General features: G+C 56.8%; 21 protein-coding genes (1 of these 21 only partly in view). 14 read left to right on the top strand and 7 right to left on the bottom strand.

What is annotated here, in order from left to right; translation table 11 throughout:
* Positions 1-11 precede the first annotated feature (11 nt).
* The 4 genes from E1J53_RS18110 (at position 12) to E1J53_RS18095 (ending at position 20,019) form a co-directional block, all read left to right on the top strand.
* Positions 12-7,880: an SdrD B-like domain-containing protein gene (locus E1J53_RS18110; protein WP_216650076.1), complete on the top strand. Its 7,869-nt coding sequence runs from the start codon at positions 12-14 to the stop codon at positions 7,878-7,880.
* Between the two features lie 433 nt (positions 7,881-8,313).
* On the top strand, positions 8,314-15,561 hold the full coding sequence (locus tag E1J53_RS18105; RefSeq protein ID WP_134273654.1) for a T9SS type A sorting domain-containing protein: 7,248 nt from the start codon (positions 8,314-8,316) through the stop codon (positions 15,559-15,561).
* Positions 15,562-15,759: 198 nt separating this feature from the next.
* Entirely contained in the window at positions 15,760-18,888 is a 3,129-nt protein-coding gene (locus tag E1J53_RS18100) for a PD40 domain-containing protein (protein ID WP_134273656.1), read from the top strand.
* 90 nt (positions 18,889-18,978) lie between these two features.
* Positions 18,979-20,019, top strand: coding sequence for an FAD:protein FMN transferase (locus E1J53_RS18095; protein WP_134273658.1), 1,041 nt, complete (start codon positions 18,979-18,981; stop codon positions 20,017-20,019).
* Positions 20,020-20,133: 114 nt separating this feature from the next.
* Here E1J53_RS18095 and E1J53_RS18090 read toward each other — a convergent pair whose 3' ends face one another.
* Positions 20,134-23,187 carry a PVC-type heme-binding CxxCH protein gene (locus tag E1J53_RS18090; protein WP_134273660.1) on the bottom strand — a complete coding sequence of 1,018 codons (3,054 nt, stop codon included), beginning with the start codon at positions 23,185-23,187 and terminating at the stop codon, positions 20,134-20,136.
* A gap of 130 nt (positions 23,188-23,317) precedes the next feature.
* On the opposite strand from E1J53_RS18090, the gene E1J53_RS18085 reads away from it, so the two are divergent.
* The 6 genes from E1J53_RS18085 (at position 23,318) to E1J53_RS18060 (ending at position 30,694) form a co-directional block, all read left to right on the top strand.
* The gene (locus E1J53_RS18085) at positions 23,318-24,208 is read left to right on the top strand and encodes a DMT family transporter (RefSeq protein WP_134273661.1); all 891 of its coding nucleotides are present in this window, start codon (positions 23,318-23,320) and stop codon (positions 24,206-24,208) included.
* A gap of 69 nt (positions 24,209-24,277) precedes the next feature.
* The gene (locus E1J53_RS18080; protein WP_173021550.1) at positions 24,278-25,780 is read left to right on the top strand and encodes a POTRA domain-containing protein; all 1,503 of its coding nucleotides are present in this window, start codon (positions 24,278-24,280) and stop codon (positions 25,778-25,780) included.
* A 7-nt stretch (positions 25,781-25,787) separates the two neighbouring features.
* Complete coding sequence (locus tag E1J53_RS18075; protein ID WP_134273665.1) at positions 25,788-26,672, top strand: NAD kinase; 885 nt, start codon at positions 25,788-25,790, stop codon at positions 26,670-26,672.
* Between the two features lie 276 nt (positions 26,673-26,948).
* Positions 26,949-27,731, top strand: a complete 783-nt coding sequence (locus E1J53_RS18070; protein ID WP_134273667.1) for a hypothetical protein — start codon at positions 26,949-26,951, stop codon at positions 27,729-27,731.
* Between the two features lie 205 nt (positions 27,732-27,936).
* Entirely contained in the window at positions 27,937-29,244 is a 1,308-nt protein-coding gene (locus E1J53_RS18065; RefSeq protein WP_134273669.1) for a hypothetical protein, read from the top strand.
* A 253-nt stretch (positions 29,245-29,497) separates the two neighbouring features.
* Positions 29,498-30,694, top strand: coding sequence for an NADP-dependent malic enzyme (locus tag E1J53_RS18060; protein WP_134273671.1), 1,197 nt, complete (start codon positions 29,498-29,500; stop codon positions 30,692-30,694).
* A 7-nt stretch (positions 30,695-30,701) separates the two neighbouring features.
* On the opposite strand, the gene E1J53_RS18055 is transcribed toward E1J53_RS18060, so the two are convergent.
* Positions 30,702-30,911: a DUF2892 domain-containing protein gene (locus tag E1J53_RS18055; RefSeq protein ID WP_134273673.1), complete on the bottom strand. Its 210-nt coding sequence runs from the start codon at positions 30,909-30,911 to the stop codon at positions 30,702-30,704.
* Between the two features lie 377 nt (positions 30,912-31,288).
* Here E1J53_RS18055 and E1J53_RS18050 point away from each other — a divergent pair, with 377 nt between their 5' ends.
* Entirely contained in the window at positions 31,289-37,306 is a 6,018-nt protein-coding gene (locus E1J53_RS18050) for an alpha-2-macroglobulin (RefSeq protein ID WP_134273675.1), read from the top strand.
* A 137-nt stretch (positions 37,307-37,443) separates the two neighbouring features.
* Here E1J53_RS18050 and E1J53_RS18045 read toward each other — a convergent pair whose 3' ends face one another.
* Together E1J53_RS18045 and E1J53_RS18040 are read right to left on the bottom strand one after the other, a co-directional pair.
* Complete coding sequence (locus E1J53_RS18045; protein ID WP_134273677.1) at positions 37,444-38,169, bottom strand: LytTR family DNA-binding domain-containing protein; 726 nt, start codon at positions 38,167-38,169, stop codon at positions 37,444-37,446.
* A gap of 38 nt (positions 38,170-38,207) precedes the next feature.
* A complete protein-coding gene (locus tag E1J53_RS18040; RefSeq protein ID WP_134273679.1) occupies positions 38,208-39,302 on the bottom strand; it encodes a sensor histidine kinase in 1,095 nt (364 codons plus the stop codon).
* A 231-nt stretch (positions 39,303-39,533) separates the two neighbouring features.
* On the opposite strand from E1J53_RS18040, the gene E1J53_RS18035 reads away from it, so the two are divergent.
* Together E1J53_RS18035 and E1J53_RS18030 are read left to right on the top strand one after the other, a co-directional pair.
* Entirely contained in the window at positions 39,534-39,800 is a 267-nt protein-coding gene (locus E1J53_RS18035) for a hypothetical protein (protein WP_134273681.1), read from the top strand.
* Between the two features lie 189 nt (positions 39,801-39,989).
* Positions 39,990-40,502 carry a peptidylprolyl isomerase gene (locus E1J53_RS18030; protein WP_134273683.1) on the top strand — a complete coding sequence of 171 codons (513 nt, stop codon included), beginning with the start codon at positions 39,990-39,992 and terminating at the stop codon, positions 40,500-40,502.
* Between the two features lie 182 nt (positions 40,503-40,684).
* On the opposite strand, the gene E1J53_RS18025 is transcribed toward E1J53_RS18030, so the two are convergent.
* A complete protein-coding gene (locus tag E1J53_RS18025; protein WP_134273685.1) occupies positions 40,685-41,251 on the bottom strand; it encodes a PepSY-associated TM helix domain-containing protein in 567 nt (188 codons plus the stop codon).
* Between the two features lie 51 nt (positions 41,252-41,302).
* On the opposite strand from E1J53_RS18025, the gene E1J53_RS18020 reads away from it, so the two are divergent.
* Complete coding sequence (locus E1J53_RS18020; RefSeq protein ID WP_134273687.1) at positions 41,303-41,524, top strand: hypothetical protein; 222 nt, start codon at positions 41,303-41,305, stop codon at positions 41,522-41,524.
* Here the strand turns inward: E1J53_RS18020 and E1J53_RS18015 are convergent.
* Positions 41,512-42,903 carry a dipeptidase gene (locus E1J53_RS18015; protein ID WP_134273689.1) on the bottom strand — a complete coding sequence of 464 codons (1,392 nt, stop codon included), beginning with the start codon at positions 42,901-42,903 and terminating at the stop codon, positions 41,512-41,514. The genes E1J53_RS18020 and E1J53_RS18015 overlap by 13 nt on opposite strands.
* 234 nt (positions 42,904-43,137) lie before the next feature.
* Positions 43,138-43,750, bottom strand: the 3' portion of a protein-coding gene (gene cdaA, locus E1J53_RS18010; protein WP_253932045.1) for a diadenylate cyclase CdaA. The gene runs 182 nt beyond the window's last position; 613 of the gene's 795 nt are visible here — the last part of the coding sequence; its start codon lies beyond the right edge, outside the window; it ends in the stop codon at positions 43,138-43,140.

The following is a 43,750-nucleotide window of genomic DNA, read 5'->3' as shown; positions in this document are numbered from 1 at the left end:
GCGAGCTGACGGTGACCATCGACCAGCCGGAGCCTCTGGTGGCTACGGGCGTTACGACGGACGTCATCTGTAACGATGATGCCGGTACGAGTGACGACGGTACGATCACGCTGACGGTAGTTGGCGGTACGGCCGGTTACACCTACGCCTGGAGCAACGGTGCTACGACGCAGAACCTGAGTGGTCTTGCTGCGGGTACCTACACGGTAGTGGTCACGGACGCCAATGGCTGTACGACCACGGAAAGCTTCACGATCGACCAGCCGGAGCAACTGGTAGTTACTGGCACGACGGTTGACGTCGAGTGTAACGGAGACGCAACCGGATCAATCGATATTACGGTGAGTGGTGGAACTACTGAGTACACTATTGACTGGACTGATATTGCCGGTAACGATAATGCGGAAGACCGAAGCGGACTGGTTGCCGGCACCTACACGGTAGTGGTTACGGACGCTAATGGCTGTACGACCACGGCCAGCTTCACCATTGAGGAAGCCTCCGACCTGCTGGCATCCGTCGAGGACTTTGCTCTGGATTGTTTCGGAGACAATGATGGTAGCCTGACGGCAGTAGCCAGTGGTGGTACTGCTCCCTATACCTACCTCTGGAGTACCGGAGCAACTTCAATCACCATTGATAATCTGGTGGCTGGATCCTACAGTGTCACCATCACGGACGCTAACGGATGTACCGAAGTGGCAACGGGTACCGTAACTCAGCCCGACGCTCCGCTGTCCGTAACGGAAGTGGTCGTTGACGTTGACTGTGCCGGAGCGGCAACGGGAAGTATTGATCTGACCGTAGCTGGTGGTACTCCTGCTTACTCCTTCAACTGGAGTAACGGAGCAACTACTGAGGACTTGACCGGAATTGCTGCCGGTACCTACAGTGTGACCATTACGGACGCGAACGGTTGTGAACTGATGCGCACCTACGAGGTAGAAGATGGTGCTCCGCTGGTAGCCTCCGTTGAGGATGATACCATTTGCCTCGACAGCCCCGAACGGGGAACACTCACCGTAGTGGTGCTGGAAGGCAGTGGAAACTATCAGTACCAGTGGGATGCCGCAACCGGAAACCAAACGACCGCCACGGCAACTGACCTGATGGTCGGTGTCTACACGGTACTGGTTACCGATACCGAAACTGGCTGTACCACGGTGGTGACTGGTGAAGTAATTGGCGACAATAGCGAATGTGCCGGACTCGGTGACTACGTTTGGGAAGATGCCAACGAAAACGGTATTCAGGACGAAGGTGAGAAGCCCATTCAGGGAGTAGTGGTTAACCTCAAGGATGAGAACGGCGTAGTTATCGCCACCACGACCACCGACCAATTCGGCTTCTACTCCTTTGAAGGACTGGCCGCGGGCACTTACAGCGTTCAGTTTGAATTGCCCGACATGTTCGAGTTTACGGCGCTGAACGCAGGTGCCGAGGACGTGGACAGCGATGCGGATCCCGCAATGAACGGTATGACGGAGCCGGTAACCCTCACCAACGGTGAGTTCTACCCCGACCTGGATGCCGGTATCGTGGCGATTCCGATCTGTGAATTGACCGCAGTAATTACGGAGGCTCCCGAGTGTGACGATAACGGAACGCCCACGGATCCAACGGATGACTTCTACACCGTTACTGTTCTGGTGGAAGGCGTAAGCCCGAGCGGACAGTGGCGCGATAATCTCGGTAACTTCGGTGACCTTGGTGTCCCCTTCACTTATCAGCTTCCCGTCAATGATGACGTGAACCCCGAGTCAGTTACGCTGAATTACTCTGGTGCTACTACGGCACAGTGTTCTGCGGAGGTTAGTTTCCTCCCGGTAGGCTCTTGTTCTGACCAGTGTTACATCCTGGCCGCAGGTACGAGTTCGCCCTTCTGTGATGATCTTGGGACTCCCACCGATCCGTCTGATGACGTATTCTTTGTTCCCATCACGGTAACCTCCCTGAACGCAACCAGCACCGGCTGGACGGCTTTCGATGCCAACGATAATGTTGTGGCAACGGGAGTATACGATGGTAATGAAGCCTTTGCCGGACCCTTCACGCTGGAAGACGTAGAGGAAGGAGAGATTGTGATCACCGTTCGGGACAACGCCCGTCCGAGAATCTGTTTCTCCATCGTTCGTGCCGAGGCACCGCAGGAATTCCCCTGTTCTGATGAATGTCAGATCACGATGGAATTCGTTGACTCCTGGTGTTACGACAACGGAACGGACTTTGATCCTTCCGACGATGTCTGGTTCGCCACCGTACGGATCAGCGGCGTTAATGCCGCTGACTGGAGTGCTCCCGAATTCGGCTACGTTGGTGGCTTCCCGTTCGGCGAATACGTCTTCGGACCCTTCACCAACCCCGTAAGCGGTACGCAAACCATCGCCGTTAGTGGGGTAGGAGAAGACTCTGACTGTATGGCTGAGGTACTGGTGACCGCTCCCGGTGAAACCTGTTCCGATAACTGTGCCATTACGGGCGAAGTACTGGCCGTAGAATGTGACGATGCCGGCACCCCATCCGATCCGACGGACGATGTATTCTTCATCACCGTCACCGCAGATCGGGTAGGCTCCAATAACTCCGACGATGGCTGGATTGTGCGCGAGGGAACCTCGCGTACGAGCCCGATCATTGGAGAAGGCCCCATCTTCGGCAATACGTACACCTTCGGACCGCTGCCCATCTTCGACGAAAACGGTAACCGGCGCGAAACGACCAATCTCCGGATTGAGGATGCCGATGCCTACTTCTGTCGGGTAGATACCATGATTACCATCCCCGAGCCCTGCTCAAACGCGGAATGTGAAATCATGCTGACGATTACCGAGACGATTTGTGACGATAATGGTACGCCATTCGACGAATCTGACGATACCTACGACTTTGTATTGCTGGCTACCGGCGCCGCAGGCGACTACAACCTGGTATTCAATGCACCTGCAGGCGTGCCCGATGCCATCGGAACCTTCGGCGTCGCAGAACGCTTTGGTCCCATCCCCGTAGGCGTCAACGTTAGCGGTATGATTACTGCACTGAACAATGACAACTGCGTAGGCGCTCTCTTCGTCCAGGCCGTTACCGGATGCGACCGCTGTAAAGTTGGCGTTGACGTATTCGATATTGTCTGTAACGACCAGGGAACCAGCGACCCCAGCGATGACACCTTCAGTGCCATGGCCACGATCTTCGCCGATAGCGACGAAAATGGTCCGGCGTGGATGGTAGAGGACCCCATCCGGGGCTTGATCATCGGAACCTACGGTGAAACCATCTCTCTGGGTGACTACCCCATCAGCGGTGGAGACATCACGCTGAGGTTCATTGACGTAGCCAGTGGAGGTTCCTGTTTCGAGGAGGTTACCATCGAAGCCCCCGAAACCTGTAGTCCCTGCGACATTGATGCTACCCTGGTTTCCGTAACGGAATGTATCGACAACGATACGCCAACGGATCCGACGGACGACTTCTTTGTAGCGACAATCCTCGTAACCGGTAACAATACCGCTGGAACCTGGCGTATTGACGGTACGGAGATCACGGGTAACTACGGTGAAAACACGGAGGTCACCTTCCCGGCCAACGGTGAACTGCTGGAACTGGTTATCCTCGACGGGGAGAACAATGAGTGTCTCGCTGAACTGGACATTCAGGCACCCGAAGACTGTGGAGAAGAAGTTCCCTGTGAACTCGTCGCCGAAGTTACCGGTGGCCCCGAATGCACGGAGGATGGCAACGGATACATCATCGATGTACTGGTGACCAATTCCGGTTCCGGATCTGATGCCGGCTGGACGGCCGATAATGGCCTCAGCGGAGCGTACGGAGAAACGGTGTCCATCACCGTTGAGGAACTTTGTGGACCGACCACGATCATCTTCCGCGACGCCGACGATGAACTGTGTGCGGACACCGTAACGGTTACGCCGTCCCTCATCGAAGTGGAAGGCCCCGCAGACGTCGATCGCATCGGTGACCGTGACCTCATCTGTGAGGATGGAGACGCCATCTTCAACAACGAAGAGAGCCTCGAACTTACCGGTACCGTAACGATTACGGGCTGTGGAGAAACGACGGTAACCTTCGACGATGTCTACCTCAACGAAGGCATCGACTGTGAAGACGTCGTCATCGAACGGACGTTTACGGTGGCCGTATGTACGGGCGAGGAAATCACCGCTACCCAGCGGATTACCATCCGGAAGCCACTGGTTACGGACATTTCCTTCCCCACGGACACCATTGACTTCGACTGCGAAGATGCTTCCTTCCCGCAGGATGATAACGGTAACCCAGCCACTTCCGTGACGGGGCTGCCGACCATCATGACGGCCTTCGATAACATCACCATCGAGGACGTCTTCTGCGGCACGATCACGGTGAGCTACGAGGATGAGATGGAGGAAACCTGCAGTGGTACCCAGACGATCATCCGCACGTGGACGGCTACCGATATCTGTACCGGTGATACCCGTTCAGCGGAGCAAATCATCCGGACGGGCGACTTCACGCCGCCCGTAGTGAGCTGCCCGATCAGTAACCACTACTGTCCGGTACTTGAGGAAGACATCATGCTCTTCCCCATGGATCCCTTCGACTGTGTGGCGAACCTGGAAGTTCCGCTTCCGGACGTAACCGACGTTTGTTCCGACTCCTGGACCATCCTCACGGAAATCCTGAACGCTCAGGGTGAAGTAGTGGCGACCATCAACGATGGTGACGACCGCAACCTGACCCTTGAAGCAGGAGACTACACCATCCGCTATACCGTAACGGATGACTGTGGTAACACCGCGGTTACGGATTGTATCATCCGGGTGGCCGATACGCAGGAGCCTGCGGCTATCTGTATCAGCCACATCAACGTGAGCGTAGGCGGATACGGCATTGCCCGCGTCTACAGCAGCATGATTGACCTCGGCAGCTACGACAACTGTGGTCTTGACAGCGTACTGATTCGCCGTCAGATTCTGGTTGACCCCGTTACGGGAGACACCCTGGACGTTCCGACCTGGAGCGACTGGGAGCTGTTCACGGAAGTGAACTGTCTGGACGCCGGTAGTGTGGTTACCCTGCAACTGCGCGTTGTTGACTTCGGAGGAAACGAGAACATCTGTACCACGGAGGCCACGGTGGTGGACAACACCTTGCCCTACTGTACGGGACTTGATGATCTCTTCCTGAGCTGTACGGATCTCGATCCTGAGCTTGACCTGGCCGACACCCTGAGCCTGCAGGCCTTCTTCGGTAAGCCGGAAGTAGTCGACAACTGTGCGGCTAGCGCGATTGAGCTGATGCCCATCGTGGACATCGACGAATGCTCCGGTGCCGGTACGGTTATTCGCCGCTTCCTGGCGGTGGACCTGGTGGGCAACGTAAGTGCCCAGGAGTTCATCCAGACGATCAGCATTACGCCAGATATGGGCTTCACCCTGGTGATTCCCAAGGATACGCTGACCGAGTGCATTGAGGTTGCTCAAGGCTTCGAGATCATCGGCGAAAGCTGTGCTGACATCAGCCTGAGCTTCACCGACACCATCGTTGATCCCAACGAATCGGAAGAAGGAGCCTGTCTGGTGGTCGAGCGGACGTACCTCGTGATCAACAACTGTATGTTTGATCCCGCAACGGACGTTCCCGTGGTGATCAGCCGCGACGAAGACTGTGACGGACTGGAGGGCGAAGAAGTCTTCTACGCCATTGTTAACCCTGACGGCACCTTCATTGATGTTGATCAGGACATTGACAATGCGCTGCCAATTGCCGGAACGCGTGGCGACGAATGCGACGGAGAAACGAACCCGACGGGTTACCTCCGTCAGGTAGCCACTACCGGTGCCTGGACCTACACCCAACGGATCGCCATCTTTGACGATACCCGTCCGGAACTGGTCTTCGAAACGCCCGATACCTTCTGTGCTTCCGAAGACGGAAACTGCGAGGCCATGATCGAAATTCCGATCACGGTAGCCGGCGAATGCACGGCCGCGGGATCCAACTGGCTCGTCCTGATTGATCTGGGACGGGACGGTGCTCCGGAAATGCGTTTGCCCAGCGAACTGGCCGTACACGGTGAGTTCCCGAACTACCGCATCGTGGCTGATCTCCCCATCGGAGAGCACACCCTGATGCTCCGCTACGTTGACGGTTGTAACAACGCAACCGCCGCTACCGTACCGGTGACGGTAATCGATTGCAGCATCCCCGATCCGACTTGCTACAGCGGTCTGATCGCGAATCTGGAAACCCTGGCCGAGCCGGTAACGCTCGCTAACGGCGACCTGGTGGAAACCGGCGTCTACGTAGATGCAGGACGTCTGGCCAGCTGTGACATCGAAGACTGCAGTGGTCCGCTCCGCTTCAGCGTAAACCGTCCCGGTGAGACGCCTAACGTGGACAGCACCAGCATTCTACTGACCTGCGACGATCGTTACTCCGTTGACCTGGAAGTATACATGTGGGATAGCGCCTTCAACCCGGATGCCGTACAACCTGACGGCACCGTAGGCGGACCCAACTGGACGGTGTGTACCGTTGAAGTATTCGTCCAGGATCCGGATGAACTCTGTGATGACTGCAACGCGGACGGCACCCTGGCCCTCGGCGGTCAGGTGATCACGGCGGGTGGCGTAGCGCTACCGGGCGTAGAGGTAGACCTGAGTGGAGAGCTTGAAGACTTCAAGGTGACCGACGACAACGGAATCTATGAGTTCGGTGGTGTTCCGGCCGGCAACTACGTAGTCGAACCTACCAAGGTAGACGACGTGGCCAATGGCCTTTCCACCCTCGACGAACTGATTCTGCAGCGTCACCTCGTTGGAGAAGAGCTCATCACGGACCCCTATCGCTTCCTGGCGGCAGATATGAACGGCAGCGGTACCCTGACGGTACTCGATCGCCTGATCATGCGCAACATCGTACTGGGTAATACCGACGTACTGGCGGCAGAAGATTGCTGGCGCTTTGTACCGAAGGCCTACCTGGAGGAGATGGCCAATGAGCTGACGGGTATGAGTCAGATTCCGAGCAGTATCAAGGTGGATAACTTTGAGGCTTGCGACCTGGGCCACGACTTCGTCGGGGTGAAACTGGGAGACCTGAATGCTTCTGTTTTCATCGAAAACTCGCGCGGAGAAATCCTCAACGGTACGCGGGGCCGCAGTTCTGGTGGCACCCACCCGGTGGAAATTCCGGAGGCATCCTACGGTGCCGGTGAACGCTTCAGCGTTCCCGTGAGAGCCAAGGACCTGCAACGGATTGCCGGACTTCAGTTTACCCTCCGGGTTGCCGAAGCTCAGGCTTTCGTTACCGAAGTCGTTCCGGGCATGCTGACCAACGAAAACCTCGGACTGGAGAACCTGGATCGTGGATTAATTTCCGCGAGCTGGATCCTGCCTACCGAGGGACTCGATGGTGATGCCGTACTCTTTACCCTGAAGGGGCGGACGAATACGGTGGCACGAGCCAGCGATCTTTTCGCACTCGTTGATGCTCCTACCTACGCCGAAGCTTACCGGAATGGTGATCTCGAAGCGCTTGACCTGTACCTCAACTTCCCCGCGGCTACGATCAATCCGGTTAACCCGCAGGTAGTGGGAGACCTGTCCGGCGAGGCGTTTGAGGAAATGACGCTCCGGCAGAATTTCCCCAACCCATTCCGGACGGAAACGACCATTGCCTTCACCCTGCCTTCCTCCGGGGAGGCCAGGCTGAGAATTCTGGACATGACGGGCCGTGAGCTGCAAGTCATTGAACGCGAATTCACGGCGGGTGAGCATCAGGTGAAACTGGACGGTAACCGCTTCTCTCCCGGCGTGATGATCTACACGCTGGAGTTCAGGGGAGAACGCCTGGTCCGTAGCATGATCCGAGTCGAATAATTCCGCCACATCCCGCGTAAACCGTGCCCGTCATGGTTTACGCGGGCTTGGGCGCGACCGCAGGTGCAAAGCTTGCCGAAAACGCAGGCTTTACCGGGTAATTATATTCCCGGTATCTGCCGAAAATGATTAAGCAAATCAGGAGGAAGGTAATATCACCTTCCTCCTTTTTTTTGTGGTGATTTTAGACTAACTTCGCCTTAGCGTCATGCGGTAGTTGTTTTAACAGCTATTGCCCCCGCCTGGCGATCGTGGTATTCGAAATAGAGCTTTAATAATCTGAGCGGCAACTTTCTTTCGGCACTTACTGGTGCCCCAAGGATTCCCAAAATCTTCATACCTGTTTTTTTGGCCACAGAATTGGGGGCCTGGTTTTAGTCTTTTCCATTTTTCTGCGACGCAGAGTTTTTTGAACACTTGAACAACACAACATATGTTTACCGTGATTCCCACGGGCACAGTACGGCTGCTTCTCGCATGCCTATTGGCCTCGTTCCTGTTCAGCCCGATCTTCCTCCGGGCCGAGGGAACCCCTAATCTGCGCAGCCCCGACGGGGACCCCGTGATGCTCCTCATTGGCGACCAGAATTTTGGTGACTTTGCCAGTTATGACGGCCCGGAAAACAGCCGACTGAATTTTCGGGTAGCCAGTGTTGGCGAAACCGTCTACCTGGGTTTTTCTCGGCTGTATAAAAACTCCGGTCTGCCGGAATCTTTCGGGCAGTTTGAATACCGGATTCGCCGGGTCAGCGACGGGGCCGTCGTATTCGGACCGATCACGGTAAACAGCAACAATGAAAACCTATCTTCCTACGAACAGGCCGCCTTTGGCCCCTCCGCGGTGAACACCAATGGCTATCCCGTTGACGAGAACTCCACCTTCACGCCCGAAGAGGCGGGGGAGTATTTCGTGGAATTTGAGCAAAACCGCGCCCGCCGTCCCCGCTATATTGGTCTTTGGGACATCACCGTAGTCGCGGATGGCCGCGTACAACCCGGCAGAGTGTACTCCCGAAACTGGGCGTTTCGGGTTCCCGAACTGGAGCCCCAACTGCCCGAATGTGCCTTCGGCGCCGAACTTAGCGCCGTCTTTTATTCCTACACCTCGGATGGCTTCGTGACCATGATCGATTTCCGGGATTCCGGATTTCAACCCCTTTCCTTCAACCTGGCCTTTAACCGGACGGGCCCGGGAACCACCGGTGACCTTGCACTTGATCGCCAGTCTATTCCCGAAGCCAACGCCACCGACAACAGTGCCGAACACCTGATCTTCCTCGAGGAGCCCGACCTCAATCTGTTTCCCGACGGTGCCTGCGGGGAAGTATCCATCAGCGGGCAATTACTCTGTCAGGCCAACGAGACCTTCTGTATTCCCGTGGAGGTAACCCTTCCGGGCCAGGTTGAAATTGTCCTGGATTTTGACGGTAACGGAGTATTTGATGAGGGCCTGGACCGCCTGCTCGTTTATCGCTTTGAGGGAGAAGAGGCAACGGAAGCTTGTGTCCCCTGGGACGGATTGCTCGGAAATGGAAGTCGGCCGGAAGAGGGGCAGACCGTCGACATGCTGGTAGAATACACCCAGGGGGTGCAGCACTGGGCCCTCTACGACGGAGAACTCATGCGCAACGGTTTCTGCGTGACGCCCATCCGGCCGATCTGTGGGAATGGAGCAAATTCTCCGCTTTACTACGACGATTCCAACATTCCCGATGATCCGGGTACCGGAGCGCCGAAGAAGGTGCTGACGGGCTGTGACTGTTCCGGGGAAACTCCCTGCCGGACCTGGACCAACTTTGAAGCAAACGCCACCGACGATTGTGTGGTCGTTAACGAGAACACGACGGGCTACGGTGATCGAAATACCCTGAATACCTGGTGGTTTGCTTCCAGTCGGGGCGCCGCCTCCTTTGACGTACCGGTGGATGTCGCCCAGTTGCGCGGACCCGTGGACCACTGTCCCGGGGAAAGCGTACTGATTGAGCTGACCTACAATTCTCCCAACGAAGTTGCCTCCATCAGCTGGACCGGACCGGACGGCCCCATCGAAGGTGCCGCCGGGCAGGAGTCCCTTGAGGCCACCAACAGTGGCCTTTACCAGATCGTCGTTACCGACGAATTCGGCTGTGAAAGCACCGCCGAGTACGTTCTGATGGACGTCAGCTGCAGTTTGGCAATTAACCTGATTGGCATTCGGTGTGACGACAACGGAACGGATACCGACCCCACCGATGACGTCTTTTATGCCGACGTCCGCGTGGAGGGTGCGAACAGCGCCGGGTGGATCGCCGAGGCGGGCCAAAACGGCAGCTACGGTGACCTCATCGAGCTGGGGCCCTTCCCCATTTCCGAGGGCGACGTGACGTTCGCGGTAACGGACGGGGAATACGGGTGCTGTACGGATGAAATAATAATTCAGGCCCCAATGGCCTGTAGTGATGGTTGCGCCATCACGGTCGCCAACATCACGGGAACCTTCTGTGACGACAACGGTACACCCACCGATCCCAGCGATGACACCTTTACCTTTGAGATCATCATTGAAGGCATCAACCTGGGCGAAACCTGGTCTACGGATCGGGGGCAATCCGGAGCCTACGGTGTGGTAAATACTTTCGGTCCTTTCCTGATCGCCGACGGTCCGCAAAACTTCCAGTTTACGGATTCCTCCGATAGTGAGTGTGTGCTGGGGACCACCGTACAGCCTCCCATGACCTGCTCCGACCAATGTGAGCTGATGCCCAAGGTGGAAAACCTGAGTTGCGATGATGCGGGTACTCCCTACGACCCTTCCGACGATACCTACTCTTTTGACCTGTCGGTAGAAGGAATTAACGCCCCGTCGGTTGGGTACAGCATCAACGGAGCCGGGGCTTACCTCTACGACCAGACCAACTCCTTCGGCCCCTTCGCCATTGTGGACGCGGACTTCTCCTTCTCCATCGAAGACCTGGCCGGAGCGGATTGTAATACGCTGCTGCTCCTGGATCCGGTCCCGACGACCTGCTCCGACGCCTGCGGCCTCGAGATTGCCGACATCCTGCTCACCTGTGTGGAGGCGGAGGGAAGTACCGAACGCCTCTTTATTGAAATCCTCGTCAATTCCCTGAATCCCCAGAGCCGGGGCTGGATTACGGCGGACGGTCAGGAAGGTGGCTTCGGGGAGTACGTCAGGGTGGGAACCATCCCCAACGGCGGAGCCACCCGGAGCGTCAGCATTCGTGACCTGGACGTGGCGGACTGTACCGCTTCGGCTTCCATCACTTCCGAGCCGATTTCCGTGGATTGTCCCGGGGATGCGGACAGTCGTATGTACGAGCTGGACTTGCAAGGGTTCTCCGCCGGTCTATCTACCGACAGTGAAGCGCTGGACGGAACCGAGGATCTGTGCTGGCTGCCCGCCGAGCAACTGACCGCCGGAAGCCGCTATCAGGAACGACTGACGATTCTGGTGCCCGAAGACCTGGGCACGGCACCCCGCTTGCTGAGTTTCTACCTCTACGCAGAGGTGGACGCGGAACTGCGTGGAGCGGTCTTTAGCCAACGCGGTGAGGAAGTTCTGGATTGCTGTAATCTGACCAATGATGGGCCCGTAACGCCGCAACCCACGCACCACTTTGCTACCCCCATTTTACCGGATTCCATTAGTCCCGACCTGATGCGGTTGCAGCAGCGGTTTTCGGTGGTCCTGCGTCCGGGAGAAATCTATACGCTGGTAACCAGTACCCTGCGGGTCGGGGAGGAAGCAAATTTCCGTTGGGAAGTTGTGGGGCTGGAAACCCTTCCATTGATTGTAGGCAGGCCCAATGGTCCTAACCCGGTCGTTACCCGCCGCAGCACCCTCAGTGTGTTTGACCTGTTGAATCACGAGATTCCCACCATTTTCGGTCGGAGCAGTAGCGTCGACGAATTTGGCCGGCCCACCGTAGGTGGAGCCTGCGGACCGATGGACATTGCCTTCAACGATGAAGAGTCTGGCACCTGCGTCAGCGCCCGCATCGAAAGAACTTTCCGCCTGGAAATGGCTGATACCTCGATCCAGGAAGTGTGTACGCAGGTGATCGAGGCACGCGCCCTGAGCTTGAACGAAGTAGCCTGGCCGGAGCATTTCGTGCAGTTCAGCTGTACGGATAGCTACCCCCAGCTGGAGAACGGACATCCTGCCCCCAGTTACACCGGCTATCCCTTCGTTTACCGCAGTGGGGTGGCCGTTGCTCTGGACGGGGATCAGCTGGATAATTTATCCGTTCGTTACGAGGATGCGGCAGAACGGCGCCCGGACGGTGGCCTGACGGTATTCCGTACCTGGATCGTGACGGATGAGTGCCGTAACGACCTCGCCCAGTACACCCAAACCTTCAAACTGGAAAGTAGCGGGCAGCCCTTCTTCTCCTGCCCGATCAGCAATCATTACTGCCCGATCGTCGAGGAAGACATCATGCTCTTTTCGACCAACCACTTTGATTGTTTCGCCGATATCGAAATCCCCGCACCCGAGCTGAATAATGTTTGTGATACCAGCTCCTGGACGTTCCGCACCGAGGTGCGTCAGTTGACGCCTGCGGGAGACACCATTACCTACACCGTTCTGGAAGACGGTGATGATCGCCTTTTGGTGGGGGTTCCTCCCGGGGATTACCTGATCCACTTTACCGGCAGTCACCCCGAAGAAAGCATCGAGGATCGTTACTGTCGTATTCGGGTGGCGGACCGGACCGAGCCCGTGGCGGTGTGTAAAGAAGTGCTCAACCTCTCCCTGCCGGGCAACGGCGTAATCATGGTTCCCTTCCAGGTCGTTGACCAGGGGAGCTACGATAACTGTGAACTCGTCGGCCGTCAGTTACGGCGGCGACTGCCCGAAGGGCATCCGCAGGCCGATAGCCTCGGCTGGAGTGCGTGGGACGGACGCATTTTCTTCGAGTGCGAAGACGTCGGCCTTGGCCAAATCGAAGTCCAGCTGCTGGTCACCGATGCCGCCGGAAATACGAATTACTGTACGAGCTACGTCACCGTACTGGACAATACCGATCCCTACTGTATTGGCCTGGATCCGGTCACGGTCAGTTGTAGCGACCTGCCGGATAACTTTAATCCGGCGGACACCACCCAGTTGAGAATGATCTGGGGCATGCCCGAGGTAGTGGATAACTGCTCGGCCGCGGCCAGAGAATTAGTGCCGGAGATCCTCGGGGACATCTGTTCCCCAGAGCGGATTCGCCGTCGCTTCCAGGCCATCGATCAACACGGAAACTTCAGCACCGGCCTGTTCTTCCAGGACATCACGGTCGTGCCTTCGCTGGAGTATGAAATCCAATTCCCCCGGGACGCGATCACCGATTGCACGGACCTGGTGGATACCCTGCGGGTAATTTCCGGGGGCTGTGATTCGATCACCTACACCTTCGAGGATACCCTGCTTCCGACCGAAGGCGAAGAATGCCGCTACCTGGAGCGGAGCTACGTCGTAACCAACTGGTGTGAATGGGACGGCGAATCGCCGGCCATTGAGCTCGATCGGGACGAAGACTGCAACGGCAGCATGGGCGATACGGATGTCTGGCTGGTCCGCTCCGAAGCCGGCATCTTTGTCGATGCCGACGGCGACGCGACGAATGAAGCCCCCGCGGCAGCAAGCCGGGGCGCGGACTGCGGCGACCCCAACCCGGAGGGCTACTGGCGCAGCGTTGAGGCTCCCGGTGGTCGGTACGTATACCGTCAACGGATCAAGATTTTTGATACCATCGCTCCCGCCGTGGCCATCAGCCTGGCGGACACCGTTTGCGTAGACACCAACTTCTGCCGGATTCCCGTCACGGCGGGAATTATCCTCACGGATGCCTGTCAGGTGGCGGAAGGAAACATCATCGTTGGCATCGATTTCAACAATAACGGAAACGTCGAGACCAACAGCGAGCAGTCCGGTGAACTGGAGGGTGTCTTCCCGGAGTACTCCTTCACCAACGTGATGCCGATTGGGGAACACCGCTTCATCTTCATCGTGACCGATGATTGCGGGAACACCACCTCGGTAGAGAAAATCTTCCGGGTAAACGACTGCTACGTGCCCTTCCTGCAGTGTCGCTCCGACCAGATTTACAATCTTCAGCCCCTGGTGGAAGTTGGGGATATCGACAACGACGGAGTGGTAGAAGAGGCCGCCGTACTGGTGGAGGCCATTGATCTGGCCCGCTGTGATTTCCCTGACTGTAGCGGAGACCTGATTTACTCGGTCAACCGCATTGGCGATACCGTAGACATCAACCAGCAGAGTATTTACCTCGACTGTGAGGATCGCTACGAAGTTTATCTGGAGGTGTACGTTTGGGACGACGCTTACAATCCCTTTGCGGTGCAACCGGACGGTACGCTAGGGGGCCGAAACTGGCGAAAGTGTGAGGTGCTTGTACGTTTGCAGGATCCCAATCTGGCCTGCAATGATTGTCAGGTAGCCACCAGCGTAACGGTCAACGGCCGGGTCAACAGCCTGAGTGGGCAGCCCATGACGAACGTACTGGTCAGTGCCGGAGCGGATCTTCCCACGACCCGCACGGGAGGTTTCGGTAGCTACCAGTTTGGGGGTAATGTTGGCGATAGTTACCTGCTGCAGGCTTCCCTGGAAACGGATCCCCGAATGGGACTAAGCACCCTGGACCTGCTCCTGCTGCGCCGCTACATCCTCGGGTACGGGGGGCTGGACAGTCCGTACCTGCGCCTGGCCGCTGACCTGAACGAAGACGGTAACCTGGACGCCCAGGATATGATCTACCTCCAGGCATTGATTCTGGGACGCCGTGGCCTTTACCCCACCGGACCTTCCTGGCGCTTCGTGGCTGCGGATTGGGACGGCAGCGGCCCGGCACCGGAAAGCATCCAGGTGGAGTTGCTGGAGGCCTGTTCTTACGATCATGATTTTGTCGGTATCCGGATGGGAGACCTGAATGACTCCTGGGGCGATGCCGCAGGTGCCACGAATTTGGTGGGGAATGGCCGTGGACGGCCGATCGCCCTGCTGGCCACTGACCGAAGCTTTGAAGCCGGCGAAACCGTGGTGCTGCAATTCCAACTGCAGGAGGGAACCCGGTTCGCCGGCGGCCAGGCCGCCCTGGAATGGTCCGCCGACCAGCTGAGCTTTGTCGGAGTAGAGAGTGCTGATCTGCGGGAGGAAGAAAACTTCCGTACCGGTTACGGGCACCTCTGGTTAAGCTGGTCCCAACCCCTCCGTGCCGATGCCCTCATGACACTGACCTTTACCGCCCGTACGGCCGGCAAACTCAGTGAAGTGGTGGACATCGCGGAAACGGGAGCGCTGGCTGCGGAAGTCTACGCTACCGATCTCACCGAGCAACCCCTGTTCCTCCAGTGGGAGACCGCCGGCGCGGTCACCGCGCCCGACCGGGAAGGAGTGGAAGAAATCACCTTTGCGGAGGGAGCTCATCTGCTGGGGGTAGTCCCCAATCCCGTCGGTACCCTCACCCGCCTGGGCGTCAGGGTGACTACGGGGCAGCGGGCGCAGCTGTTTGTCCGGGACATTAACGGCCGGGTGCTCCTGGAGCAGCACCTGCGCCTGGTGGCTGGGGAGCAGTGGTTACCGGTAGAAGCGGCCGGTTGGCCTCCGGGCGTATACGTTCTCCAGTTGGAGACCGATCAGGGAATAATGGTGCATAAAATCACCAAACGGTAAATCATAATTCCGAACGGATGCGTGCCCCCATATGTTGAAACGTGTGGGGGCATCTCCATTTATAACCTTAAGACTCTGGTAAACAAGATTTAAGATTTTCGCAACAAGAGAAGGTTTGGGGGTTGGTGTCTTCCCGGTAGAAATCACCATCAATTGACGGTGATCCATTTGTTACTAGTCATTTCCATCCCACTGAACATGAAAAAATTACTGAGTGCAGTTTCTTTGTTTTCCTTGCTGCTGCTGCCGGGCTTACTGTCCGCACAGTTAGGCAATTTTGGCCGCAACAAGCCCAATTACGACAATTTTGATTTCAAGGTGTACCAAAGCCCGAACTTCGAGCTGTACACCTACCTCAATAACCAGGAGTGGCTTGAGGACTTCCTCAACGACAGTGAGGAGTGGTACCGGGTGCACCAGCGGGTGCTCAACGATACGATTGATTTTCGCAACCCACTGATTATTTACGCCAACCACGCTGATTTTCAGCAAACGAACGCCATTAATGGTGCCATCGGCACCGGGACGGGCGGGGTGACGGAAGCCTTCAAGAACCGGGTAATTATGCCGGTGGCCCACACCAACCAGCAGACGCACCACGTGCTTGGCCACGAGCTGGTGCACGCCTTCCAGTATGATATGGTCATCCGCGGCGACAGTACCAGCCTGCGGGACCTGGGTAACCTGCCCCTGTGGATGGTGGAGGGACTGGCGGAGTACCTCAGTATTGGCGCGGTAGACCCCTTCACCGCCATGTGGATGCGGGATGCCGTCCTGAATGATGATGTCCCCAGCCTGAAGGACCTCAATTCCGGAAAATACTTTCCCTACCGCTACGGACAGGCCTTCTGGGCTTTCGTGACCGGCCTGCGGGGAGACGAGGTGATTGCTCCCTACTTCCGGGCCTCGGCAAAACTGGGGCTGGAAAAAGCAACGCCCATCGTCCTGGGGTACTCCCTGGAGGACCTGAGCAAGCTCTGGGAGGAATCCCTGCGGAAAACCTACGGCCCCTACGTCGGGGAAGTAAAGGAAGACCGCAACGTCGGCCGGGAACTCATCAGCCGAGAAGAAAACGGGGGGCGGATTAACGTTGCTCCGGAAATCAGCCCCAACGGTAAATACCTGATCTTCCTGTCGGAAAAGGACCTGTTCAGTATCGACCTTTTCCTGGCCGATGCCCGTAGTGGTAAGATCATTCGCAAGATTCGCACCTCCACGGCCTCCGGTCACGTGGATGACCTGAGCTACATTGAGAATAGTGGAACGTGGTCTCCCGACTCCAAGCAGTTTGCCTACACCGTAGTCGCCAAGGGACAAAACGCCCTGGTCATTGCCGACGTAGACAAGGGCAAGGCCGTCCGTAAAATCTTCCCCGAAGGAATTCCCGCCTTCGTGGACCCCGCCTGGTCTCCCGATGGGAAATACGTCCTGGTGTCGGGACTCGTGGAAGGGCAATCTGATCTCTACCTGATTAACCTGCGCACGGAAAAGGTTTCCCGACTGACGAACGATGAGTACAGTGAGGTGCACCCCCACTGGAGCGCCGACGGTCAGAAAATCTATTTCAGCACGGATCGCCGGTCTATTCAGGACAAAAACCGGCCCTTTGGTGCCTACCGCTTCAACCTGGCGGAGTACGACATCGTAAGCGGCCAAAGCCGGGACTTCAGCGTGTTCCCCGGAGCGGACAACCTCAACCCCGTGGAGGGGGCCGACGGAAAGCTGTACTTCCTCAGTAACCGTGACGGTTTCCGCAACATCTACCGCTTCGATCCGGCATCCGAAAAGGTGGAGCAGCTTACGGACCTGATCACCGGAGTGTCCGGTATCACCCACCACGCTCCGGCCATGAGTATGGACCGGCGGAACAACCGGCTGGTCTACACCTACTTCAACCAGCGGGGGTACCGCATCTACGGTGCGCTGACGGACCGTCTGGAAGCCCGCGAGGTGCCGGCGGATTCCGTTGACTTCAGTCCGGCTACCTTGCCCCGCCTGAACCCCCGCGCACCCCTGGTGGTGGATCGCCTGCTGGCGGATATGGAGCAGGAAGTCGTCCTGTCGGAAGGGGCCATCAAGGAGGTGCCTTACCGTCCGCAATTCAAGATTGACTACGCCGCCGGCTCCGCCGGCGCCGGGGTGGGGAATAACCCCCTCTTCGGTACGACCACCGGCCTGGCCGGTGGGGTACAGTTGCTGGCCAGCGATATCCTGGGCAATAACCAGTTGTTCGGTAACCTGGCCCTCAACGGCGAAATCACTGACTTCGGGGGAAGCGTCGCGTGGCTCAACCGGAAAACGCGCCTGAACTACGGCTTTAGCCTGAGCCGCGTTCCCTTCCGTAGTTTCGCCTCCCTGGCTCCCCGCCTGGACACCCTGCAGATCAGTGAGGACCAATTCGTGGAAGTGGGTAATGCTCCCTACCTGATTCAGCGCCTTTACCAGAACCAGATCGGGGCCTTTGCCCAGTTCCCCTTCAGCACTACCCTGCGCCTGGAAGGTTCCGTGAGCGGAAGTATTTTCACGAACCGAGTTGACGAGTACGCCCGCTTTTTCGATCCCGTTTCCGGCTTCCCACTTAATTCTCCGGGCGTGCCCGAACGCCGCCGGGACCTCGAATCGGAAAGCTTTGTGCTCGGACGAGCGGGACTGTCGCTGGTGGGAGACAACTCCAACTTCGGCCTGACGGCTCCGATCCGTGGACAACGGTTCCGCGTGGGAGCCGAACGATTCCTGGGGGAATTCAACTTCACGGCGCTGGACGTGGATTATCGCCGCTACCTCTACTTCGGTAAGGGGACCGTGGCGTTGCGGGCCCTGCACTACGGTCGCTACGGTGGAAACGGGAATGACCTCTTTCCTCTGTACCTCGGTAGTCCCTGGTACATTCGGGGACTGCAGGCGAATAACATCGTTCCCATTCTGGAAGCCAACGGTCGGAACATCAATGAACTGATCGGAAGTAAGCTGCTGGTGGGTAATCTTGAGGTGCGGGTGCCCTTCACGGGCCCCAAGCCCCTGGCCCTCGTCAAGTCGGGCATACTGTTCTCGGATCTAAACCTCTTCGTTGACGGCGGGGTGGCCTTTACGGAGTTCAGTCAGTTCAACGGACCGGTCTTCACCCTCGACCGGAACGGTGAGCCCCTGATCAACGAAGTAACCGGAGAACCCTTCATTGCTCGTCCGGGGGTAATGCCCATTGTGACGGCCGGGGTGAGTGCCCGGGTCAACGTATTTGGCTCGGTCATTGTGGAACCCTACCTGGCCCGGCCGCTGCTGGAAGGCGGCACCTGGCAGTTTGGACTTAACCTCCTGCCGGGATGGTAAAATTGTCGGGGAGTGAAGCTGGGGTGATCGGTCGCCATAAAGCAACCGTACGGCCTAACTTTACTCCCCGAAAACTGTTCTCCTGCTACCATGAAGAAACTTTCGCTGATTCCCGTTTTACTGCTCTTTACCCTACTACTGGGCACCTGCGACCGCGCCCCGGAAAGTGTAATCGACGCTGTCCGGGAACTGCCCACGCAAACCCTGACCGGAGAAGCCATGGGGACGTACTACCGGATTCTCTATCTGGGCGAGGAGGTGCCGGGGCTGGTGCCGCAAATTGACAGCCTGCTGGACGCCTTCAACCAGGAATTGTCCGCCTGGGTGCCGGGAAGTACGCTGAATCAGTTTAATGAAAGTGAGCGGGGAGTTGACCTGTCGGGACAGGTCCATTTTCTGCCCAATCTCGCCCTGGCCCGCAGCATTAGTGCGCACACCGAGGGGGCTTATGATCCCACGGTTGCCCCCCTGGTAAAGTACTGGGGTTTTGGCGGCGGAGAACGAAGAACCTCGGCCAGCATCGACAGCGCGGAAGTGGCTCGTCTCACCCGCTTGGTCGGGGTAGATAAGCTGACCGTCCAGGATGGATTTCTGTCCAAGCCCCATCCGGACATTGAACTTGACCTCAACGCCAGCGCCAAGGGCTACGGCGTTGATCTCCTGGCGGAACTGCTGGAAGCTAACGGCCGTGATCATTACCTCATTGACGTCGGCGGCGAGTTTCGTGCTGGCGGTGACAAGAACGGTCGCCCATGGAGGGTGGCCATCCGCGCGCCGGAAGAGGACGTGGAAATCATCTCCCAGGCGGGAACCCTCCCCCTGGCCGATGGCCAGGGCATCGCGACTTCCGGCAACTACCTCAACTACTACAGGGTGGAGGGGGAGATATTCAGCCACACGATCAATCCACGCACGGGCTACGTGGAGCGGAATGCTCTGCTGAGTGCCAGTGTACTGGCGCCGGATTGCGCCACGGCGGACGCCTACGCCACCGCCTGTATGGTGCTCGGCCCCGAGGCCGCTCTGGAGCTCATCAACGATACGCCCGAACTGGAGGCCTACTTCCTGGTTGGGGGAGAGGATGGCGTACTTAAGACGGTGGTGAGTACGGGGCTGGAAGGTATCGACTAATTGGAGCCGGAGCCTTAAGAAACTGGCCACCCCGTCCCCGTAACTTTAGGCAAGAGGTAGACGAATCCGCGGGGTATACGGACGCCCGCGAAGAATCCAGGAAACCGCAGCGGCTTACTTTCTGGACAGCTGCGCCTGTTCCGTCAGAGACTCCAGATAGGTCAGCAAATCCGCTAGTTCTTGTGGCTTCATGATCTCGTGTAGTCCCTCCGTCATCAGGCTTTCGGCCAGGGGCTCCTTATTGTTGATGTCCCGAATGTTCAGCTCCCTGGTTACGCCTCCCATCATCCGCAGGGACAGTTCATTTTCGGTCTGACTTTCAACGTAGCCCGTGTATTTGGTACCGTCGGCCATCGTCATTTCAAAACCTTCGTAGCCAAAACCGATACCCTGACTGGGGTAGGCAATGGCGTTAAGCAGGCCTTCCCGGCCGAGCTTGTCGCCGATCTTGTCCAGATGCGGTCCAAAACGGACCCCCTCGCCCCGAACCTGATGGCAAGCGGCGCAATATTCCGCAAATACTTCTTTTCCCCGGGCCAGGTCACCGGCCATGGCGAGCATCCCGTCCAGGTCTACGGCCTCCTGTCCCGAGCGGGCCCGTAGCCATTCGATGGCCCTCATCCGCTGATCACCGCGCCAGCACTGGGTGAGCAAGCGGGCGGTGAATACGGCCTCCTCCTCCGGAAGTTTCCCCTCAACCACTTCGTCCATGAGGTTTTTCATTCCATTCCAGGTGTTGGCCAGGCTGCGGGTAGCGCGTTTACGGAGGCCCTCGGGAAGGTTGGTGTCGGTACGCAGCTCCTGCAGCCAGGTGTCCGTTTCTCCGGTTTGCATGTGGCGCGCCAGATGTATGAGTTGGTCCTGGCGAATGGGGTCGGCCCGGGCAAAATAATTTTTGACGTAGTCAATTCCGGCTACCTTGATGACGATCTTCGCGGCCTTGTCCTGGAAATTGTTATCGGCCGAGATCAGGGCGGAATCCAGCAGCACGGGTACCTCACTGTCCAGCGCGGCGTTTTCAATGAGCATAGTCCAGACGTCAGTCCCGCGAACGTCGGGAATCACCTCGGCCAGCCGCTGCTGTATTCTGGGACTGCGGCGTAGGGCCTCGGAGGAGAGGCTGGTGAGGGCATAGCGGACCACTTCATCCTTCCGGGGGTGGTTTTCGGTGAAGATCGCCTGTTCCAGGATGGGACTGGTCCGATTTCCCGGATGAAAATGCAGGGCCCGGAAAAAGGCCGCCAGTTCTGCGGGATCATCGTTTTGGGCGATGTAGTCTCCATAAAGGTCCGTGGCGGCGGCGGCACGACTGCGCCAGACCAGCCGTCGGGCCGGTGGAGATTCCAGGTCGGGCTCGGTAGCCAGCCAAGCGTTGAAACGCTGATCGGTATCGAGGTCGGAACCGATACCCAATGCTTCCAGATACCAGCGATCCTGTCCGTCATACTTATTGGCCAGGGCCACGTAAATTTCGTTGGCCAGCGGATCCTTCAGGAAGCGGAGACTAAGGGCGGCTTCCCGCCATAGGGCCGGAGCGTCCGTAGTGCTGGCAAAAGCGGTAACGGTGTAAAGATTGCGGTTGTCCGGACCCGGATATTGCCGTGCCATGCGAATGGCCGTCTCCTGAAGTCGCTCGCGATTGGAGGCAAGCAGGGTCTTGATCACCTGCTGTGCGTCGCCCTTGCGTGCCAGCAGGCACCAGGCAGCACGGGCGCGGAGGCGGTCGTCCAGACCGGCATCGTTCGTCGCTTCCCGGAGGAGCGTTTCTCCCTCCGGATGTTCCAGTAAACGTTGGAAGGCCAGGTAACGGGTCGCCTGGTTGACGTGGGCTAAGGCCCGAAGTAGCTGCTGGGGGGCGTCCCAATCGGGTGGGGTAGTGGTGTAGGCTTCCTCCCCAGCGGCGTGGAGGCGGTAGATACGACCACGCTCAATGTCGGCCATCAGGTGGCCACCGACCCCGGCGTCGTACCAGTCGGCAACGATCAGGGAGCCATCGGGGGCCGCACAAACGTCGCTGGGGCGAAACCATTCATCCTGGCTCGTCATCAGGGGCTCCACGCTTGCGGAAAATCCCGCTCCACTGGCGGCGACGGGATAGGAACGTACGACGTTATGCCCTGGCTCACAGTGGATCATCTGGCCCCGAAAAATTTCCGGCAACTGGTCGCCTTCGTATACCAGGATGCCGGTAGGGCTGCCGGAACCCGTCTGGAGCAGATTGGGGACGACCCCGGGGTCGTTCAGGTGCCAGTGCCGTTTGGGGATTTCTTCGTGCATTCCTACCCGTGGCTGTCGCCAGCCGGCACCGGTAATTTCGTCCTGAAAGCCGTAGTTGCCGTAATCCATGACAAAATTGATGCGGGTACCTTCGTTACCGTCATCGTCGTTGTCACTCTGCCACATCCGACCGTAGGCGTCTACGGCTACTTCGAAATTGTTGCGGAAGTTGTGTCCCAGGATTTCCAGGTCGGTACCATCGGCCGCGCACCGGAAGACCATTCCCTGGCGGAAGGTTTTTCCTTCTTCAACGGGGTTCCCCCGTTTATCCCTGGCAATGCTGCCGTCTTTATGGCGCAGGCGTTTGCCTTCGTTGCCAAAGTTGAAGTAGAGTTTACCGTCGGGGCCGAACACCACGGCGTGTACGCCGTGATCGTGGTCAACCCCCTCCAGGCCGGTGAAAAGAGTGTCCTTTTTTTCCGGAACGTCGTCTCCGTCGGCGTCGGTGAACACGAGTACGCTGGGACTGGCGGCCACGTACACTTTGTCCCCCAATTTTGCGATGCCCAGGGCCGCATTAACGTCAGTACCCTGATAAAAAACTTTACGGTTGTCCAGTTGTCCATCTCCGTCGGTGTCTTCCAGAATGAGAATTTGATCGCCCTTGACCTTCTCCGGATGGTCATGGTTGAAGCGACGGTAGTTTTGTGCCGTACAGACCCAGACCCGGCCCCGCTCGTCAACGTCGATGTTGGTGGGATTGGTGACGTCGGGCTCGCCCGCGAAGAGTTGCAGGCCAAGACCTTCGTGCAGGGAAAAGGAGGACCGGGCATTCGATGGTTGCCGTTTCTCCGCTTCGGGTAGTTCGGCAAAATCCACGGTCTTTTCCGGTGCCTGACAGCCAAGCATCAGCAACGGGAGGAGCAGGTAGGAGAGGATTCGGGTTGGCATGGAAATGTCAAAATTGGCGATCACTAAAATAGGGCAACTGCTTGGGTAAACCCGGGGGGTGAGTTCGTGCTTCAGCAGTTGTCTACTTGGTTTTGACGTTCCTTACCTTACGCCGCCATTAAAGTTCCCCATGCAGCAGCGCTCCCCCTCTCTGGTCGATTATACCACCCTTCTGGTTTTAAGCCTGATCTGGGGGACGAGTTACATTCTGATCAAAAAGGGCTTAGTGGTCTTTTCTCCGGCGCAGGTGGCCGCCCTGCGGTTGGGCATTTCCGCGCTGGCGCTGGCTCCGCTGGCGATCCACCACCTGCGGAAAATTAAGTGGTCCGACGTCCCACTTTTAATCCTGGTGGGCATTACGGGAACGGGCTTACCATCCTTTCTTTTCCCTTTTGCCCAGACTAAATTGAGCAGTAGTTTGACGGGTATGCTCAGTGGTCTGACGCCGCTGTGCACCTTTATCGTGGCCTGGCTGTTTTTTGCGAACCGTTCGGTTGGGCAGCGACAGTTGCTGGGAGTACTGCTCGGCCTTGTGGGGGCGGTTGTCCTGGCCTATGCCGCGCCGGGTGATGTGGGGCAAACTACGCAGTTGGGCTACGCGGGTTTTATTGTGCTGGCGTGTTTTTGCTACGCCACGAGCTCCAACATCGTGGCCACAAACTTTAAAAATACTTCTTCCCTCACGATCACCGTGACCAGTTTTTTTCTGGTGGGGCTGCCGGCACTTATTTGGGCGCTCACCGCAGGTGCCGTGGTGCAGCGTGCGGGCAGTGAAGGAGCCACGGGCTGGTGGGCGCTAGGTTACGTGGCCACGCTGGCGATTTTCAGTACCGTCCTGGCGAGTATCATCTTCTTTAAGATGGTCCAGCGCACGGGGGCGGTGTTTGCCAGTACGGTGAGCTACCTCATCCCCCTGGTGGCCCTGGTGTGGGGTCTGCTGGACGGCGAAGGGCTGGCCGCTGCACAAATCCCGGCGATTGTCTTAATCCTGATAGGAGTATTTCTCAGCAGACGCAAGTAATCCGGGGGAATTACCGTTATTGGGTTTCGGATGAGTAAATGGATCATTACGTGGCTATTCCTGTTAAGCTTGCTGCAACCTTTGGTGGGTCAGGATCCAGCAGTCGTCAATGACTCTCTGTTGGTTGCCCCGGCAGAAGAACCTGCCCCCCGGGGAAGTATCCAGGAAAGCGAGGAGGCCTACATGCGCGCAATCCAGAACCTGCTGACCCAGCCATCCCCGGAAATTTCTCCCGACAGCATCCTGGTGGCGGACGTTATTCTTCTCGGCCACAAACGGACGCGCTCGTCGGTGATCTTCCGGGAGATGACCTTCGGCCGCGGAGACGTAATTGCCCGAAAGGACCTGGAAACCACCGTAGCCAGAACCTACAATGCCCTGATGAATACGGGGCTGTTCGTTAGCGTTGATATCAGTAATTCTGATTCCCTACTGGTCCGCGGACAGGAGATTTTCACCCTGAAAACTCGTGAAACCTGGTATTTGTATCCAGTACCGGTATTTTCCCTCGCCGACCGGAATTTCAACGTATGGTGGACGGAGCAGAACCGCTCACTAGACCGGGTAAATATCGGGGCCAAGCTCACGTACTATAATTTTTCCGGCCGTCGGGACCGGCTCAAATTGGGGTACACCACCGGCTATACCCGGGAATACGAAGCGGGATATCGCTTACCCTACCTGAACCGGGCGGGAAGCATCGGGGTGAACATCGATTTTAATTTTCGTCAACGACGGGAACAAAATTACGCGACCCAATTCAATGATCAGCTCTTCTATTTAGACGAGGATAATTTTGTTTACCGCAATACCACCATTGACTTACGTGGTATCTACCGAAAAAAAATATATGTATCTCACGAGCTCTCGCTTGGATACCGCAACGAAAGAATCGCGGATACGATTGCTCAGGTGCTCAATCCGGAATTTTTCGGTCAGGGCAGATCGAGTCAGCGGTTTTTTCGGATTGGGTATACTTACCTGAATGACCGGCGGGACGTCCGGAACTATCCCTGGGACGGATATTATATCGAAGGAACACTTTTTAAGGAGGGATTAGGTATTACCAACGAACGGTCGGGACTGACCGCAGGGTTTACCTACCGAAAATTCTGGGGGCTAAGCGACAAGTATTCCATCAACGTTGGTTTGGCGGGGAAATACAGTTTTATTCGCAGCCAGCAACCTTTTTTGGAGAACCGCGCCATTGGGTTTGGTAACAACGGAATCGTGGGGTATCAGTTTTACGTGGTAGATGGCCTGGATATGGCCATCTGGCGGGCGGGTATCCGGCGGGAGCTGATTAAAACCCGACTGGATTTGGGAAAGCTGGCCTTTATTCCGGCCTTTAGATATATTCCGTTCCGTTTGCTGGTGGCCTTTCAGTTTAACCAGGGTTGGGCTAATGCCCCCTTCATTGATGAGACCAACCAACTGAATAACCGCTTGTTGACCGGCGCCAGTCTCGGACTGGATATCGTCCTCTACTACGATATGGTGGGGAGTATCCAGTATAACCGTAATCACCTGGGAGAAGACGGAGTTTTCTTAGCTTTGAATCTAAACTTCTGATTCGCTTATGCAGGTAGTCATTTACAGTCAGGTTCTCAAAGACAAGGACATTCCCTACGTCCAGACGCTTTTCGACTTAATGGCCGCCGAGCAATTTTCAATTTATGTTTATGGTCCGTACCTGGAACAGATTCGCGGACGCGTGACGTTTGCCCGCGACGTAGGGTCTTTTGAAAGCCACATTGATTTCAAGATTAAGAAATTTGATATGGTGATTACCCTTGGGGGCGATGGAACCATATTGAAGGCCATGACGCTGGTGCGGGACTCGGGGGTTCCCATATTGGGCATTAACCTGGGCCGCTTGGGTTTTTTGGCCAGGGTGGAAAAAACCAAATTGCAGCACGCCATTCAACTGTTGGCGAAGGGACGCTTCGTTACGGAAAAGCGGGGGATGTTGTATTTGGAAAGTAATTTGCCAATTTTTGGCGAGACCCCCTACGCATTGAACGATTGTACGCTGCTCAAGCGGGATACCTCCTCCATGATCACCATTCATACCTACATCAATGGTGCTTACCTGAACAGCTACTGGGCGGACGGCATTATTGTCGCGACGCCCACCGGGTCTACGGGATATAGTCTGAGTTGTGGCGGCCCCATAATTTTTCCGAATAGCGGAAACTTCGTGGTTACGCCCGTGGCTCCCCATAACCTCAATGTGCGCCCGATCGTCATCAGCGACGACTCCGTTGTCAGTTTTGAAATTGAAGGCCGGGCCGAGAATTTCCTCTGCACTTTAGATTCCAGATTTGAGACCATTACCTCGGTCCATCAGTTGGCCGTACGGAAGAATGATTTCGATATTCATTTGGTGAATTTACCCGACGTCAATTTTATGGATACCCTCAGGAGTAAATTGAACTGGGGAGAAGACCGGCGTAATCATTAATTAGCGTGAATGTATTGTTGGGAGGGTCCCGTCGCATTATTATTCGCTAAAAATGTTCTTATTAAATATACCAAAAGACGGTTGTTAACCGTAACAACTATATTTGCGATAGAAATACATACTATATCCCTCAGAGTCCTTCACCTTGTTATTCCTTACAAACTGCATTTTTTTCAATTGATTTAAAGGCTAGAATTTTCCACCGTTTCTCCAGTAGAAGGACGTTGACTTGCAATGGTATCTGTGGAAATAGTATAGTCGACTCAAAACGTTTATATGGCTAATCTGAAAAAAGAATTAAAGGCATTAATCAATCGATTCGATGCTGCCCAGGAGGCATTTGTTGCTAATACGGCTGACGTTAAAAAGCAAAAGAAAAAGCTGAGAAAAAAATTAGCTGCTTCTCGTGCGGAGGTTGAAAGCCTGCACGCTAAAATTGATAGTCTGAAGGCAGAAATTGAAAGCCTTAAGGAAGAAGCCAAGCCTGCTCCCAAGCGGCGCGGCCGTAAGCCCGGCCCGAAGGCCGGGGCCAAAAAGACTACTGGCCGCCGTGGACGTCCCCGTAAAACGGCAGCGCCCAAAGCAACGGCAGCGCCCAAAGCAACGGCAGCGCCCAAAGCAACGGCAACTGCGGATGCCGCAACGGCAAAAGCTCCCGCTAAAAAAGGTCCCGGCCGCCCGAAGGGAACTGCAGCCAAGCGTGGCCCCGGTCGTCCTAAGAGCACCGCGGCTAAGCGTGGTCCGGGCCGTCCTAAGAGTACTGCTGCCAAAAGTACTGCTGCCAAGACTGGCGCTGCGAAGCCCAAAGCTCCCGCCAAGAAGCGGGCGGGTCGTCCGGCCAAGCCCAAAGCTCCCGCCAGCCCCCTACAGGCCATTGATGGCTTTGGTCCCGCGTTGGCGAAGAACTTCGAAGCTGCTGGTGTGAATACCCCCGCGAAGGTTGCGGCCCTTTCTAACACGAAGATGGCGGAAATTCTGGCCAAGTGTGGCCCGCGCTACCGTAACGCCACTCCGGAGAAGATGGAGGCCTATCGTCAAGCTGCCAAGGCCGCAAAGTAAAACATACACACTCAAAACGCTTTTGCCACGTTCTCCTAAGCGAGGACGTGGCTTTTTATTTGTTACCGAATCGACGGAGTTACGTCCCAATATTCGTCATCGACGGGGAATCCCCGTTATCTTGGCAGTAATTATTGAATAGCCGTTGCGGTGGTCTACACGATACGGTATCAATCAATCTACCTTTTCTCAAAAAACCAACTTTATGCGTCTTTTAACCCGAATTAGCCTCGTAGTAATGGCTTTCGCCCTCGTCATTTTCTCTTCCGGATGTGAAGAGGACACGCCCGGTGGTGGCGGAGTAACCCTTCCCCCCACCATTACCCTGAACAGTGGCCCCGACCTGGTGAGTTTCAACCAGGAACTTCCACTCAGCAATCCATCCTTCCGGGTAAGCATCAGCGGTGAAGACGGCGATGCCCCCCTACGTGACCTGGTTATCCAGGAAGACGGACTGACCATCCCCTTCAGCCAGCTGACCTTCAACAGTGGCCAAACTTCCAATAATCCCATTGCCATCGCTTCCGGCGATCAGAATGGCTTCATCTACGAAGTCACCATCACGCCCTCTAATACGCAGCCTGGCCCCGTGGAATTCACCTTCCGCTTAACGGATACTAATAACGAAGTGGCGACCACTTCCGTCACCATCACCTACACCCAGCAGCTGCCGATGGTAACCCTGGTAGACGAAGCTGGCTTCGTAACCTCCGGTGATACGGTGTCTACCCTTAACCCCACCTTCACCGCCCGCGTAACGCTGGACGATACGGCCAATCCGCTGGAGACCCTAACCATCCTCGAAGGCGGCACCATCGTTGACGCCAGCCGACTGACGTTCAACGGAGGTGCCTTTACGGCACTGAACCCCCTGACGCTACTGCCGGAGGAAAGCACCGGAGTAACCTTCGACATCACCATTGACTCTCCGGGGGCAATGGAAGGTTCCACGACTTACACCTTTGAGGTGGCCGACGACCAGGGAAATGTTGGGTTTGCCGATCTGGTGATCACCTTCATTACGCCCGCTACCGACCTGACCTTTGACGCCAACGGGATTTTCTTCAACGCCAGTGGCAGTGGTAATGGGGGACTTGACCTCGATACGGGAACGGCCGTTGCGTTCAATAGTACCGAAGCCGAAATCGAAGACGAAGGTATCGACCTGAATATGGCCGGTGAAAACTGGCGTACGCAGATCAGTGCCACCAACGATGCCGTGATCCGCACGGTAGACCTTTCTACTCTTGGTGACGGAGTCACCTACGATGACGTGGTCTTGACCAGCGAAATCGAGAGCCTGTTCGACGGTGGCGCAGCCCCCACGGGAAGTGATAACTTCCCGGATGCCGACGGCGATACCAGCGCTTCCGAAATTGTAACCGAACCTATGCAAGAAGGCGACGTATATGCCGTACGTCGTGGTGACCGGACTTACCTGATTCGGATCGACGAGATCAATTTCGTGGCTAACAGCAACGACGATAGCTACACCATTTCGATCAAGTACTAAACTTGTATTAGCAAATCTTGGCGTGGGCGCTCTCCGATGGGGGGCGCCCACGTCTGTTTTTTATCCCGTTCTACCGCAGAGTAGGGAAAACTGCCCCATATTTGCGGCCCGATTGAACTTGTCGGGACCTATCCTGTATTCCAACAAAAGGTCAGCACAAGCCTGGTTTTTCAGGACCCACCACCTCAGTAACGGCTCCAGAAAAAGCGTTTTTTGCCGCCGGGAATTTGCCCAACCAAATTTCGATCATTGCATGGATTACTTTAAAGAAAGCCTCAACCTACACCGCACCCTGAAGGGTAAAATCCGGATGTCCCCTAAAATGGACGTACGGAGCAAGGATGACCTGTCCCTAGTGTATAGTCCCGGAGTAGCGGAGCCCTGCCGGGCGATCCACCAGCATCCGGAGGACGTTTACAAATACACCATCAAGAGTAATACGGTGGCCATCGTTACCGACGGATCTGCCGTGCTGGGCCTCGGTGATATCGGAGCGCTGGCGTCGATTCCGGTGATGGAGGGCAAAGCCATGCTCTTTAAGCGGTTTGCCAATATTGATGCCTTTCCCATTTGCCTGGATACGAACGATACGGATAAGATCGTCGAAACGGTCCGGCTTATCGCTCCGGTCTTCGGGGGCGTCAACCTGGAAGATATTTCGGCGCCTCGCAGCTTCGAAATTGAGCACCGCTTACAGGATTTGGGCATTCCGGTCTTTCACGATGATCAGCACGGAACGGCCATCGTCACCCTGGCGGGTTTACTGAACGCGAGCAAACTCGTGGGTAAGAAAATGGAAGATCTCAAAGTGGTGATCAACGGTGCGGGAGCCGCGGGAATTGCCATTGCACGCCTCCTCAAGGCCGTTGATAACCCGGACTCTCCCCTGGCGACTCCGGTGAAGGACATCATCATCTGTGACAGTAAGGGAATTCTGCACTCCGGCCGGGAAAACCTTAATGCGGCGAAACTAGAAGCCCTGACCTTTACCAATGAGGAGGACCGTCCCGGTTCCCTTCACGATGCCATCCGCGGAGCGGATGTGTTCATTGGTGTAAGCGTTGCCAACCTGCTGACGGCGGACGATATCCGTACGATGGCAAAAGACAGCATTATTTTCGCCATGGCCAATCCCGTCCCGGAAATCATGCCCGACGAGGCGAAAGCCGGTGGAGCAGCCATCGTGGGGACCGGGCGCAGTGATTTGCCCAATCAAATCAACAACGTTCTTGGGTTCCCCGGCATCTTCCGCGGGGCCCTGGACGCCCGCGCACCGCGCATCTCTCCCAACATGAAGTTGGCTGCGGCCCGGGCTATTGCCGACCATATCCGTAACCCGGATTTTGACCGGGTGATTCCCCCCACCCTGGACGAACAGGTCGCCTGGCGGGTAGCCGATGAGGTGCGTCGGGTGGCGGAAGAAGAAATTCGCGCCGCTCAGGAAGGGTAGTGGGGCCTCAGGCGACCTGATTGGTCGAGAGCCCCAGTACCCGGTAGACCGGACACCAGTTGGTGAGCCCCGTGAATAGCATCACGGCGGCGAACGCACCCAGTAGCATGCCTTCATCACTGCTGATGGAAATGACCTCCGTGTAGAGAATGGCCAGGAGGAGCACACCAATGGCCAGGCGGATGAATCGATCAAGGCGACCTACGTTACGAATCATGGCTCAAGAATTTGGGTAAGATAATTGCTGCACTTTTCGCAGCAGAACCAAATTCGAGCTACTCCGCTAAACGACGGTTGATGGAAGTCATCGTCGGGAATGATTATTCCGGAATGATTTACTGGATCGCGTTTCGTAACCTGCGAAACCTATTCGGAAATTAAGGTTAGGTAATCGTTCGGGTTTGGGGAAATACGGTGTGCCGCCGGGAATATTTGATGTCTGACCGCACATTGGCCCGCTCTTAGGGTTTATTTAACAATTTCGAATGTGTATCCCCATACTGTAGCTCATCAATCGGGTGTTGGGTATGGGACGCCGTCTTTGTCAGAGAATACGCCCCCAGACCCTATCTTGTCTTACGAAAGCAACCACCCATGCGGAATCTACTATTGGCCCTTTTGTTGGCCCTAAGCGCATCAATCATGGCCCAGGATTATCAGGCGGCATACGCTTCCATTGAAGCGCTGGCAAATGAAGGAAAATATCAGAGTGCTCTGGAAGAAGCTGAGGCCCTGTACCAACGGGCCGAAGCCGACGGGGATGAAGACGATATGGTCAAGAGCCTGGCGTACCGGGCGGCCTACACGCTACGCCTACGGGAAGAAGGAATAGATGAAACCCTGAAATTACTCCGGACTGAACTCGCCGAAAATGGAAATCGCCCCGTAGTTCGCTCCCTTCTACATTTCATGATGGGGAGCCTGTACTTTCAGTACGGCCAGGAAAACTCCTACCGGCTCCGGAATGCGACCGAAGTGAAGGATTCTCCGCTGCCACCCGTCGCCTTACCCCTCGAAGAATGGAGCCTGCTTCAACTCATGGACATCGCGGAGACGGAACTGTACGCCGGTCTGCAGTCCGCCCGGGCGGTCCGCACCCGACTATCCGAAATCCCCGCCATCACGAGCTTTTCCGAGGAGCGGCTGGCGGAGCGCCCCACCATCTATGACGCGCTGATGTGGGAGTCCATGGAGATGCTCGCCAGCCCGGGGCTGTCGGTCAACGATCCCCGCCCGGAAGCCCCGGAGCGCTTCCTGGTACCCGGAGCAGATTTTATTTCCCTAGAATTAACGGAGCTGTTTGAGGATACCGACAACAGTACCTACCGCAAACTGAAGCTTTACCAGGAACTTATGGCCTACCATCCCGCAGATTCGGAGGCCCGAATGTACGCGGATCGTGACCGGCTGCGGTACATTCATCAGCTGGGAGCAGCGGATGAAGCCTACTATCTGTCCCTACAAACCGCCTTCGAGAACTACGCTGGCGTACGGGGGCGGGAATGTTTCCGCTTGTCGCAGGCCAGTTTACTGGTTTCCGGTTACGAGGGTAGGGGACCTAACCCCAAAGCTATTGCCCTGAACCTGCTCAAGGGGCTGAATAACCTGCCGCCGGCCTTACGGGCCGAAGCGGAGGGCCTCAAAAATTCAATCACTGCAAGAAACCTGCGGGTGGAAGGGGAGAATATTTATCCCCTCAATCAGCCGCTGCTGTTCAAGATTGACTATCGGAACGTTGGCGAAGTACATCACCGCATCGTCCGCGAACCCGAGCAGCTGGACCGAAACGGCGGCTACTACGGTAACCTGAGTCAGGACGAGTTAAAACTGGTCTTGCGGCAGCCGGTCGTAAAGCGTTCCCAATTCACGATGCCGGAAAACGACGATTACAACGGGCATACGACCGAAACCTACGTGCCGGGATTGCCCACGGGCCGGTACCTGCTGGTGACCAGCAGTGGGAAAAACTTCGACCTGGAGAAGGACATCATCTCCGTAAACGGCTTTCAGTCCACCAATCTCGCCCTGCTGAGATTCGATGACTCCGAGGCGGACTACCTGGAGGTCGTAGACCGGCTCACCGGTGCTCCCCGGGCCGGCGTCGAGGTGGAATATCAGGTGCAGCGGAATCGCTCGGATGCCTGGCGGACTACCAAACGGGGCGTAAGCGACGCACGGGGGCGCATCGACGTACCCACCGGTGACCGCAACTCCGTGAAAATTATTTTGCGGGACCCTGCACAGCAGGATGAAATGGTTACCGATCCCAATTATTACCGCATCTACCGGGATAACGGCAACCGTAGGGCAAGACCCTACACCCCCCTGTTTACGGACCGTAACATCTACCGTCCCGGTCAGACGGTCTTCATCTACGGACTGTCTCTCCGCCGGGGGAAGGATAATATGCCCACGATCCTGAAACGGGAGGAGATGAAAATCAGCCTCCTGGACGCCAACCGTCAGGAAGTCGGGACGGCTACCGCCCGCAGCGATGCGTACGGACGGTTCGACCTTTCCTTCAAGCTGCCCGACGGTGGCCTGACGGGCATGTTCTCCGTTCAGGCGGAGGGTGGCTCAGTGCGCTTCCGCGTCGAAGAATATAAACGCCCGCGTTTCCAGGTTACCCTGGAGGTGCCGGAGGCCGCCGTAGCCGGAGAAGATACCGAAGTGACGGGGGAAGCCAAACTCTTCGCCGGACCGGGCCTCGCCGACGCTACGGTAAATTACCGCGTATTCCTCAAGGAACAACGTTACTTCTACTTCTTCCGCGGTGGCGGCGGCAACGAACGGGAATTAGTGGATAGTGGAGCGGCCACGACGGCAGCGGACGGATCGTTTACCTTCGGCTTTACCCCCGCCACCGGTCTGAACGAAGGACGTCGCCGCTTCGTCTACGAAATCGAAGCCGACGTGGTGGACGCCACGGGAGAAACCCAAACAACCACCGCCAGCCTCCCGCTGCGCAACGATAAGCCCCTGGTAATGCTGAGCGTGGCCGAGGAATTGGTGGCCTTTCGGGATAGCCTTACCCTCCGGGCCTCCGGCCCGGAAGACCAGGAGGCCCTTTCGGTAACCTACCGCATCCATGCGGCCACCAAACCCGGAACCGCCCTGCGCGACCGCACCTGGACCTTCCCCGATCGCCCCGTCATCTCTCCGACGGACTACAAAAAACTGTTCCCCGAACTGGCCGCCGAATCGGAAATGCCGGTAGGGGAGTGGCCCGTCACCGATGCGCCCCTGCTGGAGGGTACGCTCCGGGTGGAGGCGGGCAAGGCGGAGGTACGTCTCCCCGTCAACTGGCCCACCGGCCACTACGTAATTGCCTACACCTATCCGGACGGAACGGAAGGGGAACGCACGGAATTTGCCGTGTTCAACCCCGGGCAAAACGAACTGCCCCCCGGAGAGCTGTACCACCTGATGGAGCCCACCGGCCCGGCGACGGTGGGCGCCTCCCTGGAGTATACGCTGATCTCCGCCCTGCCCCTACCCGAAATTACCTACTCCTGGGCCAGCCGCCGGGGCGTTAGGAGTGGCGTCACCGACGCCAATAACCGGCGCGCCACCTTCACCTACGTTCCCACCCCGGAAGACCGTGGGGGAATTCAGCTGGACCTGGCCTTCCTGCGCCTGAATGCCCTGCACCAACGGAGCTACCGGATTGCGTTGCCCTGGCGGGATAAAGAACTCAAGGTAGAATACGCTACCTTCCGGGATCAACTGCGGCCGGGAACGCCGGAGCAGTGGACCCTGACCGTGAGCAATGCGGACGGCAGCCCCGTCCCCGCCGCGGCCCTGGCCACCATGTACGACGCCAGCCTCGACGTCATCTTCAGCCGCGACAACTGGTTCTTCAGCCCCTTCCCCGCCTTCCAGCAGTACCGCAATTTCGTCAGCTTCATTGGCACGGGGAACAGCTACGGTTACGGACAGGACCCCGTGGGCCAGCGGATTGACGTTAAGGTGCCCGCCCTGCCGCGACTGGACATCCCGATGTTTCCCGCGGGGGGAGGCTACCGAAACATTGATTATTACGACGCCGTTGAGGTGCGGGGTATGGCCGCCGGACAAGCGCTGCGCAAAAGTGCCGCTCCCGCTCCCGCCATGGCCATGGAGGAAGCCGAGGCGGTAGCCTATAACGCGGATGCCGGCGGCGCTCCACCACCACCGCCGCCGCCTCCGGCACCGGAGGACAACTCTCCGGTTCAAATTCGCAAGGATCTTCAGGAAACGGCCTTCTGGCAGCCGGATCTGACGGTGGACCAGGACGGGAAATTGACGATCAAGTTTGACAGTCCGGAAGCCCTCACGAAGTGGAAGTTTCGTCTCTTTACCCACGATGCCGACCTGGCCTACGCGGTGTCCACGAAGGAAGTCGTGACCCGGAAGGAATTGATGGTGCTGCCAAACCCACCGCGCTTCGTGCGGGAGGGGGATCAGCTGGAGTTGACCGCCCGGGTGGAAAACCTGACGGATGCCCCCATGGACGTGGAGGCGGAGATTGAGTTTTTCAATCCGGCGACCGATCAGTCCATCGATTTTGGCGTGGACGCAGGTGCAAACCCTTGCGTAACCAGCCTCCGCCTGCCGGCGGAAAGCGGCGACGTGGTGTGCTTCCCCCTGAGCATTCCCGAAGGCATGGCCGCCGACGGGCCTCTGGGCTACCGCATCATCGTCCGGGGTGGCGAATTCAGCGACGGGGAGGAGAACGTAATGCCGGTGTTGACGGACCGTACCCTCATCACCGTTACCGAAGCGTTTTACCTGCGCCGCAAGGGGAAGGAAACCATCACGCTGGACGCCCTGGCGAACGCCAACAGCGAGAGTCTGCGTCACGTGAGCTATACCTTCCAGGCGACGACCAATCCGGCCTGGCTGGCCCTGAAGGCCCTGCCGTATCTGATGGAGTATCCCTACGACTGTACGGAACAAATCGCTAACCGCTTTTTTGCCAACCAGCTGGCCTACGCCACCGTAAGCAACCGCCCCGTACTGGAGGAGGTGTTCCGGAAGTGGCAGGACGACCCGGAGGCCCTGAAGAGCGAACTGGAGCGCAACGCCAGCCTGAAAAATGCCCTGCTCACCGAAACGCCCTGGCTGCGGGAAGCTCGCGACGAGGCCCAGCAACGCCAGCGGATCGGAGAATTGTTCGACCTCAAGCGACTCGCCAAGGAGCAAAACGCTGCGCTGGACAAACTCGTCCAGCGACAGGACGCCGAAGGCTCCTTCGGCTGGTTCCCCGGAGGATACGCCAACCGCTACATGACGCAGTACGTGGTGGAAACCATGGCCCGCCTGGACCAATTGGGCGTCATTACTTCGGAACAGCAAAGCCGGGTGGCGGAGATCAACGTCAAGGCGATCAGTTACCTGGACGGCAAGATGCTGGAGGACTACCAGCGCCTCTTCCGCGATGCCACCCGCAAGGAAGAACTGCGGGAAACCTACGTGCCTTCCAGCACGGTGGTGCACTACCTCTACGCACGCTCCATGAGTGAAAGTGCGGCTCCCCAGGATAAGAACGTCCGGGATGCGCTGACCTTCTTCCGGGAGCGGGCCTACGCCAGTTGGACGAAGTACGGTTTCTACGAACAGGCCCTCATCGCCATCGCCGCCGAACGGGAACGGGCCGCCAGTTCCTACGCCGGGAAACAACTGTCCACCCTCATCCTGGAAAGTTTCCGCGAGCAGGCCCTGACGAAAGAAGAGTTCGGCATGTACTGGAAATACGGCCGGGGCTTCCGTTGGCAGACCCTGCCCATCGAGACGCACTGCCGCATCCTCGAAGCCTTCCAGGCCGTAGACGGTACGGAGGAGGAGCTGGACGAAATGAAGCTGTGGTTGCTGACCAATAAACGAACGAACCGCTGGTCTACCACCAAATCCACGGCGGCGGCCGTGTACGCGTTGCTGAACGCCGGTTCGGACTGGACGGCCGTGCAACCCGAGGCGATTAGGGTCAGCTGGCCGGATGCCGCCACGGATGAACTGGGCACCCGCGTCCGCGCCGCACAAACCAGTGCTGAAGCGGCCACGGGAGCCTTCAGCGTCGCGGTAACGGCCCCGGCGATCAGCCAGGAACTCGCCCGCGTGAAGGTCCGGAACCGCAACAACAACGTTGTTTGGGGAGGCATCTACTGGCAGTACACCGATCTGGCGCAAAAAGTGGCGGCCAGCAATGATGGTCCGCTGACGCTGGAACGGGAGCTGTTCCGCCGCGTCCCCACCGGGGAGGGCATGCGCCTGGAACCCCTTTCGGCCGACCAGCCGCTGAAGGCCGGTGATCGGGTCACGGTGCGCCTCATCCTCCGCAGTGATCGGGAGCTGGACTACGTCCACCTCAAGGACCGCCGGGCGGCTACTTTCGAACCGGCCGAACAATTGTCCGGCTACAATTACGAAGGTGGTCTGGGCTACTACTACGCGCCCGGCGATCTGGCGACCAATTTCTTCATCGATCACCTGCCGAAGGGAACCCACACCATCGAATACGAGGTGTACGCAACCTATTCCGGAAGCTTCAGTAACGGGCTCGGCCGGGTGCAGTGTATGTATGCGCCCGAGTTTGGAGCCAACACGAGTGGCGCCCGGATTGTGGTGGAGTAGGAGAGAAGGCTACCGGATAAGGTTTGCTCTGCAAGCCGGTCGTTGAGGTTAAGGCTAAGGAGTGGGACCCCCGCCGGTCCTCGGAGCAATCTCCGTTGCTCCGAGGTCTCGGCAGCGTTCGTATCTGATGAAAAAGCCTACAGCTTGAAACCTTCGATCCGGCCGGCCAGCACTTCGCGGTAGCTTTTGCCAACGGGCAGGCTGGTCATTTTACCCTTTTCCTTGACCTCCACCATGTTCCCGTGCAGGGCTTCGATGCGGTTAAGGTTCACGATGTAGGACCGGTGAATGCGCTGAAAATCAGCGGAGGGTAACCTTTCCTCCAGCGACTTCATGGTTTGCAGCGTAATCACCCGGTCGTCGGGAAGGCGGATGATGACGTAGTCCTTGAGTCCTTCGATGTAGACAATATCCGAGAGATTTACCCGGACGAGCTTTTTGTCGGCCTTGACGAAGAAGAAGCCCGGGCCACCGTCTTCCACCTGGCCGGCTTTGGCTTTTTGCTTGAGTTCGGCCTGCTCGATGGCCCGGTTACAGGCCTGTAGAAAACGTTCGGTGCTGATGGGCTTGACGAGATAATCCAGCGCATTCAGTTCAAATCCATCCAGCGCGTAATTGGGGTAGGCGGTGGTGAAGATGGTTACGGGAGGATCTTTGAGTCCACGCAAAAAGTCCGTGCCCGTCAGCTGGGGCATATTGATGTCCAGAAACATCAGGTCAACGTCCTGGCTGTTCAGGACTTCGTTGGCTTCAAAGGCGTTATTGCATTTGGCGACGAGCTCGATCTGGGGAATCTTTTCGAGGTAAGTCTCCAGAATATCCTGAGCCAGGGGCTCATCGTCTACGATTATTGCGTGAATCATTTTTCTACTTTTTTGTCTTCGTTAATTGTTTCAGGGTGTCAGTTTCCCACCAGCTCCAGGTCCAGATGGACGGCGTAGGTGGAGGGCGTTTCTTTGATGTCCAGGGTATAGGCATCGGGGTACAATAATTGCAGGCGCCGGCGGACGTTGACCAGGCCAATTCCCCCGCTGGGGCGGGCGGCGTCGGGTTGCCGGGGCATGATGGAACCTTTGCTGTTTTCCAGCTCGAAGTGAATTTTTCGGTGTTCCACGTGTAAGCTGGCACGTACAAATCCATCCTTGATGTTGGCGTTTACGCCGTGCTTGAAGCTGTTTTCGAGGAAGGGAATCAGCATCAGCGGAGCCACCATTTGGTCGGCCACGTTGCCGGTTACCTGAAGCTGAATGTCGATACCTTCGCGTTGGCGTAGCCGTTCCAGGTCGAGGTAATTTTTCAGGTAATTGATCTCCTTTCTCAGGGGCACCCGGGGCTCATTGCATTCGTAGAGCATGTACCGCATCATTTCAGAAAGCTTGATCACGATGTCGGGGGCCTTGTCGTCCTTTTTGAGAGTCAGAGCGTACAGGCTGTTCAGGGTATTGAACAGGAAGTGCGGGTTGATCTGGCTTTTGAGGAAGCGCAGTTCCGACTGCATGCTTTCGTTGGCCGCAGTGACCTTCTTACGGTTTTCGACGATCCAGTCGACCATGATTTTGCCAACCGTACTCAATCCGGCCACCATGAAGGTGCTGAAGAAATAGGCGTTGATGTTGCTGAGGAGGTCTTCCTGCATACCCTCCACGCCGGCAAAGAGGAAATACTTCAGGACGAGTTTCAGGGGGGTGAAGACGAAGGAAACGGCGATCAGCAGCAGGAGGTAACGCCAGTACTGATCCTTCTTCAAATAAGTGGGGAAGAGGTACAGCAGGTTGATGTAGACGACGAAAATGTAGAAGCTGATGTTGATGAACTCGTTGGCCAGCGAGAGGCCGAAATTGAATTCTCCGGTGCGCCATTGTGCGGTCACGAGCACCACGAAAAAGGCCAACCAGCCTCCTGCGTGGTAGAAGGGCCGCTTGGTCAGGGTCTGCCCCAGACGATCCAGGAATCCTCCCAGTTCTTCGCTTGTTGAGTCTCGGGTCATCGTTGACATGTCCCCAAAGTACGAAGGCGGAAGGAATGTGTACTTCCTTTTCGACGAATACCCGGAGTTGATTGATGGATTGGCCGCGCCGGGACGGAGAAAGGATTTGGGGCGATTACCGCAGGTGCCAGAGTTTTAAGCGAGGGGCAGTGGCCGTTGGCTTTTGCGTCGAATGCTATGGCGGAAGGAAATAGTTCTCCCTTAATCAGGGGAGTCGGGGGCTCGGCCTATCTTTGGGGCATGAAGTTTCTTTTCGTTGCCGTGGTGGCCTTTGCCATCATTTACTACATCGGTCGGGAGGTCATTGGTGCGCTCCGGCACCCCTCCGACGAAGAACTGGAGGATTTTTGGGCGGGACGTTTGGAAAAGGGGGACCGTAAGGCCTTCCGTCGGGTGACGGAGCACCTGGGAAGCTGTGATTCCTGCCGGGACCGTTTGGACGAGGTGCGCAAATCCCGCAAGCCTGGCCCCGGCGCCGATGCGCCGTTCATTGAGCGGAAGTATTAGGAAGTAGCGTTTCCGTAGTAGATATGTAGAAGTACGACATGATTGGAGCTTTCTCCCTTTGATGTAGATATGTAGAAGTACGACATAGTTGAAGAATTCTGCTTCTGATGTAGATATGTAGAAGTACGACTAAACATTCCACCGCACCTCCCGTTTTTTACCTCCGCTAAGCCAGGAAAATCATCAATTATGATCATCGAAGAGCATTCCATCGTCACGCTCACCTACGAGGTCCGCGACGGAGGCCCACAGGGTCCCTTACTGGAGCGAATGGACGCCAACTATCCCTTCGTCTTCATGTTTGGCGTCGGCAAGATGTTGCCCGCCTGGGAGCGGAGAATCTTCGGCCTCAAATCCGGTATGGGCTTCACTTTTCTCCTCACGCCGGAAGACGCCTACGGCGTGCCCAGCAAGGAGCACATCCTGCAAATGCCAAAGCATCTGTTCCAAAATGAACGGGAGCAAATTGAACCGGGCCTACTGGAAAAGGGGCAGTTCGTTACCCTGACCGACAGCAACGGACGCAACGTAAACGCCAAAATCCTGGATTGGGATGAGGAAACCGTTACGCTGGACGCCAACCATGCATTAGCGGGAAAAACTCTGTTCTTCTCCGGAGCTATCCTTAACGTACGGCAACCTACCGTCGATGAACTCGTTCAAAAACGCTACATCGACCTCGGGGGCGCGCACCGCCAATAAAACCATTGGTTTTATCCCCCAACAGACCAACAGACCAACAGACCAACGAACTAAAAGACCAACAGACCAACAGACTAACAGACTAACAGACCAACAGACCAACGAACTAAAAGACCAACAGACTAACAGACCAACAGACCAACAGACCAACGAACTAACGAACTAACAGACCAACCAAACCTCTACCCCCTCCGCATCCGCTTCGGACCGTACCACAGCCAGAAGCCAGTTACGGTAAATAAGACCAGCGCCACTCCCATAACGGTATTGTAGAAGACTTTGAATAAGCCATTGGGCAGGCCAAAGGCATCGTCAACGATGGAGCCATCGTGAACCTGTTCGATCCAGTCGGAATGCCGCCGACCGACGCTCAGCACCGCTCCGTTGTTAGGGTCAAGCTGAACTTCGAGTTGCCGGTCGGTAAAGAGAAATTTCATCACATTTTTACTGGGGCGCACGTCAATGCGATCTATTTCCGAAAGGACGCCCCGTTCCTCCAGCAAGGCCTGGGTGGCCAGAAACGACAGGGAATCGATCGCCAGCCAGGAAGTACCTTCAATTTTGCTTCCCTTCTGGGTGGAAGGCATGATCAACTCACCGGCGTTTTTTTTCCATCCCAGGGCGATCCCGCTCACCGCCATGATGAAGAAAAAGACAAACAACAGAATGCCCGTATACCGGTGCACCTGACGGGTCAGGCGCAGGACACGAGCGCGTTGCTGTCTTTTGGTTCTTCGTTGGTTGGGCAAAACTGTTGTTGGTATTTTGGGGTTAAATTCCTGGCGAAAATCAAAGTGAATATGACCGTTAAATTATCCTCCCGGATAACCTTTCTGCTGGCCGTAGTCACCCTGGCGCTTTTGGCGATAACGGTAGTCCGGGGAGAACTAGATGACCCGGGATACTATTTCCTTGCCGCCATGCTGAGCAATGTCCTCATGATGTCCATGCTATTGGTATACACCTACCTGAAGAAACGGGCTCAACGGGACGAAGAGCAGAAGGCTGGTCAGGCTTCCTGAGACATCTCCGCGTAGGCCTGGTAAAAGTGCGGAACCGTCTCAATACCTTTGTAGAAATTCCATACGCCAAAGTGCTCGTTGGGACTGTGCAGGCCATCCGTGTCGAAGCCGAAGCCCATCAGGATGGTTTCAACTTTGAGGATTTCCTTGAAATTAGCAACGATGGGAATGGAGCCTCCCTCGTACATCGGTACGGGCGTCTTGCCAAAGGTAGCCTCCATGGCCTTCGCCGCCGCCCGGTACTCAATCGTGTCCGTTGGAGTAACGTAGGGATTACCCCCGTGGTGGGGGTGGACTTCTACCTTGACGGAGTCCGGAGCGATGGATTTGAAGTGCTCGGTAAAGAGCTCGGTAATCTTCTCGTAGTTCTGCTTCGAGACCAGTCGCATACTGATCTTGGCGTTCGCCACGGCGGGAATAATGGTCTTGGAGCCCTCTTCGGTAAAGCCGCCCCAGATGCCGTTGCAGTCGAGGGTCGGGAGAATCCCCGTCCGCTCGTAGGTATGGAAGCCCTCTTCGCCTTCCAGCCCAAAGACTCCGGGACTGTCCATGTACTCCTGAGGGTCGAAGGGGGCGTTACGCATCATCTCCCGATCGCTATCGGAAGGGAAGACAACGTCGTCATAGAAGCCGGGAATGGTAATGTGCTTTTTCTCATCCTTGAGCGAAGCGATCATTTCGCAGAGCGTATTGATGGGATTGGCTACGGCCCCACCAAATAGGCCGGAGTGCATATCGGCGCGTGCGGCGGTAACCTTGACGTCCAGATAGGTGAGCCCCCGTAAACCCACGGTAATGCTGGGGTGCTTCTTGCTGAGTAAGCTGGTGTCGGACACCAGGATCACGTCAGACTTCAGCAGGTCCTTGTACTTGGTGATGAAAGGAACCAGGTTGGGACTGCCAACCTCTTCTTCCCCTTCGATCATAAACTTCACGTTGCAGGGAAGCCGATCCGTTTTGATCATCGACTCCACGGCCTTGACGTGAAGGAAGAACTGGCCCTTGTCGTCGGTACTGCCACGGGCAAAAATGGCGCCATCGGGGTGGATTTCGGTTTTACGGATTTCGGGCTCAAAAGGCTCACTTTTCCACTGATCCAGCGGAGCGGCGGGCTGTACGTCGTAGTGGCCGTAAACCAGCACGGTGGGCAGGCTGGGATCAATCATCTTTTCGGCGTAGACGATGGGATGACCATCCGTAGGGTAGAGGGTGGCTTTATCCAGGCCCGCCTTGACCATGTATTCCTGAACCTGTACGGCGCAGTGGTGGGTATCGTCGTCGTGGGCCTTATCCGTACTTACGCTGGGAATTCGTAGAAGCGTGAAGAGTTCGTCGAGAAATCGTTCCTTATTGGTGTCGATGTATTCCTGAATGGTCATGATCAAATGGTCAATTTGGCGGAGCGCCAAGATAAGCAGAACGTGGCTCACTGAATAACGGCCTTCAGAGAAACGGAAAATGGTTACAAGAAAGTGAGACTGTACAACCAGAAAACCCTGGGCCCCGGCTAAAATTGAGGTATACCCCGCACCTGCACCGGCTGAGCCGAGTATTCCGCTTTGCTTCACGCTCCGTCGTAATAAAACCGCCCTACCGTACTACCCCCTACCGTACTACAAATACTGCTCCAGTAATTCCTCCACCCGGGCTTCCGTAATGCCACGTTCCAGTTTTCCCTCCCTGGCAAAAGAAATTTTCCCCGTCTCCTCGGAGACGATCAGGCAAACGACGTCCGATTTTTCCGTAACCCCCACGGCCGCCCGGTGCCGCAGGCCGACGCTCTTGGGAAGATCGGGGTTTTCACTGATCGGCAGGATGGAGCTGGCCCGGTCAATCCGCTGGTTTTTGATGATCACCGCGCCGTCGTGCAGGGGACTTTCCTTGTGGAATATGCTGACGAGGAGACTGTAGCTCAGCGTGGCGTCCAGGACGGTGCCTCCGGAAATGATCGTTTCCGGATCGGCGTCCTGCAAAATGACGATCAGTGCCCCCGTCCGCCGGCGCGCCAACTGCAGGACCGCCCGCCGGATGTCTTCCGCTTCCGGCCGCCGACCGGCATTTTCCTCTTCGCGGCCGAGTAAGCGATTCCACACCGAATCCCGTTGCTTAATGGCGTTGCTGCCCAGCAGGAGGAGAAAACGGCGGACTTCCGGCTGAAAAATGATGATGAGACTGACGAAGCCAATGTTGATGAACTGGTAGAGGATAATGCTCAGCAGATCCATG

Source organism: Lewinella sp. W8 (assembly GCF_004375085.3).
In the GTDB taxonomy this organism is placed as follows: Bacteria; Bacteroidota; Bacteroidia; order Chitinophagales; family Saprospiraceae; genus Neolewinella.
The sequence above is the reverse complement of the archived record's forward strand: the minus strand, read 5'-3'. Positions and strand labels throughout refer to the sequence as shown.

Coding starts and splice junctions, on each gene's coding strand:
- E1J53_RS18105 (WP_134273654.1), top strand. CDS start 8,314: ATGTTTACCGTGATTCCCACGGGCACAGTACGGCTGCTTCTCGCATGC.
- E1J53_RS18100 (WP_134273656.1), top strand. CDS start 15,760: ATGAAAAAATTACTGAGTGCAGTTTCTTTGTTTTCCTTGCTGCTGCTG.
- E1J53_RS18095 (WP_134273658.1), top strand. CDS start 18,979: ATGAAGAAACTTTCGCTGATTCCCGTTTTACTGCTCTTTACCCTACTA.
- E1J53_RS18090 (WP_134273660.1), bottom strand. CDS start 23,187: ATGCCAACCCGAATCCTCTCCTACCTGCTCCTCCCGTTGCTGATGCTT.
- E1J53_RS18085 (WP_134273661.1), top strand. CDS start 23,318: ATGCAGCAGCGCTCCCCCTCTCTGGTCGATTATACCACCCTTCTGGTT.
- E1J53_RS18075 (WP_134273665.1), top strand. CDS start 25,788: ATGCAGGTAGTCATTTACAGTCAGGTTCTCAAAGACAAGGACATTCCC.
- E1J53_RS18070 (WP_134273667.1), top strand. CDS start 26,949: ATGGCTAATCTGAAAAAAGAATTAAAGGCATTAATCAATCGATTCGAT.
- E1J53_RS18065 (WP_134273669.1), top strand. CDS start 27,937: ATGCGTCTTTTAACCCGAATTAGCCTCGTAGTAATGGCTTTCGCCCTC.
- E1J53_RS18060 (WP_134273671.1), top strand. CDS start 29,498: ATGGATTACTTTAAAGAAAGCCTCAACCTACACCGCACCCTGAAGGGT.
- E1J53_RS18055 (WP_134273673.1), bottom strand. CDS start 30,911: ATGATTCGTAACGTAGGTCGCCTTGATCGATTCATCCGCCTGGCCATT.
- E1J53_RS18050 (WP_134273675.1), top strand. CDS start 31,289: ATGCGGAATCTACTATTGGCCCTTTTGTTGGCCCTAAGCGCATCAATC.
- E1J53_RS18045 (WP_134273677.1), bottom strand. CDS start 38,169: ATGATTCACGCAATAATCGTAGACGATGAGCCCCTGGCTCAGGATATT.
- E1J53_RS18040 (WP_134273679.1), bottom strand. CDS start 39,302: ATGTCAACGATGACCCGAGACTCAACAAGCGAAGAACTGGGAGGATTC.
- E1J53_RS18035 (WP_134273681.1), top strand. CDS start 39,534: ATGAAGTTTCTTTTCGTTGCCGTGGTGGCCTTTGCCATCATTTACTAC.
- E1J53_RS18030 (WP_134273683.1), top strand. CDS start 39,990: ATGATCATCGAAGAGCATTCCATCGTCACGCTCACCTACGAGGTCCGC.
- E1J53_RS18020 (WP_134273687.1), top strand. CDS start 41,303: ATGACCGTTAAATTATCCTCCCGGATAACCTTTCTGCTGGCCGTAGTC.
- E1J53_RS18015 (WP_134273689.1), bottom strand. CDS start 42,903: ATGACCATTCAGGAATACATCGACACCAATAAGGAACGATTTCTCGAC.